The sequence below is a fragment of the Streptomyces sp. NPDC003943 genome (assembly GCF_053605265.1).
The window spans coordinates 1-57,671 of sequence record NZ_JBSGIW010000017.1 but is presented as its reverse complement, the minus strand read 5'-3'; the positions used below and the strand labels follow the sequence as shown (position 1 = coordinate 57,671).

Here is a 57,671-nt window from a genome sequence, read left to right as displayed (position 1 = left end):
CGTCCCGCCCGCCCTCCTCGCCGGTGAACACGGAGACGGCTCCGTAGGGCAGCGTCGCGTGGTACCCGGCCTCGTCCTGGGCGTCCCTGCTCGCCGCGTACGTGGACACGGCGACCGTGCCCGCGACGGCGGCCAGCACGGCGGCGACGGCGGGTGCCGTGCGGCCGCGGTTGCGCACGGCGTCGCGCAGCGCGAGCCGCGGCGACAGCGGCAGCCAGCGGCCGGCGCGGCCGAAGAGGCCCACCAGGGCCGGGGTCATGGCGACCACGCCCAGCTCGGCGAGGGCGGAGCCGCCCGCCACGATGATGAACTGGTCGGTGACGACCGAGCCGTACAGCGCGATCGCGGCACCGAGCAGCAGTGCGACGAGACCGACCAGCGGCAGCACCCGGCTGCTGCGGCGCACCCCGCGGCGGCCGGTGAGGGAGGCCAGCACGGTCTGCCGGGAGGCGGTGACCGCCGGGACGATCGCGGAGAGCAGACCGGTGAGGACGGCCAGCGCGGCGATCCCGAGGATTTCGAGCGGTCGGACGGTGAAGCCGCCGAACCGCTGCCCCATGTACTCCTCCAGGTACGGCCGGAGCGCGAAGGTCAGGATCATGGCGAGGACCGTGCCGACGACGGCCGCGGCGACGCCGATGACCAGACCGCCGCTCAGCACGATGGCCCGGATGTGGCTGCGGGCACCGCCGTTGGCTCCCACCAGACCGAGCTGGCGGCGGGAGCGGCGGGCGCCGACGGCGAAGGCGGGGCCGGCGAGCAGACAGATCTCCAGCATCGCGAGACCGACCACGGTGCCGACGGCGGCGAGCGCGGCGGCCTTGGCGGCCGTGCTCTCCTGGAACTCGCCCCAGCCGTCGCGCTGGTAGAGCGGCACCTCGGAGTCCGGCGGCGGGTTCAGCACCACGGCGCGCGAAACGACCTGCACGCCCTTGGCGTTGATCTGCTTGACCATGTTCCACGTGAAACCACCGGACGCGGACGTGTCGGATGCCCCGGCCCGCTTCACCAGGTACGTGATGGAGTAACCGGGCGCCGGCAGGCCGGACTTCTCGACGGCCACGCCGTACGGCTTCAGGAAGGCGCCCGGCAGCGCGTTGACCTGCTCCTGCTTGAGGTCGCTGGGCAGCTCGTACACACCGGTGATCGTGTACAGGCGGTCGAAGCCGCGGGCGGAGAGCGTGGAGCCGATGTTCAGGCCGCTGGACTCCAGGAAGCGCGTGGTCACGGCGACCTCGTCGGCCTTCTCCGGGAAGCGGCCGTCGAGCAGCCGCATGATGCCCCGGGCGACCGGGTCGGCGGCCTTCAGCTCGCGGACGTCGGTGCTCAGCAGCCCGTAGGCGGTGGTCAGTTTGGCGGTGCCGGAGCTGTCGGTGAGGACCGTGGAGCCGGCCGGGATGGTCTTGCGGACGTCGGTCGGGCCGTCGGGCCAGGGCTTGTTGCCGTTCGAGTAGTCCTCGACGGTGGTGCTCTGTTCGCCGTTCGGGTCCTGCATGATCGGCGTGCCGTCGGTCTGGGCGTCGCTGAAGCGGGCGTCGGCAGCGCCGATGTCGCGCTCCAGCTTCTGCACCGGGGTGAGTTCGGCGCTGCGGAAGGTCAGCGAGAAGGCGCTCACGCCCAGGATCGGCAGGGCGATCATCGCGAGGACGAGGAAGCTGCGGCCCTTGGAGCGCCAGGCGTCGCGGCGGGCGATCCGGATCGCGGCCCGCCAGGAGTGGAACCAGGTCGTCACCGCTGCCCCGCCCGGCCGCTCAGGAGCGAGTCGGCCTCGCTGCGTACGGTCTGGTCGACGACGGCGCCGTCCCGCAGGAACACCACGCGGTCGGCCCAGGCGGCGAACCGCGGCTCGTGGGTGACGAGGATGCCGGCTGCACCGGCGTCGCAGCGGGAGCGCAGCAGGGCGAGCACGGACTCGCCGGTCTCGGAGTCGAGGGCGCCGGTGGGCTCGTCGGCGAGGACGAGACGGCGGTCGCCGACCAGGGCGCGGGCGATGGCCACGCGCTGCTGCTGGCCGCCGGACATCTCGTCGGGGAAGCGGTCGGCGAGATGGCCGAGCTCCATCTCCGTCAGCGCGGCGAGCGCCTCGGCGCGGGCCTTGCGGGCGGAGACGCCGTCCAGTTCGCGGGGCAGGGCCACGTTCTCGGCGGCGGTGAGCGCCGGTATGAGGTTGTAGTCCTGGAAGACGTAGCCGATGCTGCGGCGGCGGAGCGCGGCGAGCTCCTTGCGGCCCGCGGTGGTGATGTCGGTGCCCTCGACGATCACCTGGCCCGAGGTGGGGGTGTCCAGGCCGCCGGCGATGGTCAGCAGGGTGGACTTGCCGGAGCCGGACGGGCCCATGACGGCGACGAGTTCACCCGGGAAGACGTCGAGGTCGATGCCGCGCAGGGCGTGCACCTCGGTGGCGCCGGAGCCGTGCACACGGGTCAGGTTGTGCAGACGCAGCACGGGCTGTGGCTGTTGCTGTACGGACATGGAGATCCCCCTCGGGGTACGCCTCGGACGGCCGCGTGGCGGGCGGCCGTTGGCGGAGCCGGGCGTACGGTCTGGGTCTGGTCTGGGTCTGGTCTGGGTTTGTCTGGTCTGGGACGAAGTACTGCTCTGGGACGAAGTACCGCGCTGGGGCGAAGTACTTCTGGGAAGAGAGGTACGCGGTTCTGGTGGCTCAGCGCCGGTAGGCGGAGCCGGTGCGCGGCCGGGCCGGCGTGGCCGGTGGTGACGGTGGTGACGGTGTCGTCTCCGGGTTCACGGCCGCGGCGGCCGAGAGGCGGATCAGCCGGGACTCGCAGTGGTCGAGCCAGCGCGCCTCCGCTTCGGTCTGGAAGATCAGCTGCTCCAGGACGAGCAGCCAGGCGACGTCGTCGCGGGCCCGGGCCCCGTTCTTCTCGACGGCGCTGATGGCCTGCGCCTTGAGCCGGGTGTAGTCCTGCATGGCCTGCACGGTGTGCCGGCGCTGGGACTGGATGACGTCGCGGATGTCGACCCCGGGCGCCCCGACGGCCATGGCGAGCTTGATGGACAGCTCGTCACGGGCCGGACTGGTCCGGTCCACGGGCCGCTCGAACCAGGTGCGCAGCTCGGCGCGGCCGTCGTCGGTGATCGCGTAGAGCGCGTGCCCGGCCTCGTCCTCGCCGTCCTGCACGACCATCCCGTCCCGTTCGAGCCGGCTGAGGGTCGTGTAGACCTGGCCCACGTTCAGCGGCCAGGTGGAGCCGGTACGGGACTCGAACTCCGTACGGAGCTGGGAGCCGTAGCGCGGGCCGTGTTCGAGGAGGGCGAGGAGCCCGTGGCGGATCGACATACTCAGTATGTATACCGAGTATGTCGACGCTGCCAAGCGACCTGAGGCGGACGCGCGGGGTCCGACTCAAGGGGGGCCCGGGCCGGTTGAGGCCCGCGCCGAAGCACTCAGCGGCGCCGCATCCGGAGCCCGAGGAAGCCGATCCCGAGCCCGACCAGTGCGAGCCCGATTCCCAGGGTGAGCACGGGAAACCGCCGGTCGGAGAGGGACGTGGCGGCCTCGGCGCCGATCCGCGGCGCGGCCGCCGGATCGGCGGCGGGCGTGGTCCGTCCGCCGGGGACGTCCGTCTCAGGGACCGCGCCGACGCCCTCGCCGGGCTCCGCGGCGGGCTCCTCCTCTGTTGCCGTTTTGGTACGAGAGGGAGGCGCCGGATCCGTCGGCGTGGGCGACTCGGGCGCGGCGGCGGGCCGCCCGGGACGCTCCCGGCCCTCCCCCGCCGGGCGCCCCGCGAGCGCCGCGGTGTCGCTGGGCGCGGGCGGCTCGGAGGGTTCGGCGGGCTCGGACGACTCCGCCGGCTCGGCCGATTCCGTCGGCTCGGACTGTTCCGCCGGCTTGGGCGAGCCCGAGGGGACGGCGGAACCGCTCGGGGCGGGCGCGGGGGAGACGGTCGCGGAGGGCCTGGCGGAGGGCGTCGTGGAGCCGCCGCCGGCCGAGGGTGGCGGCGGGGTGCGCGTGGCGGCCGGCGCCGACGTGCTCACCGGGGCCGAGGTGCTCGCCGTGCTCGCCGAGGTCGCGGGCGTGGCCTCGGCACCGTACGCGGCCTGGACCGCGACCGGCACCGCACATGCCGTGAAACAGCAGGCGAGGGCGGGTGCGAGCACCCGCGTCCTCGTCGCGCGGAGTCCTGGAGCCACCGGGTGACCCCCTCCCGTGCCGAGCCCGTACCGAGCCGTCGAGCCGTTCGACTCAGCGTCACACGACGGGACGGACCCGGCACCCGGAGTCGTCCGCTAGGGGATCCAGGGGCCGGGACCAGGGCCGGAAAGGGGCCGGACAGGGGCGGGGTCGGCGCTACTGCGCCGGGTTGCCCGTCGACACCTCGAAGGTGAACTCGGCGTCGTCCTTGGAGATCTCCGTGCCCTGGCGCGGGTACTGCGTGATGACCGTGCCCTCGCCGTAGGTGTTCTCGTCGACGGACGACTCGGCCTTCACCTTCCAGCCGGCGGCCTGGATGCAGTCCTTCACCGACTGGAGGTTCTTGTAGGTGAAGTCCGGGACCTCGAACTTGTCGGGGTCCGAGTCCGACTCGTTCGGCTCCGTGCACTTCTTGGTGTCGATGGTCTTGGTGAGGTCCGGGCCCTTGTGGCCGGCCGCGCTGCTCGCGCTCTGGCTCGGACCGTTGTCGTTGCCCGCGTTGTCGTCCGAGTCCTTGTTCATGATCGAGACGCCCACGATCACGCCCACGACCACCAGCAGCCCGATCGCGCCGATGACGATCTTGTTCATGCCGCTCTGCCCGCCGCCGCCACCGCCCGTGGGCGCCGGCTGCTGCACGGTGTACGGCCCGGGGGCGGGCGTGGGCGCCGGTGCCTGCATCTGGAAGGCCGGGGGCGGGGTCTGGTAGGCCGGGGCCTGCTGCGGGTAGCCGTACGAGGGCGCGGGCGCCGGGGTCGGCGCGCCGTACGGGTTCGCCTGCGGGACCGGCTGGTACGGGGTCTGCACGCCGTGCGTGGCCGGCGGCGGGGTCTGGCCGACCGGCGGGAAGACCGCCGAGCCGACGCCGGAGCCGCTCTGGACCGGGCCGCCCGCGACGATCATCGGCGCGCCGGTCTGCCCGGCGGAGAGCACCCGCAGGCACTCGTCGCGCATGGCGGCGGCGCTCGGGAAGCGCTCGTTCGGGTTCTTCTTCAGCGCGCGGGCGACGAGCGCGTCCATCGCCGGGGTCACCGAGCGGTTGACCGAGGAGGGCGCGACCGGCTCCTCCTGGACGTGTGCGTACGCGATGGCCAGCGGCGAGTCGGCGTCGAACGGCAGCCGGCCCGTCAGCAGCTGGAAGAGCATGATGCCGACCGAGTACAGGTCGGAGCGGGCGTCGACGCCGCGGCCCAGGGCCTGCTCGGGGGAGAGGTACTGCGGGGTGCCGACGACCATGCCGGTCTGGGTCATCGAGGTGACGCCGGACTGCATGGCGCGGGCGATGCCGAAGTCCATGACCTTGACCACGCCGCGCTTGGTCATCATCACGTTGCCCGGCTTGATGTCCCGGTGGACCAGGCCCATTTCGTGGCTGGTCTCCAGGGCCGCCAGCACGTCGGCCGTCACCTTCAGCGCCTTGTCGGCCGGCATCGCCCCGTACTGCTGCACGTCGGCGGCGAGCACCGAGCCGAGCGGCTGGCCCTCCACGTACTCCATGACGATGTACGGCATGACGGCGCCGTCGAGGGTGTCCTCGCCGGTGTCGAAGACCGAGACGATGTTGGTGTGCGACAACTTCGCAACAGCCTGCGCCTCGCGCCGGAACCGTTCGCGGAAGGACTGTTCGCGGCCGAGCTCGGTGTGAAGTGTCTTGATCGCGACCTGGCGGTCGAGGGCGCTGTCGTAGGCCAGGTACACCGACGCCATGCCGCCCTCGCCGAGCAGGTCACGCAGTTGGTAGCGGCCACCCGCGACCGAACCGCCCGCATAGCGGCCCTGTGCGCCGTCCTGGCTCATCTGTGCTTCCCCCTACGCGCGCGCGGCGGCGCTGATCGGAATTTCTCGGCCAAGTCTGCCCGAGGGCGCAGACACGTCAAGCCGCGCACCGGTTCGGTACCCGTTCCGTGACCCTCCGCACAGCCGTGCTGCCGGAAGCGTGACGGGAACACCACGGGATTTGCACAGGTGTACGTGTGTGGAGTGGGATGGCCGGTCAAGTGCGGACCGTGATGTCGTACGGAGCCTGTAGCGTGACGACTGGACACGGCACGAGAGACGACGGCGAGGACTGATGGCACCCGAATCCGGAGCAGGTGGCGGTGTGCCGGACGCGTCGGCCGAGTCCTGGGGCTTCGGCGGCGTCGTCGGAGACGGCCGCTACCGGCTGACCCACCGTCTGGGCCGCGGCGGCATGGCCGAGGTGTTCGCCGCCGAGGACGTACGGCTCGGGCGCACGGTCGCCGTGAAGCTGCTGCGCCCCGACCTCGCCGAGGACCCGGTCTCCAAGGCCCGCTTCACGCGCGAGGCGCAGTCGGTCGCCGGCCTCAACCACCATGCGATCGTCGCCGTGTACGACTCGGGCGAGGACGTCGTCGGCGACAAGTCCGTGCCGTACATCGTGATGGAGCTGGTCGAGGGCCGCACCATCCGCGACCTGCTGATCAGCGCCGAGGCGCCCGGTCCCGAGCAGGCCCTGATCATCGTCTCCGGCGTCCTGGAGGCGCTCGCCTACTCCCACCAGCACGGCATCGTGCACCGGGACATCAAGCCGGCGAACGTGATCATCACCGACACCGGCGCGGTGAAGGTGATGGACTTCGGCATCGCCCGCGCCCTGCACGGCGCTTCGACGACGATGACCCAGACCGGCATGGTCATGGGCACGCCGCAGTACCTCTCCCCCGAACAGGCGCTCGGCAAGGCCGTCGACCACCGCTCCGACCTGTACGCGACGGGCTGTCTGCTCTACGAACTGCTCGCGCTGCGCCCGCCGTTCACCGGCGAGACCCCGCTGTCGGTGGTCTACCAGCACGTGCAGGACGCGCCGATCCCGCCGTCCGACGTGGCGCAGGCGGCGCCGCCGGAGCTGGACGGCCTGGTCATGCGCTCGCTCGCGAAGGACCCGGACGACCGCTTCCAGAGCGCCGAGGAGATGCGCGGCCTGATCCAGTACGGGCTGCAGATGCTCCAGGACCAGGGCGGGCACACCGGCCGCTGGAACACCGGTCCCGTCGAGATGTACGACGGCGGGCACACCCCGCCCGGCGGCCACTCCCCGGTCGGCGCGACGGCCGTGATGGGCATGGGCCACGGCATGGGTCACCCCATGAACCACGACACGGCGCAGGGCCCGATCCTGCCGCCGATGAACCCGGACGACGGCGCGGCCGGCGGCTACGGGGGCTACGACAGCGGCTCCGGTGGCTACGGGCCGGACGGCGGCGCGTACGGGGCTCAGGGCGGCAAGGGCGGGCGCGGCAAGATCGTGCTGTTCCTCGCGCTCGCGCTGATCGCGATGGTCGCGGGTGTCGTGTACGCGATCGATGCGGCCGGCAAGAAGGACGACGGCGGCAACACCAAGCAGCCGGCGGTCACCGACTCGCCGTCCACGCAGAGCGAGTCGCCGGAGCCCTCGGACGAGCCGTCGGAGGACACCGAGACGCCGGACGACTCGTCGTCGGGCGGCGGCAACGACCAGCCGTACACGCCGACGTACAAGCCGACGTACAACCCGACGACCGAACCCACGCCCACGGACGAGCCGTCGACGGACCCGACGGACACGTCGGACGGCGGCACGTCGACGGGCACGAGCGACGGCGGCACGTCGACCGGTACGAGCGACGGCGGGACCACGACCGGCACGTCCGACGGCGGCACGTCGACCGGCACCAGCGACGGCGGGACCACGACCGGCACGTCCGACGGCGGCACGTCGACGGGCACCACGACCGGTACGACCTCCGGCACCGGCACCTCGTCGGGCACGACCAGCGGCACCGTCGCGGGCACCACCCGCTGACCGCTCACCCCGCGAACGCGTCGCGCACCGCTTCGTACTCGCGGGTCCACCACACCACCAGGGCCGACACCGCAGGGAACAGCGGGTCGGCCCTGTGGTCGTTCAGCTGGTAGCGCCAGCGCAGGGTCCAGAAGTCGTTGAGGCGCTCCCACCACACCCGGTCGACCGCCGCGGCCAGCTCGGCGCGGTCCGCGCCCGCCGCCCGCCGGTAGGCCCGCGCGTACGCCCGCACCTTGTCGAGGGCCAGCTCGCCCGCCGGCCGTACGAAGAAGATCGCGGCGGCCCGGACCGCCTCCTCGGCGCGCGGGCGGACGCCCAGCCGGTCCCAGTCGACGATCGCGGCGGGTTCGGCGCCGCGGTAGAGCAGGTTGAAGGGGTGGAAGTCGCCGTGCACCCAGCCGGTCGCGGCGGCCGACGGCGGGCGGCGGTGGGCGTGGGCGGCGAGCAGCACCCGGCGCTCGCGCAGCCGGTGCTCGGCCAGCTCGTCGAAGCCGTCGCGGTGCCGTCGGGCCCGGACGAGCCGCAGCAGCTCGTCGATGAGCCGGAAGGTGTCCTCGGGGCGGGCGCTCTCGTGGCCGCCGTCCGGTGTGGGAGAGCGGGCCGGCGGCTCCATGATCCGGTCCAGGCTGGTGTGGACGTGTCCGAGGAGGGTGCCGAGGCGGCGCGAGCCGGCGGTGGAGAGCTGGGCGCCGTCGCGGTGCCGGCCGTCGATCCAGGGGTGCAGGGCGTAGCAGTGGCCGCCGATGACGGCGACGGTGCGGCCGGTGGCGTCGGGCAGCGGCGGGGCGACGGGCAGGCCGAGGGCGTGCAGCCGCTCGGTGGCCCGGTGCTGGCGCACGATGGTGTCCCGGTCGGCGGTGCGGGCGTCCAGGTGCTGTTTGAGGAAGTAGCGGCCGCGGGTGGTGGCGAGCCGGTACCCCCGGTTCAGTAAGCCCTGGGCGACGGGTTCGCAGGACAGCGGTTCGCCCGCGTCCGTGTAGCGGCGCAGCAGGGGGCCGACGGGCGGATGCGGGGGCCCGGAGGGGCGGGACGCGAAAGTGCGGGGTGCATATGAGCGCAACACTCCGCAGATGTTAGATCACGCTGCGTGGTGGGTTTCCTCGTCCGAACAGTCGAGCGAGTGCACGGTGACGAACCGGGGCTCGACGCGCATGAAGACCGGGTCGAAGGGCTCGCCGTCCACCGTGCGCGGGCCCGGGCCGAAGGCGGCCAGCTGCTCCGTGGTCGGCTCGACGATCTCCGCGGTGCCGGTGAACTGCACGGACCACAGTTCGGCCGCGCCGGAGTTCAGGTTGTCCGCCCCGTACGCGACGACGCTGCCGTTGCAGGCCCGGTGGTAGCCGAGGCCCCGGTGGAGCCGGATCAGGACGCCGTCGCCGTCCACGACGTGCCGGGCCGGGGCCACGAACGGCATCGCCCGCATGCTCGTGGCGACCCGCCCGTACGACACACGGGTCAGCAGCTCGATGGCGCGGAGCTCGTCGGTGGGCATGGGTACCACTCTCCGCCAACGGCACCCGGGCGGAAAGGGGCCCCCGCCCCGGTCCGGAGGGGACGTAGGTCCCGAACGCGTCAGTAGTGGCTGCGCTCGGCCTGCATCCGCGCCACGTACGCGGCGGCCTGCGAGCGCCGCTCCATGCCCAGCTTCGACAGCAGGCTGGAGACGTAGTTCTTGATGGTCTTCTCCGCGAGGTGGAGCCGCTCGCCGATGGCCCGGTTGGTCAGGCCCTCGCCGATCAGGTCGAGGATCCTGCGCTCCTGCTCGGTGAGATGGGCGAGCCGGTCGTCGCCCTTCCCGCCGTTGCCGTCGCGCAGCCGCTCCAGGACCCGCGCGGTGGCCACCGGGTCGAGCAGTGACTTGCCGTCGGCGACATCCCGGACGGCATTCAGGAGTTCGTTTCCGCGAATGGCTTTCAGGACATAACCCGAGGCCCCGGCCATGATCGCGTCGAAAAGGGCCTCGTCGTCCGCGTACGAGGTCAGCATCAGGCACTTGATCGAATCGTCCGCGGAGCGGATCTCACGGCACACCTCGACGCCGCTGCCGTCCGGCAGGCGCACGTCGAGCACGGCCACATCGGGGCGGACCGCGGGAATCCGGACCAGCGCGTCCGCGGCGGTACCGGCCTCGCCGACGACCTCGATGTCGGACTCCACGGAGAGCAGCTCGTGGACGCCGCGCCGCACGACTTCGTGGTCGTCCAGCAGAAATACCGTGATTTTTCCTTCTTCGCGCACGGGGTCAGTCTCACATATTGGCTCTTCCCGCGCCCGGGGTGGCCGAGATAACCTCCCGGGTGTTCCGACGACGGCGTCGGGCCCGTTGTCCACGTCCTGACCAGCGGAGAGTTCCCCTTTTCTCGATTTACTTGGAAATCCAAGCAAAATCGCAGGTCAAGTGGGGTTTCGCGGAAATGTCGCGGGGTGGGTAACGTGCCTATGACGGCGCTCACCGGGACACCTGTCACGCCCGACCCGGCCGCGTCGCACCCACCCCGTGCGATGGCACGGACAAGGCGGAGCCGCACTGGCTTCCCCGGTAACCCCGGGAGCCGGACCGACGGAGGAGCACGCACGTGACCGTGGAAAGCACTGCCGCGCGAAAGACGACGCGCAGCAGCGGCACCAAGCGCACCGCAAGCAGCGCCACCAAGAAGACGAGTGCCAAGCCGGCCGCCAAGGCCCAGTCCCCGCAGCAGCCCCAGGGTCCCCAGGAGCCGGAGCTCATCCAGCTGCTGACGCCCGAGGGCGAGCGGGTCCACCACCCCGAGTACGACATCGACCTGACGGCCGAGGAGCTGCGCGGTCTCTACCGCGACATGGTCCTCAGCCGCCGCTTCGACGCCGAGGCCACCTCCCTGCAGCGGCAGGGCGAGCTGGGCCTGTGGGCCTCGCTGCTCGGCCAGGAGGCGGCCCAGATCGGCTCCGCCCGCGCCCTGCGGGACGACGACTACGTCTTCCCCACCTACCGCGAGCACGGTGTCGCCTGGTGCCGCGGGGTCGACCCCACCAACCTGCTCGGCATGTTCCGCGGTGTGAACAACGGTGGCTGGGACCCCAACAGCAACAACTTCCACCTGTACACGATCGTGCTCGGCTCGCAGACGCTGCACGCCACCGGCTACGCCATGGGCGTCGCCAAGGACGGCGCGGACTCCGCCGTGATCGCGTACTTCGGTGACGGCGCCTCCAGCCAGGGCGACGTCAACGAGTCGTTCGTCTTCTCCGCGGTCTACAACGCCCCGGTCGTGTTCTTCTGCCAGAACAACCAGTGGGCCATCTCCGAGCCCATCGAGAAGCAGACCCGCGTCCCGCTCTACCAGCGCGCCCGCGGCTTCGGCTTCCCCGGCGTCCGGGTCGACGGCAACGACGTCCTGGCCTGCCTGGCGGTCACCCGCGCCGCCCTGGAGCGCGCCCGCCGCGGCGAGGGCCCGACCCTCATCGAGGCGTTCACCTACCGCATGGCGGCCCACACCACCTCCGACGACCCGACCCGCTACCGCCGCGACGCGGAGCGCGAGGAGTGGGAGGCCAAGGACCCGATCGCGCGCCTCAAGGCCTACATGGAGAACGAGGGCCACGCCGACGCCGCCTTCTTCGAGGAGCTGGAGACGGAGAGCGAGACGCTCGGCAAGCGCGTCCGCGAGGCCGTCCGCGCCATGCCCGTCCCGGAGCACACGGCGATCTTCGACAACGTGTACGCGGACGGGCACGCGCTCGTCGACGAGGAGCGCGCCCAGTTCGTCGCGTACCAGGCGTCCTTCGAGGGCGGAGAGGCCGAGTAATCATGGCTGTTCAGAAGCTTCCCCTCGCGAAGGCGCTCAACGAGTCGCTCCGCAAGGCCCTGGAGACCGACCCCAAGGTCGTCGTCATGGGCCTCGACGTCGGCAAGCTCGGCGGTGTCTTCCGGATCACCGACGGCCTGCAGAAGGACTTCGGCGAGGACCGGGTCATCGACACCCCGCTCGCCGAGTCCGGCATCGTCGGCACCGCGATCGGCCTCGCGCTGCGCGGCTACCGCCCGGTCGTGGAGATCCAGTTCGACGGCTTCGTCTTCCCGGCGTACGACCAGATCGTCACCCAGCTGGCGAAGATGCGGGCCCGCTCGCTCGGCACCGTGAAGATGCCGGTCGTCATCCGCATCCCCTACGGCGGTGGCATCGGCGCCGTCGAGCACCACTCCGAGTCCCCCGAGTCGCTCTTCGCGCACGTCGCGGGCCTCAAGGTCGTCACCCCGGCGAACTCCTCCGACGCCTACTGGATGCTCCAGCAGGCGATCCAGAGCGACGACCCGGTCATCTTCTTCGAGCCCAAGCGCCGCTACTGGGACAAGGGCGACGTCGACACCGAGGCCATCCCGGGCGAGCTGCACAAGGCCCGGGTCGCCCGCGAGGGCACGGACCTGACGCTCGCCGCGTACGGCCCGATGGTGAAGACCTGCCTGGAGGCCGCCGCCGCGGCCGCCGAGGAGGGCAAGTCGGTCGAGGTCCTGGACCTGCGCTCGATCTCGCCGCTGGACTTCGACACGATCCAGGCGTCGGTCGAGAAGACCCGCCGTCTGGTCATCGTCCACGAGGCCCCGGTCTTCTTCGGCTCCGGCGCGGAGATCGCCGCCCGGATCACCGAACGCTGCTTCTACCACCTGGAGGCCCCCGTCCTGCGGGTCGGCGGCTACCACGCGCCGTATCCGCCGGCGCGCCTGGAGGAGGAGTACCTGCCGGGCCTGGACCGCGTGCTCGACGCCGTCGACCGCTCGCTGGCGTTCTGAGGAGAGCACGATGACGATCCGCGAATTCAAGATGCCCGACGTGGGCGAGGGCCTGACCGAGGCCGAGATCCTCAAGTGGTACGTCCAGCCCGGTGAGACGGTCACCGACGGCCAGGTCGTGATCGAGGTCGAGACGGCGAAGGCCGCTGTCGAACTCCCGATCCCGTTCGACGGCACCGTGCACGAGCTGCGCTTCCCCGAGGGCACGACGGTCGCCGTCGGCGAGGTCATCATCACGGTGAACGTGGGCGGCGGCGCCGAGCCCGAGGCGCCGGCCGCGCCGGCCGTGGCCGCGGCGCCCGCGCAGGCACCCGTGCCGGAGCCGGCCGCCGAGGAGCCGGCGGCCGAGGGCCGCCAACCGGTCCTGGTCGGCTACGGCGTGTCCGCGTCGTCCACCAAGCGCCGCGCGCGCAAGACGGCGACGGCGGCCCCGGTGGCCGCGGCGGTCGTGCCTGAGCAGCTGAACGGCCACGGCCCCGCCGTCGCCGACCGCCCGCTGGCCAAGCCGCCGGTGCGCAAGCTCGCCAAGGACCTCGGCGTCGACCTGGCGACGGTCACCCCGACCGGCCCGGACGGCATCGTCACCCGCGAGGACGTGCACCGCGCGGCGGCCCCGGCGCCGGCCGCGCCGGTGACCGAGGCCCCGGCCCCGGTGGCTCCGGCGGCCCCCGCCCCGGTCCAGGCCCCCGCCCCCGTCGCAGTCGCGACGGACGGCCGGGAGACCCGTATCCCCATCAAGGGCGTACGGAAGGCCACGGCCGCGGCGATGGTCGGCTCGGCCTTCACCGCCCCGCACGTCACCGAGTTCATCACCTTCGACATCACGCGCACGATGAAGCTGGTCGAGGAGCTCAAGTCCGACAAGGACATGGCGGGTCTGCGGGTCAACCCGCTCCTCCTCGTCGCCAAGGCCGTCCTGGTCGCCGTCCGGCGCAACCCGGACATCAACGCGGCCTGGGACGAGGCGAACCAGGAGATCGTGCTCAAGCACTACGTCAACCTGGGCATCGCCGCGGCCACCCCGCGCGGTCTGATCGTGCCGAATATCAAGGACGCGCACGCCCAGACCCTGCCGGAGCTGTCGAAGTCCCTGAGCGAGCTGGTCGCCACCGCCCGCGAGGGCAAGACCACCCCGGCGGCCATGCAGGGCGGCACCTTCACCATCACCAACGTCGGCGTCTTCGGCGTCGACACCGGTACGCCCATCCTCAACCCGGGCGAGTCCGCGATCCTCGCGGTCGGCGCGATCAAGCTCCAGCCCTGGGTCCACAAGGGCAAGGTGAAGCCGCGTCACGTCACCACCCTGGCGCTCTCCTTCGACCACCGCCTGGTCGACGGCGAACTCGGCTCCAAGTTCCTCGCCGACGTCGCCGCGATCCTGGAGGAGCCGAAGCGGCTCATCACCTGGGCGTGACGCCCGGGGGTAACACCCCGGTCTGACCGTTTCACGTGAAACATGCCGGCAGGCCCGTCCGCGATGTGGACGGGCCTGTCTGTTGCACCCAGCATGTATCTATGCTGTGTCCATGGCATCCGCACCCCCAGCAGCAGACCGCGTCTACATGCACGTCAAGCAGGCCGTCCTCGACCGCCGTTACGAGGGCGGCACCCTCCTCACCGAGGGCGAGCTGGCGCAGGCCGTCGGGGTGTCGCGGACGCCCGTGCGCGAGGCGCTGCTCAAGCTGGAGATGGAGGGGCTGCTCAAGCTCTATCCGAAGAAGGGCGCGCTGGTGCTCGCCGTGTCCGCGCAGGAGATCGCGGACGTCGTCGAGACGCGGCTGCTCGTCGAGGAGTTCGCGGTGCGGCGGGCCGTGCCGGCGCCGCCGGCGCTCATCGCGCGCCTGGAGGAGCTGCTGGAGGAGCAGAAGCGGCGGGCGGCGGCCGGTGACCTCGCGGAGGTGGCGGTGACCGACCGGTGCTTCCACGCCGAGATCGTGAAGCACGCCGGAAACCAGATCCTGGCGCGCCTCTACGACCAGCTGCGGGACCGGCAGCTGCGGATGGGCGTCGCCGTCATGGAGTCGCAGCCCGACCGGATCGCCAAGAACATCGCCGAGCACGCCGAGATCCTGGAGCGGATCCGGGAAGGCGACGCCGAGGGAGCCGCGCACTGCGTACGGCAGCACCTCAGCTGGGTGAAGGTCCTGGTCCGCGGGGAGGCACGGTGAACGCGAGGGTGCTGCCCGGGGATCCGCCCGGCGGGAGGCGGGCCGCGCTCGTCTGGGGCGTCGGCGTCGCCGTCTACTTCGTCGCCGTCATCTTCCGGACCTCGCTGGGCGTGGCCGGGCTCGACGCCGCCGACCGCTTCCACGTCAACGCGTCCGCCCTGTCCACCTTCTCCATACTCCAGCTGCTCGTCTACGCGGGCATGCAGATACCCGTCGGCCTCATGGTCGACCGCCTCGGCACCAAGAAGGTGCTGACCATCGGCGTCGTCCTCTTCACCCTCGGCCAGCTCGGCTTCGCGCTCTCCCCCTCGTACGCCATGGCGCTGGCCTCCCGCGCGCTCCTCGGCTGCGGCGACGCGATGACCTTCATCAGTGTGCTGCGGCTCGGCTCCCGCTGGTTCCCGGCCCGCCGCGGCCCGCTGATCGCCCAGGTCGCCGCCCTCTTCGGGATGGCCGGCAACCTCGTCTCCACGATCTTCCTGTCCCGCGCCCTGCACGAACTCGGCTGGACCACCACCTTCGTCGGCAGCGCGGCCGCGGGCGCCGTCGTCCTGGTGCTGCTGCTCGCCTTCCTCAAGGACCATCCCGAGGGGTACGAGCCGCCGCCGGCCACACACGCCGGCGCCGCGTTCGTCCGCCGCCAGATCGCCGAGTCCTGGCGCGAGCCCGGCACCCGGCTCGGCATGTGGGTGCACTTCACCACCCAGTTCCCCGCGATGGTGTTCCTGCTGCTCTGGGGCCTGCCGTTCCTCGTCCAGGACCAGGGCCTCTCGCGCGGCACCGCGGGCGAGCTGCTCACCCTCGTCGTGCTGTCCAACATGGCCGTCGGGCTCGCGTACGGGCAGATCATCGCCCGGCACCACGCCGCCCGCGCCCCGCTCGCGCTCGGCACCGTCGCCGCCACGGCCCTGCTGTGGGCCGCCACCCTGGCGTACCCCGGCGGCCACGCCCCGATGTGGCTGCTGATCACCCTGTGCGCGGTGCTCGGCGCCTGCGGTCCCGCGTCGATGATCGGCTTCGACTTCGCCCGGCCCGCCAACCCGCCCGAGCGCCAGGGCACCGCCTCCGGCATCGTCAACATGGGCGGCTTCGTCGCCTCCATGACGACCCTGCTCGCCGTCGGTGTGCTGCTCGACGCGACCGGCGACGACTACCGGATCGCGTTCTCCTCCGTCTTCGTGCTCCAGACGTTCGGCATCACGCAGATCCTCCGCCTCAAGTCCGCCAGCGCCCGCCGCGAGCGGGAGCGCCTGGTCGCGAGCCGCGTGGAGGCCGTCCACGTGCCTGCCTGAAACGGCTAGTTCGGCGTCACCGCGAAGTTCGCCAGGATCGCCTGCGCCAGCGCCTCGTCGCCCTCGGTCTTGATCCGGTCGGCCACATCGGCAGGCCGGACCCGGCCGCAGGCCAGCCGGACGTACGTCTCCCAGTCCGTCGCCAGCGTGACCGCCGGGCCGAGCGAGGGCGCGCCGTCGATCGAGCCGCGGCCCTCCGCGTTCACCCGGACCGTCCGCAGGAACTCCACCGGGCCGGTGATGTCGAAGACCACCGCCGAACCGGCCGGCGCGCCCGCGTCGTCGGCGACGACCTTCGGCAGCGCCTCAAGCAGCACGTCCCGGGTGACGAACGCACCGGGGGAGTCGAGGTTGCCGGGGACGCCGAGCGAGGCGCGCAGGTCCTGCTCGTGCACCCAGCAGTCGAAGGCCCGCATCCGGTAGGCCAGTTCCAGCGTCTGCTCGGCGCCGAGCGGCGCGCGCATCAGGGTGCCGGGGTCGCGGCTCTCGTTGCGCAGCTGGCGCGCCCGGCGGATCAGCACGTAGTCGAACTCGGCCGTCATCTCCGGCGCGGTGTGGTGCCGCCGCACGTCGACCTGCATCTCCATGTAACGGGCGAAGTCCGAGCGCACGTGGTAGAGATCGCGGGGCAGCGAGTGGATCGGGCGCGGGTCGCCGAGCATCTCGGTCTCCATGCCGATGACATGGGAGACGATGTCGCGGACCGACCAGCCCGGGCACGGCGTGGCGCGGTTCCACTCACCCTCGACGAGCGGCTGCACCAGCTCGAATATCGCTTCCACGGAGTGGGTCCAGGCGTCGGCGTAGTTCTGGAGACTGGGATGGAGCGTCACGGGACCCCTCGGCGGTTCTGCGGTGCGGCGCGGTCTTCAAGCGGCGGGCGGGCTGGAACTGTTTCTGGCTGGCAGGCTGAAAACATGACTGCGTGGGAGGCTCGGACGCTAAGTTACGCTGCCCGAAGGCACCCCGGCAGTGCTTTCGTGTGACGATCGTAGGCCGGTGTTGACGGCTCCCGAGCCAGGACGGTGGTAGTGTGCGCGCCTCGCTGATCCAGATCGCGGTAGACCCGGACGAACCGGTCGAGAGCAGGCGGGCGCGCGTGGCGCGCCTGGTCCGGGAGGAGCGGGGCCGCGCCGAGCTCGTGGTCCTGCCCGAGCTGTGGCCCATGGGTGCCTTCGCCTACGAGGAGTTCGCGGCGGAGTCCGAGCCGCTGAAGGGCCCGACGTACGAGGCGATGGCGGCCGCCGCGCGGGACGCCGAGGTGTGGCTGCACGCCGGCTCCATCGTGGAGGCCGTCTCCGGCGCCCTCTACAACACCTCCCTCGTCTTCTCCCCCGACGGCGAACTCGCCGCCTCCTACCGCAAGATCCACCGCTTCGGCTTCGACAAGGGCGAGGCCGTCCTGATGGCGGCCGGCGAGGACCTCGTCACCGTCGATCTGCCGCTGCTCACCGTCGGCGTCGCCACCTGCTACGACCTGCGCTTCCCGGAGCTCTTCCGCGGCCTGGTCGACGCCGGCGCGCAGGCGTTCGTCGTCCCGGCAGGCTGGCCCGCCCGCCGGCTCGCCCACTGGACGCTGCTCGCCCGGGCCCGCGCCGTCGAGAACCAGGCGTACGTCCTCGCCTGCGGCACCGCCGGCACGCACGCCGGCGTCGAGCAGGCCGGGCACTCGATCGTCGTCGACCCGTGGGGCGACGTCCTGGCGGAGGCCGGGCCCGACGAGGAGATCCTGCGGGTCGACCTCGACCCGGCGAAGGTGACGGCGACGCGCGAGCAGTTCCCGGCCCTGAAGGACCGGGTGCTCTAGCCACGGGAACCGTCCGGCCGGCCCCGCCCGGCGTGACGGGGACCCTCAGCCGGCGCGCCCGGCGTGACGGGGACCCGTCCGGCCGGCCTCGCCCCCCGGCGTATCCCCGGCGATGTGAGCACGCCGGTCCGCCCCCAGGACCCGGCCGGCGGATCAGGGCCGGACAGGCCCTAGTCCTCCCGCTCCCGCTCCGCCATCCGGATCACGCACACCGCGACGGCGATGAGCAGCGACGGATCGGCGTCCTCGCGGACCACGTTCACGGCGTAGGTCTCGCGGACGTGGAACCACTGGCGGGAGATGTGGGCCAGGAGCTCGCCGTCGTACTCGACGGTGAACTCCCGGTCCAGGATCCGGCCGCTGACGTCGAGTCCGGTGCCGTCGACGAGCGTGACCCGGAAGTGGTTGCGGAGCAGCGAGAGGCGCTTGCGGCGGATGGTGGCGAGCGGGCGGTCGTCGCGCTCGATCGTCATCGCGTCGCGCAGGCTGAACATCTTCTGCCGCAGCGTGACCAGGACCTGCCCGTCGGGGTCCTTGAGTTCGAGCGTGTCGCGCAGCCGCAGCGCCTTTCCGTCGACGAGGAAGGCGTGGCGGCCGCGCTCGTCCTCGATCCAGTAGTCGTCGCCGATGGCGAGGATCTTGTCCCGTACCAGGTATTTCATGACGCCATGCCTTCCCGCTCAGGCGGGGAAATAGCGGGTGAACGCGTCCGGGGCCACACCGAGCGAGCTGCCGAAGGGCGCGTCGAGCTGGCTGATGAGCACGACGGTGAAGGCGATGAAGCCGGACAGGCCCATGACCAGGATGACGTGGGTGGCGCTGCGGTTGATGCCGAAGAGGAACATGAAGGACACGGTCAGCACACCACCGATGACGAGACCGGCCCACAGCACCACGGAGAGGCGCTCCTGGGCCGCCGCCTCCCGGCCGCGCCGGGCGTCGTCCACATAGCCGATCTGGGCCAGCATCTCCTGGGCGGCGATCTGCTGACCGGTGGTGGCGGTGCCCGAGCCGTGCAGCTGGCCGGCCGCGCGCAGCCGGTCGAGCAGGGCCCAGCCGTCCGGCCCCAGGGGTTCGCGCTCGGCCATCAGGGGCCATTCGACGTCCACGACATGGGCGGCGTACGAGCGGGCCGCGTCCCGCACCGGCTGCTGCTGGGCGGCCGGCAGCGAGTCGGCGAGCAGATAGGTCTGGTGCAGGGCGCTCGCCTCGGCCTGGACCCGGTCGTCGGCGGTCGTGTGGTTGTCCCAGACGGAGACGAGGCACAGCCCGAGCACGAGGGCGTAGAAGACCGACACCATCATCGAGATGTACTCGGCCACGTCCTCGCGGGGCTCCTCGCCCGGCCGCATCGGGAACAAGCGGGTCTTGGCGTAGACGGCGAGCGAGGCGAGGAAGGCGACGCCGAAGACGACGACGAGGGTTTCGAGCAGGGCCATCGGATCTCCCAGGACGTCTCTCAGGAGCGGCGCGACCCGAGCAGGGCGGCGGCAGCGGCGGCGGGGACGAGCAGGAGCAGCAGGACCACGGTCATGCCGAGGTGCGGTAGTTCACGGGCCCGGCGGTGCAGCCGCGGCAGGATTCCCTCCTCGCCGGCGGCCACGGGCGGCCGGGCGGCAGACGGCGGCCGGGGCACGGCGGCCGTGTCCGCGGGCGGCTGCCGCCCGGCGGCGCCCGGCGGCACCGCTCCCCCTGGTGCCGCTTCCGGGGGTACGGCTCCGGGCGCGGCCAGCGCCTCGGCGGCAGCGGCGGCGGCAGCCTCACCGAGGGCTTCGGCGGCGGCCTCTGCGGCAGCGGCGGCGGCGGCAGCGGCGGGGGACACGGCTCCGGGAACAGCGGGCGCCGCGAGCGTGCCGGGTGCGCCCGGAGCCGCGCCGACACCGGTGCCGGGCGCGGCGCCGGTCCCGGGCGGCCGGGTCCGTAGTACGGACGGCGGAACCGACGGCGAAACAGGGGGCGCCCCGGGCGCCGCACCCGCTCGCGTCGGGACCGGGACCGAGGGCCGGGCCGATTGCGGGTGCGGGCGCCGGGGCGGCGGCGCGGCGATCGTGAAGGCCGCGGTGGCGCGGGCGGTGAGCGGCGGCGCGGGGACGCGGCCGCCGTGCTCGTCGACGGTCGTGACCCGGTCGCTGCCCGAGACGAGCCCGGCGCTGCGGTACGTGCCCGGGGGCCGCCGCACCGTCGCCGTGCACCCGGCCGAGACGCCGGGCGCGAGCTCCGTCGCGCAGGCGACGGGGCCGAGGAGCGGGTCGCTGAGCCGGAGCCCGTACACCGGCCGGTTGCCGCGGTTGGTGACGGTGTACGTCACGACCGCCCGGCCGCCGGTGACCCGTACCGCCTCCGTCAGCCCGAGGGCGCCCGCCACCCCCTCGTACCCGGAGCGCGCGGTGGCGGTCACCCGCCGTCCGAGCGAGGGGATCTCGCCGCCGGCCCGGGCGGTCGCGATCCGTCGCCCGGGCAGGGCGCGGAAGCGGGCCGTGCAGATCATCGAACGGAGCGCGTGCAGGGTGCGCCGGGGGCAGCTCACCCGACCGCCGGGCACGCCGCGGTCGCCGACGCCGACCCCGTACAGGTCGGCCTCGCCCCGGTTGACCAGCCGGTACCGCTTCACCACGACCCCGCCGGCCCGCACGTCCACGCCGGCCGCCCCGGGCCGGGTGTCGACGGTGACGGTCATGGCGAGGACGTTCTCCCCGGCGCCGCCGGCACGTGCGTTCTGCGGCACGGCCGCGAGGAGCAGCGTCAGCAGTACCAGCGGCGCGTGCCGTGCCCCCAGGACCTGTATGACCCGCATGACCCCTCCCGGCCGAACAGTCGGATGATCGTTCCGCTACGCCATGCTGGCCGCGCGGCCCCCGCCCCCGCCCGTCAAGACACGCCGCACCCACTCCACCCGGACCCCGCATTCACCCGTCCGGCGATCCGTGCGGCACAGTTGAGCCATGAACGACGTCTCTCCGCGCGCTCGCGCTCGTGTCCGCGCCCCCGAGCTCATCGGCAAGGGCGGCTGGCTCAACACCGGCGGAGACGATCTGACCCTCGCCGGCCTGCGGGGCAAGATCGTCGTGCTCGGCTTCTGGATTTCCTGAACCAATGTGCGCACTTCTCGCTAGCGTGGGGACGTGCACCAACACACCACTGCTGACCTGTACTTGCGCCTGTCCCTGGACCGAGAGGGCAAGACCGCGATCGACCGCCAGGAAGCCGACTGCCGCGCATGGGCGGAGCGCAACGGACTGACCGTCCGCAAGGTCCACATCGACCGTGGACGCTCCGGTTACAAGAACGTCAGCCGCAAGGGGTTCGATGCGGCGATCACAGCAGCCACAGCGGGCGTCGTGGGCGTTCTGATCGTCTGGAAGCTCGACCGCCTGTCCCGCAAGGGCATCGGCGAGGTCGGCAAGGCGCTGGACGACATAGGCCGGGTCGGCGGACGGCTGGTCTCCGTCATGGACGGCCTCGACACGAAGAACGACAGCGCCCGGGTCACCATCGCGATGCTGGCGGAACTGGCGCGCAACGAGTCCCGCAACCTCGGGATGCGCGTCGGCAACGCCAAGCGGTACCTACGCCAGCGGGGCCAGTGGATCGGCGGACAGCCGCCTTACGGGCTGCTGGTGGACACGGAAACGAAGAAGCTCGTCCACGACCCCGAGACCGCCGTCTACGCCCGCCTGATCGCCGACGAGGCGCTATCCGGGAAGGCCCTCGTCCACATCGCCCGGCTGCTGAACGAGCACGGGGTGGAGTCTGTTCGTGGCGGCGAGTGGAACTCGTCCAGCGTCATGCAGCTCCTTCGCTCACCGGCCTTCGCCGGTCTCATGCCGCAGACCGAGTACGAGGAGCAGCCGGACGGGACACGCAAGTACATGAACCGGGTCTCTCCCTACCGGGACCCGGAGACGCTGGAGACTGTGGGTATCGGTGAGGGGATCATCACGGTCGGGGAGCGCGAACTCATCCTCCGCCAGCTCGAAGCGCGCACGTTCCCTCTGGCGGGGAAGCGGCACGGTCACAAGCAAGGGAAGTCACTGCTCACCGGGATAGCGCGTTGCGGGCTCTGCGGGGCCCGGATGAGCAAGGCCGGCACGTCGTACCAGTGCTCCAGCCACCGGATGGGGCGAGGATGCTCAGGCGTATCGGCTCGGGTGGAGAGCCTCGACGACTACGTGACCCGGGCATTCCTCTCACGCCTGCCGTCCCTGGAGCCCCAGGACCCGCTGCTCGCCGTGATCGCCGATCGCTGGGTGCAGAGGGAGGACCCGGAGGTTTTCGCGAAGCGGGACGCGATCGAGGCGGAGATCGCGGACGAAGGGGCTCGTCTGGCGGACCTGGAGGAGGCCAGGTACGTCCGTGGCGAGTTCACCGGCGCAGACGCGATCGACCGGTACAACCGGCTCGCCGGACGACTTCGTACCCGGATCGAGGGGCTGCGCGCGGATCTACTGCGGATGCCGACCCCTTCCGTGGACATCTCTCCTCTCCTGGACGCGGGCCTGCTGCGTGAAGCTTGGGAAGCCGACGATGCGGCCGGAAGGCGTGAACGCCTGGGCCTCGCAATCGATCGAGTGGAAGTCCGGCGAGGCAGGGTGGGCGTGAGGTTCGACGGCGACGAGCGCTGCCGGATCGTCTGGGCGACGAGAGGCGGTGCTGGGGAGGAGTCAGCGGGTGACGAAGTGACGGAATGACGGTCGAAGTCCATTACCTCCGTAAGAGACGTTGTGAGTCTCTATGGATGGAATAGAACTAAACGTCATTCCGTCACTTCGTCACTGGGGCGGCCCGAGCGTCGGTGCGAAGTTGCGCTGTGGTCGCCATCCCGACCCCGGCCCCAGCTCGGAAGGCGCACGCTGGGTGTGACTCCGTTTTTCGGGCCCACCGTGGCTCTGACCAGCGCATATCGATCGCCGAAGGCGCGAGAGCGGCACAGTTAACGCCCTGCAAAGCCCGCCGAAGGGCCCACCCCGTGGGGTCTTCGCCCCATCAGGTGCCCCGTCGGATGTCACTCCGGCGGCTGGCTGTACCTCTCCAGCGTCGCCTTGCTCGTGGACCGGTCCACCAGCCGCAGTTCCCAGGGGCCGGTGTTCACGTCGAAGTCCTTGCCGAAGCCGACCCACTTTCCGGCCATGCGCCGTCCGGTCGGCTCGACCAGGAGTTGGACGGCCCCGTGGTAGCGGGCCCCGTTGTAGTAGCCGTCTGCGGCAGTCTGCTCGACCCACGTACCCGTGACCACGTTGCGATCGACAGTGAGATCCAGCGTGAGCGGGCTGTCCGGGTTGCTGCTCGCCCCAGGCAGACTCTGAACGGTCAGCCGGTTCCCGTGCTGGACGATCACTACGTAGTGCTTGCCCTCGTACGAGTCGCCCCGGCTCGAAGAGAAGAACTCGTAGCGGCTGAGCCACACCCCCGAAAACGTGTCCTCACTCCCCTGCGCGGCGGGCTGCGCGCCTACAGCGGCAGATGTGAAACCGGTTGTAGGGGTCTCCATGTCATGTCCTCCCTTCCCGTCTGCGTGGACTCGTGCCGTCGGCACCGGCAGGGCGAACCCCAGTGCCTCGACCGGACGGCCAGTGACTCGTTCTAAGGCCCTGGCGTACACGCCCCGAGGCGTCTTGCTCGTGCCGGACTCCCAGCGCTGTACCAGCCGCTTGGAAGCCTCGTTCGGCTCCCCCAGTTCTGCACCTGCCCGGCGGAGCGCCTTGGCGAAGTCGTCTTGGCTCAAGCGCAGGCCGATACGCACGGCCCGCAGCACATCATTCGGCACCACGGCGGTCGTCGTCATGACGTCAAAGCTAGACCGAACAGCCATGCAATGACACCGGTTTGACGCCCTGGAGGGCGTCATTGACACCCCACTGAGTGACGCCCAGGCGACGTCCGAAGTGTCGTCGTTCCGACCGATCGGCGGCGGGAACATCGCTTCACCAACCGGACCGGGTAAGCGGAAGGCCAACGATGACCATGACCGTGCGGGTGTCTCGCGACTCCGGCCAGACGTTCGGCTCTGAGGTGATCTACCCCAGCAGCAGCGCCGAGAAGCCGTTGACCCCCATGGCCTCCGCCGCCTGGCCCCCCTGCAAGTGCCCCCGATGTTCCTCACAGACCAGGAAGGCACAGACGTGACGATCACCGACACGACGAAGACCGTGTACGACCTCATCACCCCGGAACTGAGGGCCGACCTCATCACCATGGTCCGCGAGGACTCCTGGCCGGAGATGACCGACGACCAGGGCCAGCGCGGCGTCAACCAGGTGGCGGCCTTCCTCGCCGTCGCCGCGAACACCACGGAGAGGGCCACGCCCAGCCTTCGCGTGGACCTCTTCTGGCACGCGCTCGTGCTCCACACCAAGCGCTACGCCGAGTTCTGCGACGCGCTCGGTGGCGGGTTCATCCACCACGTCCCCGACCGCAGCATCGGCCACAACCCGGCCGAGGGCCGGGCCGCGATGGGTCGGACGGCCGAGATGATCCGATCGGCCGGCTTCGACGTGGACCCGGAGTTCTGGCCGATCGACGGCGCGGCCGACTGCACCCAGAGCTACGCGGGCTGCTCCGGCGAGCGTCAGTCACTACCTGTCCGTTCTCGTTCACGGCGACAGCCGCCCGGCACGATACCGGGCGGCTGAAGCTCTCGTGGGTCAGTCGCTCCGCTTGAGTCGGAGCTACTTGGCGACGGGGCTGTCGGAGCCCGCGCGGGCCAGAAGAAGACCCCGCTGTCGTCAAGCGGTGGGACTACGAACCCGATGTGTGGGCGCTGATTCTCAAGGAACACGGCTTCGTGGACGTATCAGCGTCCGTGCTTGCCCCACCCCCCGGCAATCGGCGCACAGGAACCCTGTTCGTCCGGGGCGTCCAAGGAGGCTAGTCCGTGGTGGAGCGGATCCCGTAGCTGCGCAGGACAACGGCGTCGTACGTCCGTGATCCGGCGTTCATGGGCCAATGGCAAGCTTGAAACATGAACGATGCTGCCCCCCCTGCGCCCACCCCCGCGCCCGCACCCCGCAAGCGTGCCCGTGTCCGTGCCCCCGAGCTGATCGGCAAGGGGGGCTGGATCAACACCGGCGGGAAGGATCTGAAGCTCGCCGACTTCCGAGGTCGCACATTGATCCTCGATTTTTGGACCTTCTGCTGCATCAACTGCCTGCACGTCCTCGACGAGCTGCGCGAGCTGGAGGAGAAGCACCGCGACACGCTCGTGATCGTCGGCGTGCACTCGCCGAAGTTCGTGCACGAGGCAGAGCACCAGGCCGTCGTCGACGCCGTCGAGCGCTACGAGGTGCACCACCCGGTGCTCGACGACCCGGAGCTCGCGACCTGGAAGCAGTACGCCGTGCGGGCCTGGCCGACGCTCGTCGTCATCGACCCCGAGGGCTATGTCGTCGCCCAGCACGCGGGCGAGGGCCACGCCAACGCGCTGCGGACGCTCGTCGAGGAGCTGGAGGCGGAGCACGAGGCGAAGGGCACGCTGCGGCGCGGCGACGGGCCGTACGTGCCGCCGGAGCCGGTCGCGACCGATCTGCGCTTCCCCGGCAAGGCGGTCGTGCTGCCGTCCGGGAACCTGCTCGTCTCCGACACCACCCGGCACCAGCTGGTCGAGCTGGCCGAGGACGGCGAGACGGTCGTCCGGCGCATCGGCGACAGCGGTGAGTTCCGCGAGCCGCAGGGCCTCGCGCTGCTGCCCGACGGGAAGGTCGTGGTCGCCGACACGGTCAACCACGCCCTGAAGGTGTTCGACCCGGAGAGCGGGTCGATCGAGCGCGTCGCCGGCACGGGCCGCCAGTGGTGGCAGGGCTCGCCGACCTCCGGCCCCGCCCTCGACGTCGACCTCTCCTCGCCGTGGGACGTGGCCTGGTGGCAGGGCAAGGTGTGGATCGCGATGGCCGGTGTGCACCAGATCTGGACGTACGACCCGGAGACGAGGACCGTCGAGGTCGCGGCCGGCACCACCAACGAGGGGCTGGTCGACGGGCCGGCCGCCGAGGCCTGGTTCGCGCAGCCGTCCGGGCTCGCCGCGACCGCCGACCGGCTGTGGATCGCCGACTCCGAGACCAGCGCGCTCCGCTTCATCGACACCGAGGGCACGGTCCACACGGCCGTCGGCACCGGGCTCTTCGACTTCGGGCACCGCGACGGCGCCGCCGACCAGGCGCTGTTCCAGCACCCGCTGGGCGTGACCGCGCTGCCCGACGGCTCGGTCGCCGTCTCCGACACGTACAACCACGCCCTGCGCCGCTTCGACCCGGCGACCGGCGAGGTCACCACGCTCGCCACGGACCTGCGCGAGCCCAGCGACGCGGTCGTCGTCGGCGAGGACGTCGTGGTCGTCGAGTCGGCCCGGCACCGGCTCACCCGGCTGCGGCTGCCCGAGGAGGCCGTCCAGGTCGAGTCGGTCGCCCACCGCACGCAGCGCGAGGCCACCGAGGTCGCCCCCGGCAGTCTCCGCCTCGACGTCGTCTTCCAGGCCCCCAAGGGCCAGAAGCTGGACGACCGGTACGGCCCCTCGACCCGCCTCCTGGTCTCCGCCACGCCGCCCGAGCTGCTGCTCGCCGGCGAGGGCAAGGGCACGGACCTCTTCCGCGACCTGGAGCTGAACCCGGCCCTCACGGAGGGCGTCCTGCACGTCTCGGCGATGGCCGCGTCGTGCGACGACGACCCGGAGAACGAGTACCCGGCCTGCCACGTCCACCAGCAGGACTGGGGCGTCCCGGTGCGGATCACGGACGCGGGCACGGCCCGGCTGCCGCTGATCCTGGCCGGCATGGACGCCTGACCCTCCGCGGTTTCTTCGCCCCGAGAACGGTTCGGCCCCTGCCGTGTGGCAGGGGCCGAATCCGTGTCCGTCAGCCCGGTCAGCCCTCCAGGAAGGCCACGAGCGCGTTCGCCAGGTGGTGCGGGTCCTCCGCGCCGCACAGCTCACGGGCGCTGTGCATCGACAGGCAGGCGACGCCGATGTCGACGGTCGAGATGCCGTGGCGGGCGGCGGTGATGGGGCCGATCGTCGTGCCGCACGGCATGTCGTTGTTGGAGACGAACGACTGCCACGGCACGCCCGCCTTCTCGCACGCGGCGGCGAACACCGCGCGGCCGCTGCCGTCGGTGGCGTAGCGCTGGTTGACGTTGACCTTGAGGATGGGGCCGCCGTTGGGGCGCGGGTGGTGCGTCGGGTCGTGGCGCTCGCTGTAGTTGGGGTGCACGGCGTGGCCGACGTCGGAGGAGAGGCAGACGGAGCCGGCGAGGGCGCGCGCCTTGTCCTCGTAGCTGCCGCCGCGTGCGTACACCGAGCGCTCCAGGACGTTGCCGAGCAGCGGGCCCTGGGCGCCGGTGTCGGCCTCGGAGCCGTTCTCCTCGTGGTCGAAGGCGGCGAGCACCGGGATGTACGGCAGGTCGTCGCCGTGCGCGGCGACGGCGGCGAGCGCGGCGGCGCAGGCGTGCACGGAGATCAGGTTGTCCATGCGCGGGCCGGCGAGCAGCTCGCGGTCCCGGCCCAGGTAGGCGGGCGCCTCCAGGGCGTGCACCATCAGGTCCCAGCCGGCCACGTCCTCGGCGCTGACGCCCGCCTCCTCGGCGACGAAGTCGACCAGGTCGCCCTCGTGGACGTCGCCGAGGCCCCAGATCGGCTGCATGTGGCGCTGGCGCTCCAGCTTCATGCCCTCGTTGACCTGCCGGTCGAGGTGGATGGCGAGCTGCGGCACGCGCAGCAGCGGCCGGTCCACGTTCACGAGCCGGTGCGACCCGTCCCGCAGCGTCAGCCGGCCGGCGAGGCCCAGGTCCCGGTCCAGCCAGCTGTTGAGCAGCGGCCCGCCGTAGATCTCGACGGCCACCTGCCGCCAGCCCTCCCGCCCGAAGTCCGGCTGCGGCTTGACCCGCAGGTTCGGCGAGTCGGTGTGCGCGCCGACGATCCGGAACGGCGTGTGCGGGGCGGCGCCCTCGGGCACGTACCAGGCGATGATCGCCCCGCCGCGGATCACGTACTTCCCGCCGGCCGTCCCCTCCCAGGCGTCGGTCTCCTCGACCTTGCGGAAACCCGCCTTCTCCAGCCGCTCGGCGGTGTTGGCCACCACGTGGTACGGCGACGGCGAGGCCGCGAGGAAGGACATGAGGTCATCGGTGTGGCCGCGGTCGAAGCGGGCGGGTGCGCTACTCATGACGTTCACCTTACGGGGGTCTCGGAATGTGGACCCGGCCCGGACCAAGGGCCCTCTGGGACGCCTCGATGACCTCGAGGGCGAGTGGGCGGAAGGGGCGCGCCGGGGGAACGATCCCGGGCGCGCGGAGGCCTGCGAGGAACGACCAGGTCGAGCACGGTCGGGGGTCGTGGGCCCGGTTCAAGCGCCCCGGGGCGAACCGAGCCACAGAAACAGCGGAACGGCCCGCCCCCCTCCCCGGGAGCGAGCCGTTCCTCTGTGCGGACTCAGGCGTGTTCCTGTGCGTTAGAACGCTGCCTCGTCCAGGTCCATGATCTCGTTGGTGACGCCCTCGGCGATCAGGCGCTCGGTGGAGACGCCGGGCAGGATCGTGGCGGCGAAGAACTTCGCGGCGGCGATCTTGCCCTGGTAGAAGGCGACGTCCTTGCCGGTGGCGCCGGCGGCGAGCTTCTCGGCGGCGACGGCGGCACCGCGCAGCAGCAGGTAGCCGACGACGACGTCACCGGCGGCGAGCAGCAGGCGGGTGGAGTTGAGGCCGACCTTGTAGATGTTCTTGACGTCCTCGCCGGTGGCGGTGAGGTCGGTGATCATCGTGCCGACGATGGCCTCGAGGTCGACGGCGGCCTTGGCGAGGGAGTCGCGGGCGCCGGCGAGCTCGTCGCCGCCGGTGCCGACGGCGAGGAACTTCTTGATCTCCTCGGCGAGGGCGTTCAGGGACGCGCCCTGGTCGCGGACGATCTTCCGGAAGAAGAAGTCCTGGCCCTGGATCGCGGTGGTGCCCTCGTACAGGGTGTCGATCTTGGAGTCGCGGATGTACTGCTCGATCGGGTACTCCTGCAGGAAGCCGGAGCCGCCGAAGGTCTGCAGCGACTGGGCGAGCTGCTCGTAGCCCTTCTCGGAGCCGTAGCCCTTGACGATCGGGAGCAGGAGGTCGTTGAGGCCGTGGAGCGCCTTGGCGTCCTCGCCGGCGGCTTCCTTCTCCTGGATGGCGTCCTGCACGGAGGCCGTGTAGAGGACGAGGGAGCGCATGCCCTCGGCGTACGCCTTCTGCGTCATGAGCGAGCGGCGCACGTCGGGGTGGTGGGTGACGGTGACCTTGGGCGCGTTCTTGTCCATGAAGTTGGCCAGGTCGGTGCCCTGGACGCGCTCCTTGGCGTACTCCAGGGCGTTGAGGTAGCCCGTGGAGAGGGTGGAGATCGCCTTCGTGCCGACCATCATGCGGGCGAACTCGATGATGAGGAACATCTGGCGGATGCCGTCGTGCTTGTCGCCGATGAGCCAGCCCTTGGCGGGGTGCTTGTCGCCGAAGGTCATCTCGCACGTGTTGGACGCCTTGAGGCCCATCTTGTGCTCGACGTTGGTGGCGTAGACGCCGTTGCGGGCGCCGAGCTCGCCGGTCTCCCAGTCGAACTCGTACTTCGGGACGAGGAAGAGGGAGAGGCCCTTGGTGCCGGGGCCGGCACCCTCGGGGCGGGCGAGGACGTAGTGGAGGATGTTCTCCTCCATGTCGTGCTCACCGGACGTGATGAAGCGCTTGACGCCCTCGATGTGCCAGGAGCCGTCCTCCTGCTGGATGGCCTTGGTGCGGCCGGCGCCGACGTCGGAGCCCGCGTCGGGCTCGGTGAGCACCATGGTGGAGCCCCAGCGGCGGTCGACGGCGATCTTGGCGACCTTCTTCTGCGCCTCGTTGCCCTCGTTGAAGAGGATGCCGGCGAAGGCGGGGCCGGAGGAGTACATCCAGATGGCCGGGTTGGAGCCGAGCAGCAGCTCCGCGTAGGCCCAGATCAGGGAGCGCGGGGAGACGGTGCCGCCGATCTCCTCGGGGATGCCGAGGCGCCAGTACTCGGACTCCATGAAGGCGTTGTACGAGTTCTTGAAGGAGGCCGGGACCGGGGCGGTGTTGGTCTCCGGGTCGAAGACCGGCGGGTTGCGGTCGGCGTCGGCGAAGGACTCCGCGAGCTCGTTCTCGGCGAGGCGGCGGATCTCGTCGAGGATGCTCTTGGCGGTGTCGACGTCCATCTCCTCGAACGGACCGGTGCCGTACACCTTGTCGCGGCCGAGGACCTCGAAGAGGTTGAACTCGATGTCGCGGAGATTCGACTTGTAGTGCCCCATGGCGACGGCTCCGTAAAGGCTCGGGGAGGGAAGGTCCTCGTACACGTACTACCCGTGAGTAGCTCACGCTCTCTACGATGATGCTACCCACCGGTAATAACGGCAACCCCTTTCCGGACATCTGTGACGGGGGCCGCAGCCGGCCGGGCCCGCTCGATAGGCTTGCTGTCATGTACGGCTACGACCAGAACCCGGGTGCCCAGCAGTACGCGCCGCCTCAGCAGCAGTACGCGCCGCAGGGCGGGATGCAGGGGGGTGGGATGCAGGGTGGCTACGCCCAGCAGCCCCCGCTCTATCCGGAGCCGTCACCGCCGTCGCTGGCGGACGCGGTGCGGGCCTTCACGACCGGGCAGATGGCGGCCGAGGACTTCCAGCAGATCTTCGCGACCTCCAAGGTCTACTGCCCGCGCGGCGACAACCCGGGCTTCCTGGCGCTGCACAACACCCAGCAGCCGGTGATCCCGATGTTCACGTCGCTCAAGGAGCTGCGGCGGTACGCGGGCAAGGAGTCGAAGTACTTCGTGATCACGGGTGCGGAGGTGATCGACCTGCTGCCGACCGGGTACGGCTTCGTGCTCGACATGGAGGGCGACCACCGGATGGTCTTCGACGCGAAGGCCGTGGAGCAGATGGTCGATTTCGCGATGCGGCGGATGTACGGCTGACGGAGGCTGGACGTGCGCGGGGACGCCCGGGAGGAATTCCTCCCGGGCGTTCTGCGTTCCGGGTGGCAGAAAGTTCAGGATTCAACTAACCTGGACGTACAACGTTCAATCAAGCGATCAAGATGGACGTACGAGGAGGTCCCGCCATGCCCGCCGTGACTGTCGAGAACCCGCTGACCCTGCCCCGAGTCGCCGCGTCCGCCGACGCCGCCGCCCGCCCGGTGCTCGCCGTCACCACGGCCCCCCAGGGGTTCGAGGGCGAGGGCTTCCCGGTGCGCCGCGCGTTCGCCGGCATCAACTACCAGTACCTCGACCCGTTCATCATGATGGACCAGATGGGCGAGGTGGAGTACGCCCCGGGCGAGCCCAAGGGCACCCCGTGGCACCCCCACCGCGGCTTCGAGACCGTCACCTACATCATCGACGGCATCTTCGACCACCAGGACTCCAACGGCGGTGGCGGCACCATCACCAACGGCGACACCCAGTGGATGACCGCCGGCTCCGGCCTGCTCCACATCGAGGCCCCGCCGGAGCAGCTCGTCGTCAGCGGCGGCCTCTTCCACGGCCTCCAGCTGTGGGTGAACCTGCCGGCGAGCGACAAGATGATGGCCCCCCGCTACCAGGACATCCGCGGCGGCCAGGTCCAGCTGCTCACCTCCCCCGACGGCGGCGCGCTGCTCCGCGTCATCGCGGGCGAGCTCGACGGCCACCAGGGCCCCGGCATCACCCACACCCCGATCACCATGCTCCACGCCACCCTCCGCCCCGGCGCCGAGATCAACCTGCCGTGGCGCGAGGACTTCAACGGCCTCGCGTACGTGCTGGCCGGCCGCGGCACCGTCGGCGCCGAGCGGCGGCCGGTCCACATGGGCCAGACCGCCGTCTTCGGCAAGGGAGGCGCGCTCACCGTGCGGGCCGACGAGAAGCAGGACGGCAACACGCCGGACCTGGAGGTCGTGCTCCTGGGCGGGCAGCCGATCCGCGAGCCGATGGCGCACTACGGCCCGTTCGTCATGAACACCCAGGCCGAACTCCGCCAGGCGTTCGAGGACTTCCAGGCGGGCCGGCTCGGCACGATCCCGGCCGTGCACGGCATGGGCGAGTAGGTCCCGCACGGGACTCCGGTAGGTACGGGGAGCTCCGGTAGGAGGAGCTCCGGTACGGGGACGAGGGCGCGGGGAGCTCCGGTACGGGGACGAGGGCGCGGGGAGCTCCGGTACGGGGACGAGGGCGCGGGGAGCTCCGGTTTCGGGGACGAGGGTGCGGCCCCCGTCCCCGTACCTGCTCCGGCAGCTCGTCTGACGCCTCGTCACCCGTACGGCCCGGCAGCACGCGACGACACGCGGGGCGCCGTGGTCCGGTGGGTCCATGCCCGCCGAACGCCCAGCCGCCGAGCGCCCGCTGCTCCCCGAAGCCGCGCGCCGCACCGCCGCCTGGTGCGCCGTCATGCTGCTCGTCGCCGGGGTCGTGGCCGTCTTCGTCTGGCTGTGCGTGGTCTTCAAGACGGCCGTCACGCCCGCCCTCCTCGCCCTCCTCGGCACCGCCCTGCTCGGTCCGCTCTACCGGCGGCTGCTGCGGATGAAGGTGCGGAAGTCCCTGGCCGCGGGGCTGACCGTGCTCGCCGTGGTCGCGGTCGTCGGCGGCGCCGCCTATGTCGTCGTCGCCGCCCTCGTCGACTCCGGCGCCGAGATCGTCGACTCGCTGCGGCAGGCCGCCCAGGACATCACGAAGCACTTCGGCGTGGCCGGCACCTCGCTCGACGACGTCGCCAGGAACGCCAAGCGGCTCCTGGAGAAGTTCGGCGGGACGGCGGCCTCCGGGGTGATCTCCGGGCTCAGCACGGGCGCCCAGATGCTCGCCACCGCCGCCCTCGCCCTCCTGCTGATCTTCTTCTTCCTGCGCGACTCCGACCGGGCGGCGGACGTGCTGCGCTCGCTCGCGCCCCGCTCCACCGGCGACGTCATGGAGGCGATGGGGCGGCGCGCCTTCGAGGCGGTCGAGGGCTTCATGCGCGGGACGACCTTCGTGGCGCTCGTCGACGCCCTGCTCATCGGCGTCGGGCTGCTCGTCCTGCGGGTGCCGGGCGCGATCGGACTCGCCGCGCTCGTCTTCATCACCGCCTACATCCCCTACCTCGGCGCCTTCCTCTCCGGCGCCGTCGCCGTCCTCGTCGCCCTCGCCGACCGCGGGTTCGTCATCGCGCTGTGGACGCTCGGCGTCGTCCTCGCCGTCCAGATGATCGAGGGCTACGTGCTCCAGCCGATGGTGCAGTCCCGCACCGTGCAGATGCACCCGGCCGTGGTCATGCTGGCGATCACCGCCGGTGCGTCCGTCGCCGGCGTCCTGGGCATGCTGCTCGCCGTACCGCTGACCGCCGCCTTCTTCGGGGTCGTCGGTGAACTGCGCACCCGGTACGGGGAGCCGGCGCCCTAGGTTGCCGCCGCCGGGGTGCTTCCCGGCTCGAACGCCCTCAGCATCTGTTCCAGGGCGGCCTGGTCCGGGCCCACGAACGGGTCCGCGTCAGGCGCCATGGTGATCGTCTCGATCAGGCGGGTGGTCATCCGGACCGCCGGCGGCAGGTGCGTGCACAGCACGATCTCCGGGCCCATCTCCCGCAGCGGCTCGATCGACGCCCGGAACTTCGCCTGGTCGACGACGTGCACCCACGGGCTGTCCACCGTCGCCCACAGCAGCTGCGCGGCCCGCAGCTCCTCCGGCTTCAGGTCGTTGGCGTGCCCGCTCTCGGCGAGTTCGGCCGTGGGCATGGGGCCGCCGAAGCAGTCGGAGCTGAAGCAGATGCGGGTCTTCTCGTCGTAGAAGCCCACGGTGGCCGGGTTGTCGAAGAGCGGCGGCCGGAAACCGCGCAGCCGGCGGTCGCCGACGTCGAGGGACTGGCCCGGATTGAGGAAGTACACGCGGTCCATGGGCAGCGGGCGCTCGGTGGTCATGATCCCGGCGCCGATGAAGGTGGTCACGACCCGCGCCCGCGGGGCCGCCACCAGCAGGTCGAAGATCCCGCCGGTGTGGTCGCGGTCGGGGTGGGTGAGCCAGATCCAGCGCACGTCGGCCGGGTCGATGACCGTGCCGAGCGTCGCCACGAAGTCGCGGTCGGAGACGGACAGGCCCGTGTCGACGACGACCGGTTCGCGTGAGGTGAGGACGTAGGCGTTGACCGGGATGTGCCCGATCCCCGGGACTTCCAGGCTGTCGCCGATGACGGTGGTGTCGCTGCCGACCTTGTGCGTGTCCATGGCGGGCTCCGTGGTCCCCCCGGCGGCCGTACGACACCAGTCTCCGCCGCCTGGCCGGGCGCCGCGCGTCGTGCGTGCCGCGCCTCGTACGCGCCGGGCGTCGTACGCGCCGCGTGTCGTGCGTGCCGCTCCTCGTACGCGCCGGGCGTCGTACGTGCCGGGCGCGACGGCCGGTCAGGCGCAGCAGCCGTTCCCCGACGCCGGCTCGTGCAGCTCGAACCAGATCGCCTTGCCGTCGCCGCGCGGGTCCACGCCCCACGAGTCCGCGAGCATCTCCATGAGCAGCAGCCCGCGCCCGCTGGACGCCATCTCGCCCGGGTGCCGCTTGTGCGGCGGTTCGTCGCTCGCGTCGGCGACCTCGACGCGCAGCCGCCGGGCGTCCGGGAGGCAGACGACCTCGGCGACGAGCAGGGCGTCGCCGTCCGTGTGGACGAGGACGTTGGTGACCATCTCGGAGACCATCAGGACCGCCGAGTCGACCTGGTCGGCCTCCGACCAGTCGTGGAGCAGCTGGCGCACGTGCTCGCGCGCGGTCGCGATGCGCTCCGGCTCGGCCTGGGCGATGGTCATCATCGTGCGGCGCGGGGCCTCCCGTACCGCGGTGTCCGGCTGGCGGGAGAGCAGCAGGACGGCGATGTCGTCCTCGCGGCGGTCGGCGAGCGGGCCGGTGGTGTGGTGCGAGCCGGGCCCGTGGACGGCCTCGACGAGCCGGTCGGCGAGGGCCTCCAGGTCGTCGCCCTCGTGGGACTCCAGGAGCTTCCGGACCCGGTCCCAGCCGCTGTCGAGGTCGTGGCCGCCGGTCTCCAGGAGCCCGTCGGTGCAGATCATCAGGGTCTCGCCGGGGGCCAGGGTGAGCCGGGTGGTGGGGTAGTCGGTGTCGGGGTCGATGCCGAGGGGCAGGCCGCCGGCGGTGGGCCTGAGAAGAACCGTTCCGTCGGTCATCCGCACCGCCGGGTCCGGGTGTCCGGCCCGCGCGATGTCGACGGTGCCGGTCTCCAGGTCGACCTCCAGGTAGAGGCAGGTCGCGAAGCGCGGCCCGCCGCCCGGCCGCTCGTCGCCGTCGCCCGCCTCCACCCCGTCGTTGATCCCGTACAGGAAGCGGGAGGCGCGGGAGAGCACGGCGTCGGGGCGGTGGCCCTCGGAGGCGTACGCGCGCAGCGCGATCCGCAGCTGGCCCATGAGCCCCGCCGCCCGGACGTCGTGGCCCTGCACGTCGCCGATGACCAGGGCGATCCGGCCGCCGCCGGGCCCGCCGGGCAGCCGGATCATGTCGTACCAGTCGCCGCCGACCTGCAGCCCGCCGCCGGTGGGCACGTACCGCGCGGCCACCTGGATGCCGGGGATGCCCGGACCGAGGACCGGCATCATCGTGCGCTGGAGGCCCAGCGACAGCTCCCGCTCGGACTCGGCGACCCCGGCGCGGGCGAGGGCCTGCGCCAGCATCCGGGCGACGGTGGTGAGGACGGAGCGCTCGTCCGGGGTGAAGGACACGGGGTGCTTGAAGGCCGCCATCCAGGCGCCCATGGTCCGGCCGGCGACGACCAGCGGCACGAAGGCCCAGGAGCGGCGGTCGAAGCGCTGGGCGAGCGGCCAGGTCATCGGGAAGCGGCGGGCGTACTCCTCCGGGGTCGGCAGATAGATCGCCCGGCCCGTCCGCACCACCTCGGCCGCCGGATAGTCGGTGTCGAGCGTCATCGAGGTGAACGGCCCCTCGTCGCCGTCGCCGTGCCCGTGGTGGCCGATCACCGTCAGCCGTTCGCCCGACATCCCGAAGACCGCGAGGCCGTCCGGCGAGAAGCCGGGCATGGAGAGCGAGGCCGCCACCCGCAGCACCTCGGCCGTCGACCGCGCCTCGGCGAGCGCCCGGCCCGCGTCGAGCAGGAAGGCCTCGCGGGAGCGGCGCCAGTCGCCGGTGATGGGGGTGTGCGGGCCGGCGGTCCCGGGCTGCGGCTCGGCGACCTCCTGGAGGGTGCCGACCAGCTCGTAGTCCGTTCCGTCGACCAGCGGCTTGGACCTGCTCCGTACGGTACGGATCACCCGCCCGTACTCGTCCATGATCCGCAGCCGGGCCTCGGCCAGGGTCCCCTCGGCGACGGCGAGGGCGACGACCCCGTCGATCTCGTTCCAGTCGACCGGATGGAAGCGCGACCGCACCGCCGCCTCGCTGAGCCGCACGGGCTCGGCGGGCAGCCCGAGCAGCCGGGCCGCCTCGGCATCGAGCGTGACGGTCCGGGAGGCGTTGTCCCAGCGCCACAGGCCGGTCGCGATGGCCGCCAGGACGTCCTCGGTGCGCATTGCCCTACTTTATGAATATCGGACAGCGAGCCGCCACAGATCGCCACCGAGAGTATTCGAATCGCGATCTTGGGTGGCCCGGTACCCTGGGTGGGCTTGATATATCAAGCGATACTCCACCGATCCCGAAGACTGGATGAACGACGATGCATCGGTACAGGTCCCACACCTGCGGCGAGCTCCGCGCCTCTGACGTCGGCACCGACGTCCGGCTGAGCGGCTGGCTGCACAATCGGCGCGACCTGGGCGGCATCCTCTTCATCGATCTGCGCGACCACTACGGCATCACCCAGCTGGTCGCCCGCCCCGGCACCGCCGCGGCCGAGGTCCTCGACAAGCTGACGAAGGAGACCGTCGTCCGCGTCGACGGCAAGGTCGTCTCCCGCGGCGCCGAGAACGTCAACCCGGACCTGGCCACCGGCGAGATCGAGATCGAGGCCGCCGAGGTCGAGGTGCTCGGCGCGGCGCAGCAGATCCCGTTCACCATCAACACCGACGACGGCGTGAACGAGGAGCGGCGGCTCGAGTACCGCTTCCTCGACCTGCGCCGCGAGCGCATGCACCGGAACATCATGCTGCGCTCCGCCGTCATCGCCTCCATCCGCTCCAAGATGGTGGCGCTCGGCTTCAACGAGATGGCGACCCCGATCCTCACCGCGACCTCCCCCGAGGGCGCCCGTGACTTCGTCGTCCCGTCCCGCCTGAACCCGGGCAAGTTCTACGCCCTGCCGCAGGCCCCGCAGCAGTTCAAGCAGCTGCTGATGATCTCGGGCTTCGACCGCTACTTCCAGATCGCGCCCTGCTTCCGCGACGAGGACGCCCGCGCCGACCGCTCGCCGGGCGAGTTCTACCAGCTCGACGTCGAGATGAGCTTCGTCGAGCAGGAGGACGTCTTCCAGCCGATCGAGAAGCTGATGACCGAACTCTTCGAGGAGTTCGGCGGCGGCCGCCACGTCACCTCCCCGTTCCCGCGGATCCCGTTCCGCGAGTCGATGCTGAAGTACGGCAACGACAAGCCCGACCTGCGCACCTCCCTCGAACTCGTCGACATCACCGACGTCTTCGAGAAGTCGGAGTTCAAGGCGTTCGCCGGCAAGCACGTCCGCGCGCTCGCCGTCCCGAACACCGGTGACCAGCCGCGCAAGTTCTTCGACGGCCTCGGCGACTTCGCCGTCTCCCTCGGCGCCAAGGGCCTGGCCTGGGTGCGCGTCGGCGAGGGCGGCGCCCTCACCGGCCCCATCGCCAAGTTCCTCACCGAGGAGAACGTCAAGGTCCTCACCGAGCGCCTCGGCCTGGCCGAGGGCCACGCCGTGTTCTTCGGTGCCGGCGAGTTCGACGAGGTCTCCAAGATCATGGGCCCGGTCCGGGTCGAGGCCGCCAAGCGTGCCGGCCAGTTCGAGGAGAACGTCTTCCGCTTCGCGTGGATCGTCGACTTCCCGATGTACGAGAAGGACGAGGAGACCGGCAAGATCGACTTCTCGCACAACCCCTTCTCGATGCCGCAGGGCGGCCTTGAGGCCCTGGAGACCCAGGACCCGCTGGACATCCTCGGCTGGCAGTACGACATCGTCTGCAACGGCATCGAGCTGTCCTCCGGCGCGATCCGGAACCACGAGCCCGACATCATGTTCAAGGCCTTCGAGATCGCCGGCTACCCGCGCGAGGTCGTCGAGACCGAGTTCGCCGGCATGCTCCGCGCCTTCCAGTTCGGCGCCCCGCCGCACGGCGGCATCGCCCCGGGCGTCGACCGCATCGTGATGCTCCTCGCCGACGAGCCCAACATCCGCGAGACGATCGCCTTCCCGCTCAACGGCAACGCCCAGGACCTGATGATGGGCGCCCCGACCGAGCTCGACGAGGCCCGCCTGCGCGAGCTCCACATCGCCCTGCGCAAGCCGGCCGAGGCGAAGGTCGTGGAGGGCCGCCCGGTGTCGGAGGCGGTGCACCCGGACGCGGCGCGCGGCTGACGCGCCTGAGCATTCGGCTGTGAAGGGGCCCGGAACCGTACGAACGGTTCCGGGCCTCACCCGTATGTGCCGAGTGCTACTCGTCCTCGCCGGCGAAGATCTCCTCGGGAGAGGAGACGGTGACGGCGCGCGCGATCCAGCGGCGCAGCACCTCAGGGTCGTCGCAGCTCGTGACGCGGTCGCGGACGTCGTCGGGGACGTCGAGGCCGCGCTGCTCCAGGATGATCAGTATGGCGTCGACGCTGCCCTGGGTCAGGCCCTGAGCCCGGCCCTCGTCCCGGATCTCCTCGGAGATGACCGACTTGTAGAAGGAGAGGTCCACGGCCACCAGGTTCCTCCAGAGCTCTAGGGCTGGTCGCCTTTCCAGCCCCTGGGTGGTGAGTTCGATGATCGGGTCAGCGACATCCTCAGGGACGTCTCGCAGAGCGGTGGACAGCGCCTTCAGTATGGCACCAATGTCCGGATCGCCCACGTGCGTGATGGCCGACAGGGTGGCCAGCGCCAGATCGGCGCGGGCCTCGGCGGGATCGGTGATCACAGGCATGTTGTGGGGCCCGACGACCACCGGCCGGATGGTGAGGGTGGGCAGGTGGCGCGGTCCGCTGGACACAGCTCGCCCGGCCCACTCGGCGGTGGCGCGGTCCTGGCACACGACCAGCAGCGCAGTCGGGAGCCGGTACTTCGTCCACAGGTACGCCGTGTAGTACGCCCAGCTCGCCGGCTTGTCGGGGTCCTGCTTTCCCTGGGCCTCGATGGCGAGGAGGAGGGAGCCGTCCTCCTCGCTGTCCAGGCGCAGAAGGGTGTCCACCCGGCGCTCGACGGGGCGAGCCTCGGTGAGGTCGGTGGGCAGGACGGTTACCTCGACGGGAGGAGGAAGAGGCAGCCCGAGTAGCCCCGACAGGCGGCTGAACAGGCGCAGATCGTGCTGGAAGATGCGGTGCATCGCTTCATGGGGCGAGCTGACCATGCTCTTTCCTGTTCTTGCAGGGGCGGCATTCGCCAGGGTCCGGGCCGCGGAAGGCCCGGTCGCAGCCGTCGCAGTTCCGGAGCGGATAACGGACGGGCGGGGGTGGCTCCGGCGCCCGGAACGGTGGCAGGGGCGGGAGGCGGTCGGCGAGGCGGTGGGCCAGGAGGGCGGCGGGGCGACGCAGGGGTTCGCGCGGGAGATCGTCGGTCAGGGCGTGGTGCACGGCCTCGGAGGAGACGTCCCGTTCCAGCCAGGACACGACGCCTGGGACGAGGTGTTCGGTGTCGGCGGCGGAGAGCAGCAGCCGGCGGTCTTCGAGGCGGAGGCAGCCGAGCACGGCGTGCGCGGTCTCCAACAGGTCGGGCCTCGGCCACGCCGGCTGCGGTACGGCGGGCAGGGCGCGGCGGCGCGGCTCCTTCGGCTGGCGGGGCCTGGGCTTGGGCGGCGGTTCGCCGCCGGTGTCCTTGCCGCCGCTCCGGCCCGGCTGGTTGCAGGAGACCGTACGCGTGATCATCCGCCCGCTCGCCGTCCGCTCGCGCGTCCGCCGCAGATAGCCGTGCGCCTCCAGCTCCCGCAGCGCGGCGGCGATCCGGGTCGTGCCCTCGGGGAAGCGCCCGGCGAGGCTCTTGATGTCGACGGCGGCACCGGTCGGCAGCGACTGGATGTGCGTGGCCAGCCCGATCGCGACGAGCGAGAGCTCGGCGTGCTGGGCGAGATGGTTGCCGACGACGGTGAACCGGCTGGCGTGCCGGGTGTTGTCGTGGACCACACCTCCACCGGAGGGGTGGTTTTTCCGCGCGCGACGGGACGGGGCGTGCGGGCGCACGCTAGTGTTCTGGCTATCCACCGGGAAGGGCTTTCTTCCTCGTTGGTCAGGCCCTCGCACTGGGATCGCTAGTCCCGGCGAGGGCCGACTCATGTCTGGGGGCAGGTGCTGCCTGTGTGCGCTGAGCGTAGATCAACCAACCCGCCCCAATGCCAGTCCCGTTGGCATATTTCACCCGAGCGAGTGATCGCCCCGCTGCGGGCGGGAAAGGGTGGGTTTGGTGGGGTCATTTCACCTGTCGTCCTTGGTAGTTGGGGCCACCCGAACCACCGAAGCCCAAGCGCTTGGGCTTCGGTGCGAAGCGCGACTGTCCGGAGTCTGTCCACTGTTGTCCGGACTGCCGGGACCGCGCCCACGGGTAGAGGGTTCGCGGTGCACAGGACGACGGAGGGGTACGGCATGGCGGTGGACGAGCCCGGTTGGGAAGTGGACCCGGACGACGAGTGGGGCCTGGCGGTCATCGCCACGGTGGGACGGCAGTTGAAGCTGCGGCGCGAGGCGATGGGCATGAACGCCGCCGAGTTCGGGACGACGGTCGGCTACGGCGAGGACATGATCTACAAGCTGGAGGGCGGGAGGAGGATCCCGCGCCCGGAATTCCTGGACAAGGCGGACGAGGTCCTGAGCGCGGACGGTCTGTTGAAGGCCATGAAAGAGGACGTGGCGAAGGTCCGCTACCCCAAGAAGGTCCGCGACCTGGCGAAACTCGAAGCCACGACAGCGGAGATGCACCTCTACGACCCGCTCAACATCCACGGCCTGCTCCAGACGCCCGAGTACGCGCACGGACTGCTCGCCATGCGCCGCCCGGCGTACACGAAGGACGAGGTCGAGCGGTACATGGCGGCGCGCGTGGCGCGCAAGGCGATCTTCGACCGGGATCGCTCCCGAGCTCAGCTTCGTCCTGGAGGAGTGGACGCTGCGCCGCCCGCTCGGCGGCCGTCCGATACTGCGCCGACAGCTCGAACACCTGCTGGAGATCGGCAAGATGAGGAACATCGAGCTGCATGTGATGCCCACGGACTGCGAGGAGCACGCCGGGGTGGACGGCGGGATCGAGGTGCTTAAGTTCGCGGACGGCTCTGCGGTCGGGCGCTCTCCCGTCGTCGCCAACGGGCGGCCCGTGACCGAGCCGCGCCATCTCCGTATCCTTGAACTGCGCTACGGCATCATCCGGGCTCAGGCTCTCACGCCCCGCGAGTCCGCGGTCTTCATCGAGCAACTGCTAGGAGAGACATGATCCACAACAGCTCGGCCGAGGACGTCTCTGAACTGGTGTGGTTCAAGAGCAGCTACAGCAGCGGCAGCGAGGGCGACTCCTGCGTCGAGATCGCCACCGGCCCGTCCCTGATCCACATCCGCGACTCCAAGAACCTCCCCGGCCCCCACCTCACCGTGGCCCCGACCGCCTGGGCGGGCTTCGTCTCGTACGCCGGGGGCTCGTGCTGAGGCATACCGGCGCGGCCGTCTGAAGCTGACCGCGCTGTCGAGCTCCGCACGACCCCTCGGCGACGCGGTCGGTCCTCTACCCAAGATGCTGGACGACGATCCAGTAGTCGTATTCCTCTTCAGTCACGGCGCACACCATTTTTCCGTCCAGCGACATCGCCAGGAAATCCAGCCCCTCGTCACGCTGCACGAGCCGTGGCGCGAGCTCCGTGCCGGGCGCCCACTTCACCACAGCCCAGCCGAGTGTCGATGCTCCCGTACCGGAGATGCTCAGCAGGAAGGAGCCATCATCCCTAAACAGTCCATTCCGCTCGGCGTGGAGCTGCCACTGATGGTCGACCTCCTGCAGGGCCTTCGGGTGGCTCAAGGGGACTTTAGTCGCAGGCTGAATCTCCCAATTCGCAACGCTCCGCAGTGCCTCCAGGACAGAGGGGATGTCGCGGGGTGCCGAGTCGTTCGAGACGGCGAGGCCGGTCTGGATCAAACGGCCGAGCCGAGCGGCCTTTGCCGGCTCGGCTGTGCCTAGTGTTTCCGGCATGCCCACCAGGACCGTCCCCTCGTGGATTCCGGTGAGTGGACCGCCGGACAGGTAGATTAAGGCGGAATGCGGTGGATCGAAGAATTCAACGGGCTGACGATAGCGTTCGATCCGCTCTAGGGTGAGCGATCGGGGGTGTTGACCATGTTCGATCAGGAACGCCTGCCCCATCCGGACGACTCCGCCGATGCATCGGACGACGCAGACACCTCCATAATCGTCACGTTGCTCGATCGAATGGACCTGCAATTTACCGTTGTCCCACATGGTGGCCGCCTGTCTTCCTGATTGAACGCCCGCCAGTGGCGGGGCTAATTTTTGAATTCTCCAAGGCGGCTTGAAAGTTCAGGGACGGATCCCCCGTCGCATGAAAGGACAATGCAGAGTCTGCTCAGTGTCACGCCCTCAGGTCGCTTGACAAAAGACCGCCGCTGTCCGGCGCGCCACAATGCTCTGAAAAACTCTTCTCGGGCGGTGTCGTCCTCGGATAGTGCGGCCTCGGCGGATTCGATGATCAGGATATGATGATCCGATGAAAGCCATTGGAGGTCGCGAAGGCAATCGTAGAATGCGTGCCAGTTCCAGCCGAAGTAATCGGGGAACTTCAAGGTTTCCCAAAACAGCTGGAATGTCGACGTCTCGTCGGTCATATCCCGCCCGTTTAGGCGAGCTACGTAAACTCTGCCAGTTGTGGGTAGGAGCTCATTGAGGGGCACCCCGCCGCCTGTTGTGGCGATGTGCATCCATGGGGTGATGTGAATTGACGACGTCACTTCGTTCACTGCTCCGCCCATCTTGGACTCCTGCCTACGATGTACGTCTGGTAATGGGTCGGAGTATAGTAGGCAGATCCATCACTACCGAACACCCAACGTTCTCCGCCCGGCTCTGGATTGTCTGGTGACGGGTAAGTTCCATACTCTTGATATGTGATTGGTTTGCCGGAGGGCTCGTGAGTGGGGAGTTGGTGGCCGCCCCTTCGGACATCGTTTTCGAACGGCTCGGTCTAATACTTTGGTCCGTAGAAACCAGGTCCGCCTCCATATGCGAAGTTGTATTTCTCCATGTCTCGAAGCACTTCCAGGGACTCTTCGGGAATGGAATCAGGGACCCAGCCGTGAATTTTACTAACGTCGCCAAGGGTTGTCCCCTTGGTGAATTCCTTGCACTCCGAGAGCCCCAGCGGGTCGCTCCACGTGTGCGGGTTGTGGACGTACGTCGCCGGGTTCGGGGCCGGGGCCAGGCCCAGGGGGTCCTGGGAAAGGTAGCGGCCCGGTTCGGGGTCGTAGTAGCGGAAGTAGTTGTAGTGGAGGCCGGACTCCGGGTCGAAGTACTGGCCGGGGAAGCGGAGGGGGGTGTAGGCGGTGGCGTCGCGGGTCCAGGTGGTGGTGCCCCAGAGGGTGGTGCGGGTGCGCCAGGCGAGGGTGCCGGACTCGTCGACGAGTTCCGTCGGGGTGCCGATCAGGTCGGTGACGATGGCGAAGAAGCGGGTCTGGTCGGTGTCGCGGCGGTGTTCCGTCTGGGCGAGGGGGCGCAGGCCCGCGTGGTCCCAGGTCAGGGTGAGGGTTTCGGTGGACTGCTCGCAGAGGGTGGTGCCGTCCCAGGTGAAGTGGACGGTCTCCGTGGGGGAGTGCTTGGCGACGCGGCGGCCCAGCGGGTCGTAGACGTAGCGCCATTCCGTGCCGTCGGGGGTGGTGACGGAGGTCAGGCGGTCCTCGGCGTCCCACGTGTAGTGCCAGGTGTCCGGCTTCCGGGAGAGGCGGGTCTTCTGGCGAAGGACGACGCGGCCCTGGGAGTCGTGTTCGTAGCGGACCGCGCCCGCGTGGGTGATGCGGGTGCCCGAGTAGGCGCGCGGGCCCGCCGCCTCGGTGCCCGGGCCGGGCCAGGACGCGTCGGTCTGGTTGCCGGCCTCGTCGTAGGCGTACCGCTCGGTCCACCGGTCGGCCGACACCCGCGTCACGCGGCCCGCCGCGTCGAGGTCGAAGCGGCGCGGGCCGGCCAGCTGGTCGTCGATGCCGACGAGGCCGCCGTCGGGGCGGTAGTGGTACGCCCGGTGCTGGAGGCGGCCACCCCGGCCCCTCACCTCGTGCGACGTCAGTCTCCCCACCTCGTCGAAGGTGGAGGTGAGGGACGTGAAGTCGCCCACCGCGCGGGACACTTCGCGGCCCAGCTCGTCGTGCGTGAACGTCAGCGACCGACCCGACGTCGTCAGGTCCGACCGCCTGCCCGCCGCGTCGTACGACCACGAGCTCACCGCCCCGCCCGGTGTCCTCCGGCCCGTCCTCCGGCCCACCTCGTCATAGGTGAAGGAGAGCGTTCGGTTGTTGACCGTCTCCGAGACGAGGTGCCCGTGCCGGTTCCGCAGGCGGGTCAGCGTGACATCCGGGCCCGCTGCCACGCCCAGCTCGTCGAAGATGTCGTACTCGTACGTCGTGACCGCGCCGTCCGCGTCCTTGCGGACGACCTTGCCGAGTGCGTCCCGCTCGAAGCTGACCGTCTGGCCGAGCGCGTTCGTACGGGCGGCCAGCCGACCCGCCGGGTCGTACGCGTAAGACAGCGTCCGCCCGTCGAAGTCCGTCTCCGCGACCGTGCGACCCGCCTCGTCGTACGCGTACCTCCAGGTCAGGCCCTGAGGGTTGGTGACCTGCGTCAGCTGGAGCGAGGCGTCGTGGGTGAAGGTGTGGCGCGTGCCGTCCGGGTCGGTGCGGGAGGCGAGGACGTCGAAGTCGCCGTAGGCGAAGGTGGTGGTGCCGCCGAGGGCGTCCGTGTGGGTGAGGCAGTTGCCCTCGCCGTCGTACGTCCAGGATTCAGCGGACCCGTCCGGGGCGACCCGGCGGGCCAGACGGCCCTCGGGCGTCCATTCCAGCCTCGTCCGCGTGCCCTTCGCGTCCGTGATCCGGACCGTACGGCCGAAGGCGTCGCGCTCGTAGGTCGTCGTCGCACCCAGCGGGTCCGTGACCGAGACCGGCAGGCCCGTCGCGTCCGTACGGAACCGGGTGACGGCGCCCAGCGGGTCCGTCACCGCCACCAGCCGGCCCCGGTCGTCGTACGTGAACTCCGTGCGCGCGCCCGAAGGTTCCGTCACCGACGTGCGGTTGCCGCGCTCGTCGTACGTCTGCCGGATCCTGGTCCCGTCCGCGCGCGTGACCTTCACCGGCAGGCCGAGCCCGTCGTACTCCGCCGACAGGGTCCGGCCGTCGGGGCGGGTGACGGAGGCGAGCCGTCCCTCCTCGTCGTACGCGAAGAGGGTGGTGTGCCCGAGGGGGTCGGTACGGGACAGGACGCGGCCCCGGCCGTCGTGCGTGAAGCGGGTGACGGCCCCGTCCGGGCCGGTCTCGGACGTGATCCGGGCCCGCTCGTCGACCTCGAAGCGGGTCGTGCGGCCGAGCGCGTCCGTGTACGTGGTCTCACCGCTGCCGGATTCACCGATGTTCCACGTGAAACGTCCAGCCATCACGCCGTCACGGCCCGACTGCCAGACGCAGCGGTCGCGCTCGTCGTACTCGTAGTCGTAGCGATAGCCGTTGGTGTCGGTCCACGACGTCATCCGGCCGTGCTCGTCGTAGGCGAAGAGCGTTGGCAGGCCGGTGGAGTCCGCGACGGAGGTCAGATGGCCGTCCTCGTCGTAGCCGTAGCGCCGGACCTCCTGGTCGCCCAGGTGCAGCGCGGTCACACGTGGTCCGTCGGTGGTCAGGCGGAGCCGGTAGCCGCCGTGGTGGACGACCTCCGTGGGCGCGCCCTCCGCGTCGTACCCGAAGCTGATCCAGTTGCCGTTGCGGTCGTCGAGCTGGACCAGCGTCGCTTCGTCCCCCTCGCCGACAACAGCGAAATGGCGGACGACGCCGGTCTCCGGGGCCGTGACGGTGTAGGTGTCGCCCAACGCGTCCCGGTCAAGCGTCCAGCGGCGCGTGCCGTGCGTCGGCAGCACCGGCACCCCCGGTGCCGGGTGCGGGAAGGCGAGGATGCTGCCGTCCTCGCAGAGCAGGACGACGCCCTTCGCGTCGATCTCCAGGCGCTGGTCGAGCGTGCTCGCCCAGGTGGGGCCGAACCAGCGGCCGGTGCGGTACGAGGACTCGAAGGTACGGGTGAACACCAGCGGGAACGCACCCGGCAGCGAGAGGTCGGTCTGCGGGAGGATCATCCGGCCGGTGGCCACGTCGACCGGATCGCTCGCGCATCTCCGCTCCGTGCTCGCCTGGCTCCTGCCTTCCGGTTCCTTCGCGTGCTGGGCCGACGCCGTGCCCTTCCCGCCCGGCTTCAGCTCCTCCAGGCGCTCCGCCTGCTTCAGCCGCGTCAGAGATTTCAGCCCGCCCAGGCCCTTCGTCCCGATCAGCTCCGGCAGCAGTCGGCCGAAGAACTCGCTCGGGTCGCTCTTCAACGCCTCCCACGAGTTCTTCAGCGCCCGGTCCGGGTGCGCGGCCGTCGACGCGATCCCGGCCAGCGTCATGCTGACGTTCTCGTAGTAGGCGGCCGGGTGCGTGATGTTGTACGAGTCCAGGGGGTTGACCGAGCGGACGAAGTTGGAGAGGCCGACGACGCCCTTCACCGCGCCGCCCGTGACGTGCAGCAGCTCCGTGCCCTGGCCCACGGCGTAGTCCATGGCGTCGAGGCGAAGCCGGTCCGCGGCCGACGGCTCGGCCGGGGCGTGGGCGAGGGCGGCGGAGACCGCGCCCTTCGCCCGTTCGGCGGCCTCGTCGCGCTGGCGGCGAGCATCCGCGAGGATCTCGCGGGCGCGGGCGCGCTGGGCCTCGCCGGGGTCGGTGAACTCGCCGGGCTTCGGCAACGGGTTCTCGCCGGTACGGGCCGCGTTGTAGGCGTCGACCTTCTTGTTGTACGCGTCGACGGCCGCCCTGGAGGTGGCCTCGCCCTGCTGGTGGAGCTCGATCGCCTCGCGCGCCTTGCCCTGCGCCCAGGTCACCGTGTGCGCGTACGTCTCCAGGGCGCCGGCCGCTGCGCCGAAGGCGTCCGCCGCGCGCAGCCAGTCCGGCGGCAGCGCCCGGAACTTCTCCTGGAAGGCCCGGGCGGCCTCGCCCTTCCAGCGGTCGGTCGCCTCCAGGCCCTTGAGGCCGTTGCCGACGCTGTCGAAGGCGGACTGGAAGTCGCGGAGGTTGGTCACCGCGGCCGTGATGTCGCCGGTCTTGCCGTGGATCAGCTCGTCCGGCTCGTCGGTCTGGCCGAGCTGCGCCTCACCGACCTCCGCCCCGAGCCACGACGCGGCCCCGTCACCCCAGTCCTCGACCTTGTCCGCCCAGCCGTCGGCGCCCACCTGCTCCAGGCCCCAGCCGGCCGCGTCGGTCGCCTTGTCGACGCCCTCGCCGACCTTCCGCTTGCCCCAGTCGATGCCGTCGCCGACGATGTCGGCACCCTTGTCGAACAGTTCCCCCCAGCCGGCCACGGCTCAGCGATCCCCCCAGTTCGGCTCCTGCGCCCGGCGGACCGTTTCCTCCGTGGGCTCCAGCTGCTCACGCATCCGCGCGTCCACCCGCTCCCGCGCCTCGGGATCCAGCAGCCCCGCGTTCCGCGCGGAGTCGAAGACCCCGTCCCCGACGTCGTACGTGGTGTCCCGCCAGGTCTGCTCGACCCGGCCCTGGGCGTCGCGGAACGACTCCGGGCTCCAGTCGGCGCCGTCGTACGGCGACTGGTTGCGTATCTCGGCCCAGCTCTTCTCCTTGACCTCGTCCTCGGAGAGGTGCGGGTTGCCGTTGACCGCGTTCGTGACGATCTTGAACGTGCCCTTGATGTACTCCTCCTGCTCGGCGAACGCCCCGGCGGTCAGCCCCAGTGACGCCGCGAACACGTTTGCCTTCTGCATGAGGTCCCGCACGCCCCAGCCCCACCGTTCGCAGAACGTCTCGAACTGCTCGGCGAGGCCCTGGTGGCCCAGCTGTACGCCGGTCAGCGCGAGCCGCTCGAAACCGCGGCCGGTGATCGCCTGCTGTCCGATCGACAGGTCCTTCAGCTCGCCGTGCGCCTTGTCGATGCCCTGGGCGATCAGCTTCAGCGCCTCGCCGGACGCCTTCAGATCAGGATCCGTCATCGGGTCACCGCCGTCTCCGGCACGACACCCTCGACCGGCGGGAACAGCATCCCGTCCTCGCTCCCCGCGTCCAGCGCCACCCCGGCCGGGACGCCCGCCTTCGCCAGCGTCGGCACGAGGACGTCGAGCAGCCGGGCCCCGAGGATCGTCCGGTACTCCCACTCGCGGGCCGCTTCCTGCTGTGCGTACGCGAAGCGTGCCAGCGCCGGCTCGTCCGAGAACGCGCAGATCCAGCGCACCCCGCCCTGCTCGGCGGTCCAAGGGCTCCCGTACGGATCGACGGGCACGAGCACCGCCGTACGCCGGAACTCGCCCAGCAGCACCGCGAACTCGCGGCGCGGGTCCGTCGTGGTCTCCGCCACCTGCATGCGCGTCTCCCCCTGCTCGCCCATGGAGCCGCGATGCTCGCAGGAGTGGGTTTCCGGATGCAATGGAGAAACGCTTCTTCTGTCAGGTTGGTCCGGATATGGCGAAGGCCGCCGTCCCCGTGTGGGGCGGCGGCCTTCGTGGCGTACGGAAGAGCGGAGCGTCAGTCCTTCTTCGGGTCCTCCAGGCGCGGGAAGAGGACCGCGCCCTTCGTCACCGTGGCGCCGGCCGGGAGGAGGCCCCAGGTGGCGGCGTCCTGGACCGGCTGGGCGGCGAGGGCGCCCAGGGCCGGCTCGGCGCCCAGGGAGTCCCAGAGCTTCTGGGAGGTCTCGGGCATGATCGGGTTCAGGAGGACGGCGACGGCGCGGAGGGACTCTGCTGCCGTGTAGAGGATCGTCGCCAGGCGGGCGCGGCCCTCCTCCGACTCGTCCTTCGCGACCTTCCAGGGCTCCTGCTCGGTGATGTAGCCGTTGACCTGCTTCACGAAGTCGAAGATCGCCAGGATGCCGCCCTGGAAGTCCAGCTCCTCGCCGATCTTCTCGTCCGCGGCGGCCACGGCCTTCGCCAGGCCCTCCTGGACCGCCTTCTCCGCGTCGCCGTCGGCCGTCGACGCCGGCAGCTCGCCGCCGAAGTACTTGCCGACCATCGCCGCCACGCGCGAGGCGAGGTTGCCGTAGTCGTTGGCCAGCTCGGAGGTGTAGCGGGCGGAGAAGTCCTCCCACGAGAACGAGCCGTCGCTGCCGAACGCGATCGCGCGCAGGAAGTACCAGCGGTACGCGTCCACGCCGAAGTGCGAGGTCAGGTCCTGCGGCTTGATGCCGGTCAGGTTCGACTTCGACATCTTCTCGCCGCCGACCATCAGCCAGCCGTTGGCAGCCACCCGGCCCGGGACCGGCAGGCCCTGCGCCATCAGCATCGCCGGCCAGATCACCGCGTGGAAGCGCAGGATGTCCTTGCCGACGATGTGGGTGTCGGCCGGGAAGGTCTCGTCGAACTTCGCCGGGTTCTCGTTGTAGCCGACCGCCGTCGCGTAGTTCAGGAGCGCGTCGACCCACACGTAGATGACGTGCTTGTCGTCCCACGGGATCGGGATGCCCCAGTCGAAGGTCGAGCGGGAGATCGACAGGTCCTGCAGGCCCTGCTTGACGAAGTTCACGACCTCGTTGCGGGCCGACTCCGGCTGGATGAAGCCCGGGTTCGCCTCGTAGAACTCGAGCAGCTTCGGACCGTACTCGCTCAGCTTGAAGAAGTAGTTCTCCTCCTTGAGGATCTCCACCGGCCTCTTGTGGACGGCGCACAGCTTCGTGCCGTCCTCGGCCTCGATGAGATCGCCCGGGAGCTTGTACTCCTCGCAGCCCACGCAGTACGGGCCCTCGTAGCCGCCCTTGTAGATCTCGCCCTTGTCGTACAGGTCCTGCACGAACTCCTGGACGCGGTCGGTGTGACGCTTCTGGGTGGTGCGGATGAAGTCGTCGTTCGCGATGTTCAGGTGCTCCCAGAGGGGCTTCCACGCCTCCTCGACGAGCTTGTCGCACCACTCCTGGGGCGTGACGTTGTTCGCCTCCGCGGTGCGCATGATCTTCTGACCGTGCTCGTCCGTGCCGGTGAGGTACCACACCTTCTCACCGCGCTGGCGGTGCCAGCGGGTGAGCACGTCGCCTGCGACGGTCGTGTAGGCGTGGCCCAGGTGAGGAGCGTCGTTGACGTAGTAGATGGGGGTCGTGACGTAGAACGCCTTCGAGCCCTGCTTCTCGGATCCAGTGGCCGCCATGGTGCGAATTTTAACGGCCGGGGCGAGTCCCTCTCACACGGATAAACGGCGGGAGGCCGGGGGCGGAGGGTGACGTTCCCCTCGGCCCCCGGCCTCCCCGGCCTCTCCGGGCCTTCCTGGCTATGCGGTCGTCAGAGCGACCAGTCGGCGAGCAGGGCGCCGTAGAACGCGGCGTGCGGCGTCTCGACCGGCGTCGGGCCGGCGAAGTGCACAGCCGTACGAGGGGTGGCGAGCTTACGGAGGTAGTCGAACGCCTTCGTCTCCTCCTCGCCCCACACCGTGAACCGCCAGTGCGTCGCGTACGGCCGGTCCGCCGCGTCCGTCAGCGCCTGGGTCGCCGGCGTCTTCGCGTCCGGCGCGCCGTCCGTCTGGAACACGACGAGCGCCGGGCGGGACGGGTCCTCGCTCTTCTCGTGGAGCGCGAGGACCTCCTCGATCGCGCGGTCGTAGTTGGTGCGGCCCATCCGGGGCAGCGTCGCGTTGATCTCCTCGACCCGGGTGGGGGTGAGGTCCGCGGGACGGAGGACGGCGGTGCCGTCGATCTCCGTCGAGAAGAACACGGTGGTGACGGCGGCGTCCTCGTCGAGGTGCGCGGCGAGGGCCACGGTCTGCTCGGCCAGGCGCTGGACCGACCCGTCCTTGAAGTACGTCCGCATCGACCCGGACCGGTCGACCACGAGGTAGACGGCGGCCCGCGCCCCGGTCAGCCCCTGCTTCTTGAGGACCGCGCCGGCGGCCTTGTAGGCGTCGACGAGCTGGGGCGCGGCCGCCTTGACGCGGGCGAGGGAGAGGGCGGGGGCGTCGGCGGCGGGCGCCTCTGCGGCCGGGGTCTCGGCGACGGCGGGGGCGTCCGCCGGGGTCTCGGTCTCCGGCTGCGCGGGGGCCGTGTCGTCGCCCGCAGCGGCGACGAGCTCGGTCTCCGGCTGCGCGGGGGCCTCGGCCGGGGTGGTGACCGGCTCGTCGGCTGCCGCGACGGGGGCCTCCGCCTGGGGTTCGTCGGCTGCCGCGGCGAGGGTTTCCGCCTGGGGTTCGTCGGCTGCCGCGGCGAGGGTCTCCGTCTGCGGCTCGTCAGCTGCCGCGACCGGGGTTTCCGCCTGCGGCTCGTCGGCTGCCGCGACGACGGCCTCCGCCTGCGGCTCGGTGGGCTCCTCCGACGCGGGGACGTCGGCGGTCGCCTCGGCGTCGGCGGCCGGCGGCTCCTCAGCGGGCGTGTCCTCGGTCGCGACGGTGTCCGTCGCGGTGGTCTCGTCGCTCGGCGCGGCGACCGGCTCGGCCTCCGGACCGGTGACGGGTTCCGCGACAGCGGTGGTGTCGGACTCGGCGGTCGCCTCGGCGTCGGCCTCATCCGTGACGTCGGCCGTCGGCTCGGCGGCGGGGGCCTCCGCGTCAGCGGCGACGGCCGGCTCGGCGTCAGCCTCGGCGACGGTCTCCGACTCCGGCTCCGGCTCCGATGCGTTCGCCTCGATGGCGTCCGCAGTCGCCTCCGCGTCCGACTCGACAGCCGTCGGCTCCGCGGTCGCCTCGGCGTCGGCCTCATCCGTGGCCTCGGCCGTCGGCTCTGCCTCCGCCTCGACGGCCGCGTCCGACTCGGCAACGGCCGCCCCCGGCTCCGTACCCGCCTGCTCCGGCTCCGTCTCCGTCTCCGGCTCCGTGTCGGTCTCCGCCTCGGCCGCGGTCTCCGCCACCCGCGCCTCCGCCTCAGCCTCCGCCTCCGCCGCGACGGCCGCCTCGGCTTCCTCGTCGGCCTCCGCCTCAGCCTTGGCATCCTCCTCCGGCTCAGCCGTGACGCTCGCCTCCGCCTCCGCCTCGGCCTCCTCCTCCGCAGCCGCTTCCGCGCCCGCGCCCGCCTTCCGCGCCTGCGGGATCTGCGGGTTGTCGAACGCCGCCGCGACCAGGTCCTCGGCCGCGCGCTCGGCCGCCGACTGGGCCGGGAGCACCGGCTCCGCAGCCGCAGCAGTAGCAGTAGCCGTAGCCGCAGCCGAAGTCGCCACCTCGGCGGCCACCTGCTCCGCGGGCTCCGCCGCCTCCGACGCCTCCGCCGTCTCCGGCGCGGTGGCCTGGGCCGGGACCGAGGCGGTCGCGGTCGGGGGTTCGAGGGTGGTCGCGGTCGTCGTGCGGTCGCGGCCGAAAACCTTGCGCAGCAAGCTCCGGATACCCATGGGCGAACCCCTTCACATGAGTTGGGTTGGGTTGGGTGCGGTATGTGTCCTTCATCCCTGGCCAGGGCGGACACGTAAGGTTAGCGGCCGCCCTCTCCGGCCCCTACGACCCGGGCGGCCCCTGTCGCCCAGTGTTCATCAGCCCGCCCCCGGGCCGGTTCCCTGGCCGGTTCCGGACCCCACCCCGAGGCCCTCACGGAAGCGGACGAACTGCTCGGCCGGCTCCCCCGTGTACACCCAGGGCACCCACGCCGCCCGCGCCCCGAGCAGGCCGAGCAGCTCCCGGGCCACCTCCACCTGGCCCGCGTAACAGGCGGCGTGCGCGAGGTAGTTGAGTTCGGCGACCTCTTCCGGGGCGACGGGCACGCCGTCGCCCCGGCCGCCGATCCAGCGGGCGTGGGTCCTGCGCAGCTCCGTGACCGCCAGCTCGTGCTTCCAGTGCTGGTCGAAGCCGCGGACGGGACCGCGGCCGAGGGCGCCGTCGGCGATGTAGCGGTACTCCTCGACGCGGGCGATCTGGACGAGGACGGGGAGCGGGGAGCCGGGCGGGGCGACGCCGGCGGCGTCGCGGGCGAAGTCGTACATGGCGCCGTGGGTGCCGTGCCAGCGGGCGGACCAGTAGCGCAGCACCTGGGTGTGGCCTTCGAGGTTGTACGGGTCGCGGCGGCGCAGTTCGTCGAACCAGCGGCGCAGCTCGCGGCGCGGCACCCCGCCCTCGTACAGCCGGGCGACGGAGAGCAGCGACACCCAGGGCATGGGGTCGGGCGGCGCGGCCTCGGCGGCCGCCAGGCAGGTGTCGACGGCGGCGTCGATGCGGCCGCGGTCGACGGTGGCGCCGCGGCCCGCGGCGATGGCGGTGTCGAAGACGCGGACGACCTCGGTGGCGGCGCGCAGCACGGCCGCGTCCGGGTTGCCCGCCTCGGCGGCCCGCCAGGTCTCGACGGTGGAGCTGCCGGCCGCGGCGTGGGAGAGCAGCCGGAGCCGGTGGGTGCGGCGGGCCCAGTCGTCGCCGGTGGCGGCGAGCAGGTCGCGGACGCCCTGCCAGCGCCCGATGACCATGTCGTGCCGGGCCTCGGTGAGCGCCCGGTCGCCGAAGTCCGGGTCGAAGTCCGGTACGAACCCCCGGCTCTGCCGGGCCGAGCGGCGGCGCAGAGCGGCCATCCCGGTACCCCCTCTCGAACGAAGACCGACAGGCCGTCAGAAGTCGGTGGCGAGTGACTCGTCCGCGCGGCGGGCGCGCGGCGAGTGCGGGGACGTGAACGCCTCGGCGGCGGCGAGGGCGGCGCCCGCGTCGAGCCGGGCCGGGCGGAAGAAGGCACTGCCCTTCCGCCGGTACACGAGCAGCGGTACGACTCCGGCGGCGAGCCCGCCGAGCCCGATGACGAGCGCGCTCACGGAGAGTTCGCTGAGCGACTCGACGAACGCCCACATCATGAACGCGGAGCCGAGCAGCGGCCACAGCCCGCCCAGGACGAAGTCCTTCACGGAGGCGAGCAGCAGCTTCTTGTACGCGAGGACGGCGGCGATGCCGGCGAGCGCGTAGTAGAACGCGATCTGGAGGCCGATCGCCTTCACCGCGTCGCCGAGCACCTCCTGCACCGAGTCGGCGGCGGCCGAGGTGGCGAAGAGGAAGAGCGCGGCGCCGCCGACGGTGAGCACGGCGACCCACGGCGTGTTCCAGCGGCGGTGCACGCGTCCGAGCGCGGCCGGCAGGGTGCGGTCACGGCCCATCGCGAAGAGCGTGCGGGTGACCTGGATGAGGGTGGTCTCCAGGGTGGCGACGGTCGACAGGAGCACGGCCAGGATCAGCATCTTGCCGCCGACGCCGGGCCAGATCTCCTCGCCGAGGACGGCGAGGACGTTCGCGCCGCCCTTCTCGATCTGCTCGGAGGTCAGCAGCACGTTGACGGCGACGGTGTACGCCACGAAGAGGAGGAAGACCGTGCCGATGCCGACGAGCGCGGAGAGGCCCGCCGTGCGGCGGCTGTCCCGCGTCTCCTCGCTGAGGTTGCTGGTGACGTCCCAGCCCCAGTAGTAGTACGCGGCGATCAGCGCGCCCGACGCGAAGCCGGAGGCGCCGCCGAAGTGGCCGAGGCCGAACCACGACCAGTCGAAGGCGGTGGCGTGCCCGTGGTGGGCCAGCGCGCCGAGGATGAAGACGATCAGGATCGCCGTCTCGACGCCGGAGAGCACCAGCTGTGCCCGTACGGTCAGCCGGGCCCCGCCGAGGACGACGAGCAGCATCATCAGGAACCAGCCGGCGCCGACGGCGGTCGAGAGCGCGGTGTTGTCGGCGTACCGCGGTGCGAGCAGGGAGAGCGTGAGGGTGCCGGCGGGCAGCGAGCCCGCGACCATGAAGACGGTCGCGGCGAACACCAGCGCCCAGCCGGAGAGGAAGCCGAGGCACGGGTGGAGGGTGCGGCCCACCCAGGAGTAGGCGGCGCCCGCGTTGACGTCGATCCGGCCGAGGCGGGCGTACGCGAGGACGATTCCGAGCATCGGTATCGCGCAGTAGAGCAGTGAGGCGGGTCCGGCGAGGCCGACCGCGCCGAAGAGCACGGCGGTCGTCGCGGCGAGCGAGTACGCGGGGGCACTGCCGGCCACGGCCATCGTGATGGTGTCGAACATGCCGAGGGCGTTGGGCTGGAGACCTCGGCCCGGGCCTTTGCCGGGACCTCTGCCAGATGGTGTGCGCATGCGGTTCGTCCTCGGGGCGCGTGGGGGGGGAGGGGGACGGGAGGGGAACGAGAGCGGAGCGGGAGGGGAACGGAAGGGGGCGGAAGGGGAACGGGGGGAGGGGAGCGGTGGGAGGGGACGCAGGGCGAAGTGACCGTGCCACGGAGTCGTTTGGGGGGAGGCTTGTGGCCGGAAAGGGTCGTGGATCACGATGAATTCGAGCGCATCGTAGTCGTACCTGTGAGTTTCGGTAACGGCGGTGGGAGGGTTCGGTTCCGCAACCGCCGGTAAGGGCTTCCGTACGCCCCTTTGGTCGCGTTTATTTACCGGGCGCGGCTATTCACGCGCGCCGGGCGTCGCGATGGCGCGGGCCGCCCGTACCTCCTGGCGCAGCGGTTCGAGCGCCCCGTCCTCGTCTCCGCCGAGGTCCGCCCGCACCTCCTCCAGGACCGCGCTGGACCGCAGTCCGTCCGCCAGCTCCCGCAACTGCCGTTCCACGGCGGCGACCTCGGCCGGATCGGGCGCGGGCGCGCCGTGGTCGACGCGGATCCGGGCGGCCGTCGTCGCGTCCACGATCCGCTCCACGGCGATGGCCAGCGGCCACCAGGCGGCAGCCAGGTCACCGGCCGGCGGCGGTTCGGTCAGCGCGCGCTGGAACTCTGAGCGCACGGACGACATGTCCCGGTACAGCTTGCGGCGGGCCCGGTGCCGGGCCGCCGTGTCGTCCCTGTCCCCGTCCCTGTCCCCGGCCGTGTCCACGAACGCCAGGTGCACGTACGAGGCCGTGTCCGCGACCGCGTCCGCGAGCCGGTCGGCGACCCGGGTGTGCCAGGACTCCGGCCACAGCAGATAGCCGGCGACGAGCGCGATGCCGCAGCCGATGAGCGAGTCGTAGAGGCGGGGCAGGACGAGGTGGAAGCCCTGGCGGTTGAGCAGGTCGGAGAGGAGCAGGATGACCGGGGTGATGGCCGCGGTCTGGAAGGCGTACCCCTTCGCCGAGAACGCCGGGATCAGCGCCGCGAGCACCATCATCACCGGCACGTCCCACCACCCGCGCGGCACGGCCGCGAGCACCGGCGCGGCGATCAGCAGCCCGCCCGCGGTGCCGAGCGCGCGCAGCACCGCCCGCGAGAAGACCGAGCCGAAGTCGGGCTTCATGACGAAGGTGACGGTGAGCGCGACCCAGTACGAGCGCGGTACGGCGACCAGCGAGACGAGCGCCTGCGCGAGCCCGATGCACAGCGCGAGGCGCAGCCCGTAGCGCCATGACGCCCCGGACAGCAGCACCCCGCGTGCGGCGCGCCGCACCCGTACCCGCAGGGCGGCGGGGCGGCCGAGCCGGTCGTCCACGTTGTACGGGCGGGGCTCGGCCTGGTGCACGACGGTGGCGGCGTGCCGTACGGCGGCGTCCACGGCCTTCTCGGAGGGGCGGCGGGCCTCGGGCAGGTCGGGCAGGTCGGGCAGGTCCAGGGGCGGCGCGTGCTTCCGCGGTGCCGCGGCCTCGACGGCGTCGGCCAGCGCCCGTACCGCCGCCGGGATCTCCGGCGCCAGCGGGCGGCGGAAGCGGCGGGCCGCGAAGTGGGCGGCGGGCGCGGCCTCCAGGATCGGGATGACGGCGTTCAGCTGGGAGAGCAGCCGTACGAGGGTGGGCGCGCGGCCGTGCTGGCGGGCGCGGCGGGCGAGCACGAGGTCGTACGACTGGTTCAGCGAGGCGGTCACCGCCTGCCGCTTCTCGTCGTACGCCTTGCTGCCGGCCGCCTCCAGGAGCTCGGCGATCGCCCGGTACGTGCCGGCCACCGCCGCCCGCTCCGGCTGCCCGCCGCGGAACGGCCAGCCGAGGAGCGTCAGGACGAGGACGACGACCCCGCCGAGGAGGAGCAGCAGCGGGGCCTTCCACCAGGGGTCGGGGAGGGGCAGGCCGGCGCCGACGACCGCGTTGAGCAGCAGGAGCAGTCCGGAGACGGAGGCGACCGCGCCGATCGACGAGATCATTCCGGACACGAGGGCGACGAGCGTGAGCGCGGCGACCGCCGGCCAGCCCTGGCCGTACACGAGGGTGCCGAGGGTGACGCCGAGCGCGCCGAACAGCTGCGGGACGGCGATGTTGAAGACCCGCATGCGGTAGGCGTCCGCCGTGTCGCCGATGACGCCGGACAGGGCGCCCATCGACACGAGCGCGCCGTAGGCGGTGTGGCCGGTGGCCATCCCGACGGCGAGGGGCGCGGCGAGCGCGACGGCGGCGCGGAGGACGGCGGCCCACGGCACGGGGGTGGGCTGCGGGCGCAGCCCGGCGGTCAGCCAGGCGGGTGGTGCGAGCCGTGCGGTTGTGCCCATGCGGCCAACCTACGACGGGGGCGGGGGCGGGGGCGGGGGCGGGGGCGGGGGCGCCGGGCCGGCCGGGTCCGCGGACGGTCGCGCTGCGCGCGGACACCGACGCGCTGCCCGTGC

45 protein-coding genes and 1 pseudogene (1 of these 46 running past the window's edge) are annotated in these 57,671 nt (G+C 71.4%); 18 read left to right on the top strand and 28 right to left on the bottom strand.

The genetic code is table 11. The annotated features are described in order from the left end of the window. The 3 genes from ACWEV0_RS10375 to ACWEV0_RS10365 form a co-directional block, all read right to left on the bottom strand. Positions 1–1,732 carry the 5' portion of an FtsX-like permease family protein gene (locus tag ACWEV0_RS10375; protein ID WP_453148216.1) on the bottom strand. It extends 1,166 nt beyond the left edge of the window, so 1,732 of the gene's 2,898 nt are visible here — the first part of the coding sequence; its start codon is at positions 1,730–1,732; its stop codon lies beyond the left edge, outside the window. After that, complete coding sequence (locus ACWEV0_RS10370; protein ID WP_453148214.1) at positions 1,729–2,472, bottom strand: ABC transporter ATP-binding protein; 744 nt, start codon at positions 2,470–2,472, stop codon at positions 1,729–1,731. The genes ACWEV0_RS10375 and ACWEV0_RS10370 overlap by 4 nt, the downstream gene beginning before the upstream one ends. A gap of 190 nt (positions 2,473–2,662) precedes the next feature. Further along, positions 2,663–3,298 carry a PadR family transcriptional regulator gene (locus ACWEV0_RS10365; protein WP_453148212.1) on the bottom strand — a complete coding sequence of 212 codons (636 nt, stop codon included), beginning with the start codon at positions 3,296–3,298 and terminating at the stop codon, positions 2,663–2,665. 381 nt (positions 3,299–3,679) lie between these two features. Between ACWEV0_RS10365 and ACWEV0_RS10360 the strand changes: the two genes are divergently transcribed. Continuing rightward, on the top strand, positions 3,680–4,159 hold the full coding sequence (locus ACWEV0_RS10360) for a hypothetical protein (RefSeq protein ID WP_453148210.1): 480 nt from the start codon (positions 3,680–3,682) through the stop codon (positions 4,157–4,159). Between the two features lie 150 nt (positions 4,160–4,309). Here ACWEV0_RS10360 and ACWEV0_RS10355 read toward each other — a convergent pair whose 3' ends face one another. Then, positions 4,310–5,950, bottom strand: coding sequence for a protein kinase domain-containing protein (locus tag ACWEV0_RS10355; protein WP_453148208.1), 1,641 nt, complete (start codon positions 5,948–5,950; stop codon positions 4,310–4,312). 274 nt (positions 5,951–6,224) lie between these two features. On the opposite strand from ACWEV0_RS10355, the gene ACWEV0_RS10350 reads away from it, so the two are divergent. Continuing rightward, entirely contained in the window at positions 6,225–7,955 is a 1,731-nt protein-coding gene (locus ACWEV0_RS10350) for a protein kinase domain-containing protein (protein ID WP_453148206.1), read from the top strand. A 4-nt stretch (positions 7,956–7,959) separates the two neighbouring features. Here the strand turns inward: ACWEV0_RS10350 and ACWEV0_RS10345 are convergent, their stop codons facing one another. From ACWEV0_RS10345 to ACWEV0_RS10335, 3 genes are all read right to left on the bottom strand, one after another. Beyond that, complete coding sequence (locus ACWEV0_RS10345) at positions 7,960–9,018, bottom strand: phosphotransferase (protein ID WP_453148204.1); 1,059 nt, start codon at positions 9,016–9,018, stop codon at positions 7,960–7,962. Positions 9,019–9,033: 15 nt separating this feature from the next. Beyond that, complete coding sequence (locus ACWEV0_RS10340) at positions 9,034–9,447, bottom strand: pyridoxamine 5'-phosphate oxidase family protein (protein WP_453148202.1); 414 nt, start codon at positions 9,445–9,447, stop codon at positions 9,034–9,036. An 80-nt stretch (positions 9,448–9,527) separates the two neighbouring features. Beyond that, positions 9,528–10,193, bottom strand: a complete 666-nt coding sequence (locus ACWEV0_RS10335) for a response regulator (RefSeq protein WP_453148200.1) — start codon at positions 10,191–10,193, stop codon at positions 9,528–9,530. A 338-nt stretch (positions 10,194–10,531) separates the two neighbouring features. On the opposite strand from ACWEV0_RS10335, the gene pdhA reads away from it, so the two are divergent. From pdhA to ACWEV0_RS10310, 5 genes are all read left to right on the top strand, one after another. Further along, the gene (pdhA, locus tag ACWEV0_RS10330; protein WP_451610152.1) at positions 10,532–11,740 is read left to right on the top strand and encodes a pyruvate dehydrogenase (acetyl-transferring) E1 component subunit alpha; all 1,209 of its coding nucleotides are present in this window, start codon (positions 10,532–10,534) and stop codon (positions 11,738–11,740) included. Positions 11,741–11,742: 2 nt separating this feature from the next. Beyond that, complete coding sequence (locus ACWEV0_RS10325; protein WP_453148197.1) at positions 11,743–12,723, top strand: alpha-ketoacid dehydrogenase subunit beta; 981 nt, start codon at positions 11,743–11,745, stop codon at positions 12,721–12,723. 10 nt (positions 12,724–12,733) lie between these two features. After that, positions 12,734–14,137 (top strand): dihydrolipoamide acetyltransferase family protein, encoded by a 1,404-nt coding sequence (locus ACWEV0_RS10320; protein WP_453148195.1) that lies wholly within the window; start codon positions 12,734–12,736, stop codon positions 14,135–14,137. A 112-nt stretch (positions 14,138–14,249) separates the two neighbouring features. Continuing rightward, the gene (locus tag ACWEV0_RS10315) at positions 14,250–14,891 is read left to right on the top strand and encodes a GntR family transcriptional regulator (RefSeq protein ID WP_453148193.1); all 642 of its coding nucleotides are present in this window, start codon (positions 14,250–14,252) and stop codon (positions 14,889–14,891) included. Then, on the top strand, positions 14,888–16,183 hold the full coding sequence (locus ACWEV0_RS10310; RefSeq protein WP_453148191.1) for an MFS transporter: 1,296 nt from the start codon (positions 14,888–14,890) through the stop codon (positions 16,181–16,183). Before ACWEV0_RS10315 ends, ACWEV0_RS10310 begins: the two co-directional genes overlap by 4 nt. Before the next feature lie 5 nt (positions 16,184–16,188). Here ACWEV0_RS10310 and ACWEV0_RS10305 read toward each other — a convergent pair whose 3' ends face one another. Beyond that, positions 16,189–17,016, bottom strand: coding sequence for a maleylpyruvate isomerase family mycothiol-dependent enzyme (locus ACWEV0_RS10305; protein ID WP_453148189.1), 828 nt, complete (start codon positions 17,014–17,016; stop codon positions 16,189–16,191). A gap of 200 nt (positions 17,017–17,216) precedes the next feature. On the opposite strand from ACWEV0_RS10305, the gene ACWEV0_RS10300 reads away from it, so the two are divergent. Continuing rightward, positions 17,217–17,990, top strand: a complete 774-nt coding sequence (locus tag ACWEV0_RS10300) for a carbon-nitrogen family hydrolase (protein WP_453148187.1) — start codon at positions 17,217–17,219, stop codon at positions 17,988–17,990. A 170-nt stretch (positions 17,991–18,160) separates the two neighbouring features. Here ACWEV0_RS10300 and ACWEV0_RS10295 read toward each other — a convergent pair whose 3' ends face one another. Genes ACWEV0_RS10295 through ACWEV0_RS10285 form a run of 3 tightly spaced genes read right to left on the bottom strand, consistent with a single transcriptional unit; the run spans position 18,161 to position 20,784 of the window. Then, complete coding sequence (locus ACWEV0_RS10295; protein ID WP_453148185.1) at positions 18,161–18,652, bottom strand: LURP-one-related/scramblase family protein; 492 nt, start codon at positions 18,650–18,652, stop codon at positions 18,161–18,163. An 18-nt stretch (positions 18,653–18,670) separates the two neighbouring features. Further along, positions 18,671–19,429, bottom strand: coding sequence for a bestrophin-like domain (locus ACWEV0_RS10290; protein ID WP_453148183.1), 759 nt, complete (start codon positions 19,427–19,429; stop codon positions 18,671–18,673). Positions 19,430–19,449: 20 nt separating this feature from the next. Beyond that, positions 19,450–20,784, bottom strand: a complete 1,335-nt coding sequence (locus ACWEV0_RS10285) for a hypothetical protein (protein ID WP_453148181.1) — start codon at positions 20,782–20,784, stop codon at positions 19,450–19,452. Between the two features lie 148 nt (positions 20,785–20,932). Here ACWEV0_RS10285 and ACWEV0_RS10280 point away from each other — a divergent pair, with 148 nt between their 5' ends. Both ACWEV0_RS10280 and ACWEV0_RS10275 read left to right on the top strand, forming a co-directional pair. Beyond that, positions 20,933–21,079 carry a hypothetical protein gene (locus tag ACWEV0_RS10280; RefSeq protein ID WP_453148294.1) on the top strand — a complete coding sequence of 49 codons (147 nt, stop codon included), beginning with the start codon at positions 20,933–20,935 and terminating at the stop codon, positions 21,077–21,079. A gap of 33 nt (positions 21,080–21,112) precedes the next feature. After that, on the top strand, positions 21,113–22,678 hold the full coding sequence (locus ACWEV0_RS10275) for a recombinase family protein (protein ID WP_453148179.1): 1,566 nt from the start codon (positions 21,113–21,115) through the stop codon (positions 22,676–22,678). A gap of 314 nt (positions 22,679–22,992) precedes the next feature. Here the strand turns inward: ACWEV0_RS10275 and ACWEV0_RS10270 are convergent, their stop codons facing one another. Then, complete coding sequence (locus ACWEV0_RS10270) at positions 22,993–23,772, bottom strand: helix-turn-helix domain-containing protein (RefSeq protein ID WP_453148177.1); 780 nt, start codon at positions 23,770–23,772, stop codon at positions 22,993–22,995. Between the two features lie 337 nt (positions 23,773–24,109). Between ACWEV0_RS10270 and ACWEV0_RS10265 the strand changes: the two genes are divergently transcribed. Further along, on the top strand, positions 24,110–24,619 hold the full coding sequence (locus ACWEV0_RS10265; protein WP_453148175.1) for a glycine-rich domain-containing protein: 510 nt from the start codon (positions 24,110–24,112) through the stop codon (positions 24,617–24,619). Between the two features lie 329 nt (positions 24,620–24,948). Further along, positions 24,949–26,763 (top strand): thioredoxin-like domain-containing protein, encoded by a 1,815-nt coding sequence (locus ACWEV0_RS10260; protein WP_453148173.1) that lies wholly within the window; start codon positions 24,949–24,951, stop codon positions 26,761–26,763. 79 nt (positions 26,764–26,842) lie between these two features. Here ACWEV0_RS10260 and ACWEV0_RS10255 read toward each other — a convergent pair whose 3' ends face one another. Together ACWEV0_RS10255 and ACWEV0_RS10250 are read right to left on the bottom strand one after the other, a co-directional pair. After that, the gene (locus ACWEV0_RS10255; protein WP_453148171.1) at positions 26,843–28,138 is read right to left on the bottom strand and encodes a M18 family aminopeptidase; all 1,296 of its coding nucleotides are present in this window, start codon (positions 28,136–28,138) and stop codon (positions 26,843–26,845) included. 285 nt (positions 28,139–28,423) lie between these two features. After that, a complete protein-coding gene (locus ACWEV0_RS10250; protein WP_453148169.1) occupies positions 28,424–30,253 on the bottom strand; it encodes an acyl-CoA dehydrogenase in 1,830 nt (609 codons plus the stop codon). Positions 30,254–30,423: 170 nt separating this feature from the next. On the opposite strand from ACWEV0_RS10250, the gene ACWEV0_RS10245 reads away from it, so the two are divergent. From ACWEV0_RS10245 to ACWEV0_RS10235, 3 genes are all read left to right on the top strand, one after another. Continuing rightward, complete coding sequence (locus ACWEV0_RS10245; RefSeq protein WP_453148167.1) at positions 30,424–30,918, top strand: SseB family protein; 495 nt, start codon at positions 30,424–30,426, stop codon at positions 30,916–30,918. A 146-nt stretch (positions 30,919–31,064) separates the two neighbouring features. After that, a complete protein-coding gene (locus ACWEV0_RS10240; protein ID WP_453148165.1) occupies positions 31,065–32,027 on the top strand; it encodes a pirin family protein in 963 nt (320 codons plus the stop codon). A gap of 262 nt (positions 32,028–32,289) precedes the next feature. Continuing rightward, the gene (locus tag ACWEV0_RS10235) at positions 32,290–33,354 is read left to right on the top strand and encodes an AI-2E family transporter (protein WP_453148163.1); all 1,065 of its coding nucleotides are present in this window, start codon (positions 32,290–32,292) and stop codon (positions 33,352–33,354) included. On the opposite strand, the gene ACWEV0_RS10230 is transcribed toward ACWEV0_RS10235, so the two are convergent. Next, positions 33,351–34,172, bottom strand: coding sequence for an MBL fold metallo-hydrolase (locus tag ACWEV0_RS10230; protein ID WP_453148161.1), 822 nt, complete (start codon positions 34,170–34,172; stop codon positions 33,351–33,353). The two genes, ACWEV0_RS10235 and ACWEV0_RS10230, sit on opposite strands and share 4 nt — an antisense overlap. A 174-nt stretch (positions 34,173–34,346) precedes the next feature. After that, on the bottom strand, positions 34,347–36,467 hold the full coding sequence (locus ACWEV0_RS10225; protein WP_453148159.1) for an ATP-binding SpoIIE family protein phosphatase: 2,121 nt from the start codon (positions 36,465–36,467) through the stop codon (positions 34,347–34,349). A gap of 146 nt (positions 36,468–36,613) precedes the next feature. Here ACWEV0_RS10225 and aspS point away from each other — a divergent pair, with 146 nt between their 5' ends. Next, positions 36,614–38,434 (top strand): aspartate--tRNA ligase, encoded by a 1,821-nt coding sequence (gene aspS, locus ACWEV0_RS10220; RefSeq protein ID WP_453148157.1) that lies wholly within the window; start codon positions 36,614–36,616, stop codon positions 38,432–38,434. A gap of 76 nt (positions 38,435–38,510) precedes the next feature. Here the strand turns inward: aspS and ACWEV0_RS10215 are convergent, their stop codons facing one another. Both ACWEV0_RS10215 and ACWEV0_RS10210 read right to left on the bottom strand, forming a co-directional pair. Continuing rightward, on the bottom strand, positions 38,511–39,401 hold the full coding sequence (locus ACWEV0_RS10215) for a hypothetical protein (protein WP_453148155.1): 891 nt from the start codon (positions 39,399–39,401) through the stop codon (positions 38,511–38,513). Further along, positions 39,382–40,248, bottom strand: a complete 867-nt coding sequence (locus tag ACWEV0_RS10210; protein ID WP_453148153.1) for a helix-turn-helix domain-containing protein — start codon at positions 40,246–40,248, stop codon at positions 39,382–39,384. Before ACWEV0_RS10210 ends, ACWEV0_RS10215 begins: the two co-directional genes overlap by 20 nt. A 378-nt stretch (positions 40,249–40,626) precedes the next feature. On the opposite strand from ACWEV0_RS10210, the pseudogene ACWEV0_RS10205 reads away from it, so the two are divergent. Together ACWEV0_RS10205 and ACWEV0_RS10200 are read left to right on the top strand one after the other, a co-directional pair. After that, a pseudogene (locus tag ACWEV0_RS10205) lies at positions 40,627–41,467 on the top strand (helix-turn-helix domain-containing protein). Beyond that, positions 41,464–41,676 (top strand): DUF397 domain-containing protein, encoded by a 213-nt coding sequence (locus tag ACWEV0_RS10200; RefSeq protein ID WP_453148151.1) that lies wholly within the window; start codon positions 41,464–41,466, stop codon positions 41,674–41,676. The pseudogene ACWEV0_RS10205 and the gene ACWEV0_RS10200 overlap by 4 nt, the downstream one beginning before the upstream one ends. 76 nt (positions 41,677–41,752) lie before the next feature. Here the strand turns inward: ACWEV0_RS10200 and ACWEV0_RS10195 are convergent, their stop codons facing one another. The 10 genes from ACWEV0_RS10195 to ACWEV0_RS10150 form a co-directional block, all read right to left on the bottom strand. Beyond that, on the bottom strand, positions 41,753–42,481 hold the full coding sequence (locus ACWEV0_RS10195) for a hypothetical protein (RefSeq protein WP_453148150.1): 729 nt from the start codon (positions 42,479–42,481) through the stop codon (positions 41,753–41,755). Positions 42,482–42,525: 44 nt separating this feature from the next. Further along, positions 42,526–42,957: a barstar family protein gene (locus ACWEV0_RS10190; RefSeq protein ID WP_453148288.1), complete on the bottom strand. Its 432-nt coding sequence runs from the start codon at positions 42,955–42,957 to the stop codon at positions 42,526–42,528. Positions 42,958–43,220: 263 nt separating this feature from the next. Continuing rightward, positions 43,221–47,609: a putative T7SS-secreted protein gene (locus ACWEV0_RS10185; protein ID WP_453148148.1), complete on the bottom strand. Its 4,389-nt coding sequence runs from the start codon at positions 47,607–47,609 to the stop codon at positions 43,221–43,223. Between the two features lie 3 nt (positions 47,610–47,612). Further along, a complete protein-coding gene (locus ACWEV0_RS10180) occupies positions 47,613–48,251 on the bottom strand; it encodes a hypothetical protein (RefSeq protein ID WP_453148146.1) in 639 nt (212 codons plus the stop codon). Continuing rightward, positions 48,248–48,643: an SseB family protein gene (locus tag ACWEV0_RS10175; RefSeq protein WP_453148144.1), complete on the bottom strand. Its 396-nt coding sequence runs from the start codon at positions 48,641–48,643 to the stop codon at positions 48,248–48,250. The genes ACWEV0_RS10180 and ACWEV0_RS10175 overlap by 4 nt, the downstream gene beginning before the upstream one ends. A 137-nt stretch (positions 48,644–48,780) precedes the next feature. After that, a complete protein-coding gene (metG, locus tag ACWEV0_RS10170; protein WP_453148142.1) occupies positions 48,781–50,388 on the bottom strand; it encodes a methionine--tRNA ligase in 1,608 nt (535 codons plus the stop codon). Positions 50,389–50,519: 131 nt separating this feature from the next. Then, the gene (locus ACWEV0_RS10165) at positions 50,520–52,547 is read right to left on the bottom strand and encodes a VWA domain-containing protein (RefSeq protein ID WP_453148140.1); all 2,028 of its coding nucleotides are present in this window, start codon (positions 52,545–52,547) and stop codon (positions 50,520–50,522) included. 138 nt (positions 52,548–52,685) lie between these two features. Further along, the gene (locus ACWEV0_RS10160) at positions 52,686–53,708 is read right to left on the bottom strand and encodes a hypothetical protein (RefSeq protein ID WP_453148138.1); all 1,023 of its coding nucleotides are present in this window, start codon (positions 53,706–53,708) and stop codon (positions 52,686–52,688) included. Positions 53,709–53,744: 36 nt separating this feature from the next. Next, on the bottom strand, positions 53,745–55,175 hold the full coding sequence (locus tag ACWEV0_RS10155; protein ID WP_453148136.1) for an APC family permease: 1,431 nt from the start codon (positions 55,173–55,175) through the stop codon (positions 53,745–53,747). A gap of 384 nt (positions 55,176–55,559) precedes the next feature. Continuing rightward, positions 55,560–57,557: an FUSC family protein gene (locus ACWEV0_RS10150; RefSeq protein WP_453148134.1), complete on the bottom strand. Its 1,998-nt coding sequence runs from the start codon at positions 57,555–57,557 to the stop codon at positions 55,560–55,562. Positions 57,558–57,671: the final 114 nt, after the last annotated feature.

Bases quoted from the DNA above. Each gene is read 5' to 3' on its own strand.
- ACWEV0_RS10370 (WP_453148214.1), bottom strand. From the start codon at position 2,472: ATGTCCGTACAGCAACAGCCACAGCCCGTGCTGCGTCTGCACAACCTG.
- ACWEV0_RS10365 (WP_453148212.1), bottom strand. From the start codon at position 3,298: ATGTCGATCCGCCACGGGCTCCTCGCCCTCCTCGAACACGGCCCGCGC.
- ACWEV0_RS10355 (WP_453148208.1), bottom strand. From the start codon at position 5,950: ATGAGCCAGGACGGCGCACAGGGCCGCTATGCGGGCGGTTCGGTCGCG.
- ACWEV0_RS10350 (WP_453148206.1), top strand. From the start codon at position 6,225: ATGGCACCCGAATCCGGAGCAGGTGGCGGTGTGCCGGACGCGTCGGCC.
- ACWEV0_RS10340 (WP_453148202.1), bottom strand. From the start codon at position 9,447: ATGCCCACCGACGAGCTCCGCGCCATCGAGCTGCTGACCCGTGTGTCG.
- ACWEV0_RS10325 (WP_453148197.1), top strand. From the start codon at position 11,743: ATGGCTGTTCAGAAGCTTCCCCTCGCGAAGGCGCTCAACGAGTCGCTC.
- ACWEV0_RS10320 (WP_453148195.1), top strand. From the start codon at position 12,734: ATGACGATCCGCGAATTCAAGATGCCCGACGTGGGCGAGGGCCTGACC.
- ACWEV0_RS10315 (WP_453148193.1), top strand. From the start codon at position 14,250: ATGGCATCCGCACCCCCAGCAGCAGACCGCGTCTACATGCACGTCAAG.
- ACWEV0_RS10295 (WP_453148185.1), bottom strand. From the start codon at position 18,652: ATGAAATACCTGGTACGGGACAAGATCCTCGCCATCGGCGACGACTAC.
- ACWEV0_RS10290 (WP_453148183.1), bottom strand. From the start codon at position 19,429: ATGGCCCTGCTCGAAACCCTCGTCGTCGTCTTCGGCGTCGCCTTCCTC.
- ACWEV0_RS10285 (WP_453148181.1), bottom strand. From the start codon at position 20,784: ATGCGGGTCATACAGGTCCTGGGGGCACGGCACGCGCCGCTGGTACTG.
- ACWEV0_RS10280 (WP_453148294.1), top strand. From the start codon at position 20,933: ATGAACGACGTCTCTCCGCGCGCTCGCGCTCGTGTCCGCGCCCCCGAG.
- ACWEV0_RS10270 (WP_453148177.1), bottom strand. From the start codon at position 23,772: ATGACGACGACCGCCGTGGTGCCGAATGATGTGCTGCGGGCCGTGCGT.
- ACWEV0_RS10260 (WP_453148173.1), top strand. From the start codon at position 24,949: ATGAACGATGCTGCCCCCCCTGCGCCCACCCCCGCGCCCGCACCCCGC.
- ACWEV0_RS10255 (WP_453148171.1), bottom strand. From the start codon at position 28,138: ATGAGTAGCGCACCCGCCCGCTTCGACCGCGGCCACACCGATGACCTC.
- ACWEV0_RS10250 (WP_453148169.1), bottom strand. From the start codon at position 30,253: ATGGGGCACTACAAGTCGAATCTCCGCGACATCGAGTTCAACCTCTTC.
- ACWEV0_RS10245 (WP_453148167.1), top strand. From the start codon at position 30,424: ATGTACGGCTACGACCAGAACCCGGGTGCCCAGCAGTACGCGCCGCCT.
- ACWEV0_RS10240 (WP_453148165.1), top strand. From the start codon at position 31,065: ATGCCCGCCGTGACTGTCGAGAACCCGCTGACCCTGCCCCGAGTCGCC.
- ACWEV0_RS10235 (WP_453148163.1), top strand. From the start codon at position 32,290: ATGCCCGCCGAACGCCCAGCCGCCGAGCGCCCGCTGCTCCCCGAAGCC.
- ACWEV0_RS10230 (WP_453148161.1), bottom strand. From the start codon at position 34,172: ATGGACACGCACAAGGTCGGCAGCGACACCACCGTCATCGGCGACAGC.
- ACWEV0_RS10225 (WP_453148159.1), bottom strand. From the start codon at position 36,467: ATGCGCACCGAGGACGTCCTGGCGGCCATCGCGACCGGCCTGTGGCGC.
- aspS (WP_453148157.1), top strand. From the start codon at position 36,614: ATGCATCGGTACAGGTCCCACACCTGCGGCGAGCTCCGCGCCTCTGAC.
- ACWEV0_RS10215 (WP_453148155.1), bottom strand. From the start codon at position 39,401: ATGGTCAGCTCGCCCCATGAAGCGATGCACCGCATCTTCCAGCACGAT.
- ACWEV0_RS10200 (WP_453148151.1), top strand. From the start codon at position 41,464: ATGATCCACAACAGCTCGGCCGAGGACGTCTCTGAACTGGTGTGGTTC.
- ACWEV0_RS10195 (WP_453148150.1), bottom strand. From the start codon at position 42,481: ATGTGGGACAACGGTAAATTGCAGGTCCATTCGATCGAGCAACGTGAC.
- ACWEV0_RS10190 (WP_453148288.1), bottom strand. From the start codon at position 42,957: ATGCACATCGCCACAACAGGCGGCGGGGTGCCCCTCAATGAGCTCCTA.
- ACWEV0_RS10180 (WP_453148146.1), bottom strand. From the start codon at position 48,251: ATGACGGATCCTGATCTGAAGGCGTCCGGCGAGGCGCTGAAGCTGATC.
- ACWEV0_RS10175 (WP_453148144.1), bottom strand. From the start codon at position 48,643: ATGGGCGAGCAGGGGGAGACGCGCATGCAGGTGGCGGAGACCACGACG.
- metG (WP_453148142.1), bottom strand. From the start codon at position 50,388: ATGGCGGCCACTGGATCCGAGAAGCAGGGCTCGAAGGCGTTCTACGTC.
- ACWEV0_RS10165 (WP_453148140.1), bottom strand. From the start codon at position 52,547: ATGGGTATCCGGAGCTTGCTGCGCAAGGTTTTCGGCCGCGACCGCACG.
- ACWEV0_RS10160 (WP_453148138.1), bottom strand. From the start codon at position 53,708: ATGGCCGCTCTGCGCCGCCGCTCGGCCCGGCAGAGCCGGGGGTTCGTA.
- ACWEV0_RS10155 (WP_453148136.1), bottom strand. From the start codon at position 55,175: ATGTTCGACACCATCACGATGGCCGTGGCCGGCAGTGCCCCCGCGTAC.
- ACWEV0_RS10150 (WP_453148134.1), bottom strand. From the start codon at position 57,557: ATGGGCACAACCGCACGGCTCGCACCACCCGCCTGGCTGACCGCCGGG.